Origin of the sequence: Phytohabitans houttuyneae, from assembly GCF_011764425.1 — a bacterium.
Taxonomy (GTDB): domain Bacteria; phylum Actinomycetota; class Actinomycetes; order Mycobacteriales; family Micromonosporaceae; genus Phytohabitans; species Phytohabitans houttuyneae.
This window is the reverse complement of record NZ_BLPF01000003.1, coordinates 1,190,700-1,246,698: the sequence shown is the minus strand read 5'-3', so window position 1 is coordinate 1,246,698 and position 55,999 is coordinate 1,190,700. Positions and strand designations below refer to the sequence as shown.

53 protein-coding genes and 2 pseudogenes (1 of these 55 running past the window's edge) are annotated in these 55,999 nt (G+C 72.8%); 27 read left to right on the top strand and 28 right to left on the bottom strand.

Features of this window, described 5'->3' with window-relative positions; all coding sequences use genetic code 11:
• The first annotated feature begins 124 nt into the window (after positions 1 to 124).
• From Phou_RS40615 to yjfF, 5 genes and pseudogenes are all read left to right on the top strand, one after another.
• A pseudogene (locus tag Phou_RS40615) lies at positions 125 to 1,103 on the top strand (ABC transporter substrate-binding protein).
• Positions 1,104 to 1,170: 67 nt separating this feature from the next.
• Positions 1,171 to 2,415, top strand: coding sequence for a sugar ABC transporter ATP-binding protein (locus Phou_RS40610; RefSeq protein WP_503827018.1), 1,245 nt, complete (start codon positions 1,171 to 1,173; stop codon positions 2,413 to 2,415).
• Complete coding sequence (locus Phou_RS56225) at positions 2,328 to 2,681, top strand: ATP-binding cassette domain-containing protein (RefSeq protein WP_503827019.1); 354 nt, start codon at positions 2,328 to 2,330, stop codon at positions 2,679 to 2,681. Before Phou_RS40610 ends, Phou_RS56225 begins: the two co-directional genes overlap by 88 nt.
• A gap of 38 nt (positions 2,682 to 2,719) precedes the next feature.
• Positions 2,720 to 3,736, top strand: a complete 1,017-nt coding sequence (locus tag Phou_RS40605) for an ABC transporter permease (RefSeq protein WP_173069049.1) — start codon at positions 2,720 to 2,722, stop codon at positions 3,734 to 3,736.
• On the top strand, positions 3,733 to 4,722 hold the full coding sequence (gene yjfF, locus Phou_RS40600) for a galactofuranose ABC transporter, permease protein YjfF (protein WP_173067880.1): 990 nt from the start codon (positions 3,733 to 3,735) through the stop codon (positions 4,720 to 4,722). Before Phou_RS40605 ends, yjfF begins: the two co-directional genes overlap by 4 nt.
• 676 nt (positions 4,723 to 5,398) lie before the next feature.
• On the opposite strand, the gene Phou_RS40595 is transcribed toward yjfF, so the two are convergent.
• Positions 5,399 to 5,632 (bottom strand): hypothetical protein, encoded by a 234-nt coding sequence (locus Phou_RS40595; protein WP_173067877.1) that lies wholly within the window; start codon positions 5,630 to 5,632, stop codon positions 5,399 to 5,401.
• A 298-nt stretch (positions 5,633 to 5,930) separates the two neighbouring features.
• Here Phou_RS40595 and chvE point away from each other — a divergent pair, with 298 nt between their 5' ends.
• From chvE to Phou_RS40570, 5 genes are all read left to right on the top strand, one after another.
• Entirely contained in the window at positions 5,931 to 7,070 is a 1,140-nt protein-coding gene (chvE, locus tag Phou_RS40590; RefSeq protein WP_173067874.1) for a multiple monosaccharide ABC transporter substrate-binding protein, read from the top strand.
• Positions 7,071 to 7,146: 76 nt separating this feature from the next.
• Positions 7,147 to 8,688 (top strand): multiple monosaccharide ABC transporter ATP-binding protein, encoded by a 1,542-nt coding sequence (gene mmsA, locus Phou_RS40585; protein ID WP_173067871.1) that lies wholly within the window; start codon positions 7,147 to 7,149, stop codon positions 8,686 to 8,688.
• Complete coding sequence (gene mmsB / locus Phou_RS40580) at positions 8,685 to 9,935, top strand: multiple monosaccharide ABC transporter permease (protein WP_173067868.1); 1,251 nt, start codon at positions 8,685 to 8,687, stop codon at positions 9,933 to 9,935. Before mmsA ends, mmsB begins: the two co-directional genes overlap by 4 nt.
• Positions 9,936 to 9,966: 31 nt before the next feature.
• Positions 9,967 to 11,478 (top strand): L-arabinose isomerase, encoded by a 1,512-nt coding sequence (gene araA, locus Phou_RS40575; protein ID WP_173067865.1) that lies wholly within the window; start codon positions 9,967 to 9,969, stop codon positions 11,476 to 11,478.
• A gap of 54 nt (positions 11,479 to 11,532) precedes the next feature.
• On the top strand, positions 11,533 to 12,993 hold the full coding sequence (locus Phou_RS40570) for a PhoX family protein (protein WP_173067862.1): 1,461 nt from the start codon (positions 11,533 to 11,535) through the stop codon (positions 12,991 to 12,993).
• 5 nt (positions 12,994 to 12,998) lie between these two features.
• Here Phou_RS40570 and Phou_RS40565 read toward each other — a convergent pair whose 3' ends face one another.
• Positions 12,999 to 13,154 (bottom strand): hypothetical protein, encoded by a 156-nt coding sequence (locus tag Phou_RS40565; protein ID WP_173067859.1) that lies wholly within the window; start codon positions 13,152 to 13,154, stop codon positions 12,999 to 13,001.
• 125 nt (positions 13,155 to 13,279) lie between these two features.
• Between Phou_RS40565 and Phou_RS40560 the strand changes: the two are divergent.
• The 3 genes and pseudogenes from Phou_RS40560 to Phou_RS40550 all read left to right on the top strand — a co-directional run.
• Positions 13,280 to 13,660, top strand: a pseudogene (locus Phou_RS40560) (hypothetical protein); the annotation flags it as partial.
• Positions 13,657 to 15,075, top strand: coding sequence for a glycosyltransferase family 4 protein (locus tag Phou_RS40555; protein WP_173067853.1), 1,419 nt, complete (start codon positions 13,657 to 13,659; stop codon positions 15,073 to 15,075). The pseudogene Phou_RS40560 and the gene Phou_RS40555, both read left to right, overlap by 4 nt.
• Before the next feature lie 565 nt (positions 15,076 to 15,640).
• Positions 15,641 to 16,402: a pectate lyase gene (locus Phou_RS40550; RefSeq protein WP_173067850.1), complete on the top strand. Its 762-nt coding sequence runs from the start codon at positions 15,641 to 15,643 to the stop codon at positions 16,400 to 16,402.
• 45 nt (positions 16,403 to 16,447) lie between these two features.
• On the opposite strand, the gene Phou_RS40545 is transcribed toward Phou_RS40550, so the two are convergent.
• From Phou_RS40545 to Phou_RS40530, 4 genes are all read right to left on the bottom strand, one after another.
• Entirely contained in the window at positions 16,448 to 17,794 is a 1,347-nt protein-coding gene (locus Phou_RS40545) for an APC family permease (protein WP_246274295.1), read from the bottom strand.
• A 44-nt stretch (positions 17,795 to 17,838) separates the two neighbouring features.
• A complete protein-coding gene (locus tag Phou_RS40540; RefSeq protein ID WP_173067844.1) occupies positions 17,839 to 18,618 on the bottom strand; it encodes a YaaA family protein in 780 nt (259 codons plus the stop codon).
• 91 nt (positions 18,619 to 18,709) lie between these two features.
• Complete coding sequence (locus Phou_RS40535; protein WP_173067841.1) at positions 18,710 to 19,141, bottom strand: hypothetical protein; 432 nt, start codon at positions 19,139 to 19,141, stop codon at positions 18,710 to 18,712.
• A complete protein-coding gene (locus Phou_RS40530) occupies positions 19,138 to 19,995 on the bottom strand; it encodes a hypothetical protein (protein ID WP_173067838.1) in 858 nt (285 codons plus the stop codon). The genes Phou_RS40535 and Phou_RS40530 overlap by 4 nt, the downstream gene beginning before the upstream one ends.
• A 227-nt stretch (positions 19,996 to 20,222) precedes the next feature.
• Between Phou_RS40530 and Phou_RS40525 the strand changes: the two genes are divergently transcribed.
• Positions 20,223 to 21,032, top strand: coding sequence for a GNAT family N-acetyltransferase (locus tag Phou_RS40525; protein WP_173067835.1), 810 nt, complete (start codon positions 20,223 to 20,225; stop codon positions 21,030 to 21,032).
• Between the two features lie 4 nt (positions 21,033 to 21,036).
• On the opposite strand, the gene Phou_RS40520 is transcribed toward Phou_RS40525, so the two are convergent.
• Together Phou_RS40520 and Phou_RS40515 are read right to left on the bottom strand one after the other, a co-directional pair.
• Positions 21,037 to 22,182 (bottom strand): epoxide hydrolase family protein, encoded by a 1,146-nt coding sequence (locus Phou_RS40520; protein ID WP_173067830.1) that lies wholly within the window; start codon positions 22,180 to 22,182, stop codon positions 21,037 to 21,039.
• A gap of 160 nt (positions 22,183 to 22,342) precedes the next feature.
• Positions 22,343 to 22,498 (bottom strand): hypothetical protein, encoded by a 156-nt coding sequence (locus tag Phou_RS40515; RefSeq protein WP_173067827.1) that lies wholly within the window; start codon positions 22,496 to 22,498, stop codon positions 22,343 to 22,345.
• A 116-nt stretch (positions 22,499 to 22,614) separates the two neighbouring features.
• On the opposite strand from Phou_RS40515, the gene Phou_RS40510 reads away from it, so the two are divergent.
• Entirely contained in the window at positions 22,615 to 23,967 is a 1,353-nt protein-coding gene (locus tag Phou_RS40510) for a transaminase (RefSeq protein ID WP_173067824.1), read from the top strand.
• A 4-nt stretch (positions 23,968 to 23,971) separates the two neighbouring features.
• Here Phou_RS40510 and Phou_RS40505 read toward each other — a convergent pair whose 3' ends face one another.
• The 5 genes from Phou_RS40505 to Phou_RS40485 form a co-directional block, all read right to left on the bottom strand.
• The gene (locus Phou_RS40505; RefSeq protein WP_246274288.1) at positions 23,972 to 24,721 is read right to left on the bottom strand and encodes a TIGR03089 family protein; all 750 of its coding nucleotides are present in this window, start codon (positions 24,719 to 24,721) and stop codon (positions 23,972 to 23,974) included.
• Positions 24,722 to 24,843: 122 nt separating this feature from the next.
• Positions 24,844 to 26,319 (bottom strand): vWA domain-containing protein, encoded by a 1,476-nt coding sequence (locus Phou_RS40500; RefSeq protein WP_173067822.1) that lies wholly within the window; start codon positions 26,317 to 26,319, stop codon positions 24,844 to 24,846.
• Positions 26,320 to 26,497: 178 nt separating this feature from the next.
• Positions 26,498 to 27,730, bottom strand: a complete 1,233-nt coding sequence (locus Phou_RS40495; protein ID WP_173069040.1) for an RNA polymerase sigma factor — start codon at positions 27,728 to 27,730, stop codon at positions 26,498 to 26,500.
• A 226-nt stretch (positions 27,731 to 27,956) separates the two neighbouring features.
• Positions 27,957 to 28,289, bottom strand: coding sequence for a YciI family protein (locus Phou_RS40490; RefSeq protein ID WP_173067819.1), 333 nt, complete (start codon positions 28,287 to 28,289; stop codon positions 27,957 to 27,959).
• Positions 28,290 to 28,390: 101 nt separating this feature from the next.
• Positions 28,391 to 29,332 (bottom strand): GlxA family transcriptional regulator, encoded by a 942-nt coding sequence (locus Phou_RS40485; RefSeq protein WP_173067816.1) that lies wholly within the window; start codon positions 29,330 to 29,332, stop codon positions 28,391 to 28,393.
• On the opposite strand from Phou_RS40485, the gene Phou_RS40480 reads away from it, so the two are divergent.
• A complete protein-coding gene (locus Phou_RS40480) occupies positions 29,331 to 30,353 on the top strand; it encodes a saccharopine dehydrogenase family protein (RefSeq protein WP_246274284.1) in 1,023 nt (340 codons plus the stop codon). The genes Phou_RS40485 and Phou_RS40480 overlap by 2 nt on opposite strands.
• Positions 30,354 to 30,382: 29 nt before the next feature.
• Here the strand turns inward: Phou_RS40480 and Phou_RS40475 are convergent, their stop codons facing one another.
• Genes Phou_RS40475 through Phou_RS40465 form a run of 3 tightly spaced genes read right to left on the bottom strand, consistent with a single transcriptional unit; the run spans position 30,383 to position 31,301 of the window.
• Entirely contained in the window at positions 30,383 to 30,694 is a 312-nt protein-coding gene (locus Phou_RS40475) for a DUF3618 domain-containing protein (RefSeq protein ID WP_173067813.1), read from the bottom strand.
• A complete protein-coding gene (locus Phou_RS40470; protein WP_173067810.1) occupies positions 30,691 to 31,089 on the bottom strand; it encodes a phage holin family protein in 399 nt (132 codons plus the stop codon). Before Phou_RS40470 ends, Phou_RS40475 begins: the two co-directional genes overlap by 4 nt.
• 53 nt (positions 31,090 to 31,142) lie before the next feature.
• Positions 31,143 to 31,301, bottom strand: a complete 159-nt coding sequence (locus Phou_RS40465) for a hypothetical protein (protein ID WP_173067807.1) — start codon at positions 31,299 to 31,301, stop codon at positions 31,143 to 31,145.
• Positions 31,302 to 31,578: 277 nt separating this feature from the next.
• Here Phou_RS40465 and Phou_RS40460 point away from each other — a divergent pair, with 277 nt between their 5' ends.
• From Phou_RS40460 to Phou_RS40450, 3 genes are read left to right on the top strand one after another with little or no spacing between them, the layout of a single operon-like run.
• The gene (locus Phou_RS40460; RefSeq protein ID WP_173067804.1) at positions 31,579 to 32,034 is read left to right on the top strand and encodes a hypothetical protein; all 456 of its coding nucleotides are present in this window, start codon (positions 31,579 to 31,581) and stop codon (positions 32,032 to 32,034) included.
• Positions 32,035 to 32,094: 60 nt separating this feature from the next.
• Positions 32,095 to 33,186, top strand: coding sequence for an AI-2E family transporter (locus Phou_RS40455; RefSeq protein ID WP_173067799.1), 1,092 nt, complete (start codon positions 32,095 to 32,097; stop codon positions 33,184 to 33,186).
• Between the two features lie 9 nt (positions 33,187 to 33,195).
• On the top strand, positions 33,196 to 34,512 hold the full coding sequence (locus tag Phou_RS40450) for a 6-phospho-beta-glucosidase (RefSeq protein WP_173067796.1): 1,317 nt from the start codon (positions 33,196 to 33,198) through the stop codon (positions 34,510 to 34,512).
• An 8-nt stretch (positions 34,513 to 34,520) separates the two neighbouring features.
• On the opposite strand, the gene Phou_RS40445 is transcribed toward Phou_RS40450, so the two are convergent.
• Both Phou_RS40445 and Phou_RS40440 read right to left on the bottom strand, forming a co-directional pair.
• Positions 34,521 to 35,198, bottom strand: a complete 678-nt coding sequence (locus tag Phou_RS40445) for a response regulator transcription factor (protein ID WP_173067793.1) — start codon at positions 35,196 to 35,198, stop codon at positions 34,521 to 34,523.
• Entirely contained in the window at positions 35,195 to 36,349 is a 1,155-nt protein-coding gene (locus Phou_RS40440) for a sensor histidine kinase (RefSeq protein ID WP_173067790.1), read from the bottom strand. The genes Phou_RS40445 and Phou_RS40440 overlap by 4 nt, the downstream gene beginning before the upstream one ends.
• Positions 36,350 to 36,546: 197 nt before the next feature.
• On the opposite strand from Phou_RS40440, the gene Phou_RS40435 reads away from it, so the two are divergent.
• A complete protein-coding gene (locus tag Phou_RS40435) occupies positions 36,547 to 38,655 on the top strand; it encodes an MMPL family transporter (RefSeq protein ID WP_173067788.1) in 2,109 nt (702 codons plus the stop codon).
• A 72-nt stretch (positions 38,656 to 38,727) separates the two neighbouring features.
• On the opposite strand, the gene Phou_RS40430 is transcribed toward Phou_RS40435, so the two are convergent.
• Together Phou_RS40430 and Phou_RS40425 are read right to left on the bottom strand one after the other, a co-directional pair.
• The gene (locus tag Phou_RS40430) at positions 38,728 to 38,901 is read right to left on the bottom strand and encodes a hypothetical protein (RefSeq protein WP_173067785.1); all 174 of its coding nucleotides are present in this window, start codon (positions 38,899 to 38,901) and stop codon (positions 38,728 to 38,730) included.
• Between the two features lie 43 nt (positions 38,902 to 38,944).
• On the bottom strand, positions 38,945 to 40,576 hold the full coding sequence (locus Phou_RS40425; RefSeq protein ID WP_246274282.1) for a sensor histidine kinase: 1,632 nt from the start codon (positions 40,574 to 40,576) through the stop codon (positions 38,945 to 38,947).
• Between Phou_RS40425 and Phou_RS40420 the strand changes: the two genes are divergently transcribed.
• Positions 40,553 to 40,957, top strand: coding sequence for a hypothetical protein (locus Phou_RS40420; protein WP_173067782.1), 405 nt, complete (start codon positions 40,553 to 40,555; stop codon positions 40,955 to 40,957). The genes Phou_RS40425 and Phou_RS40420 overlap by 24 nt on opposite strands.
• A gap of 28 nt (positions 40,958 to 40,985) precedes the next feature.
• On the opposite strand, the gene Phou_RS40415 is transcribed toward Phou_RS40420, so the two are convergent.
• Complete coding sequence (locus Phou_RS40415; RefSeq protein ID WP_173067779.1) at positions 40,986 to 41,642, bottom strand: GNAT family N-acetyltransferase; 657 nt, start codon at positions 41,640 to 41,642, stop codon at positions 40,986 to 40,988.
• A 205-nt stretch (positions 41,643 to 41,847) separates the two neighbouring features.
• Here Phou_RS40415 and Phou_RS40410 point away from each other — a divergent pair, with 205 nt between their 5' ends.
• From Phou_RS40410 to Phou_RS40400, 3 genes are read left to right on the top strand one after another with little or no spacing between them, the layout of a single operon-like run.
• Entirely contained in the window at positions 41,848 to 45,957 is a 4,110-nt protein-coding gene (locus Phou_RS40410) for a SpoIIE family protein phosphatase (protein WP_173067776.1), read from the top strand.
• Positions 45,954 to 46,262, top strand: a complete 309-nt coding sequence (locus Phou_RS40405) for an STAS domain-containing protein (protein WP_173067773.1) — start codon at positions 45,954 to 45,956, stop codon at positions 46,260 to 46,262. The genes Phou_RS40410 and Phou_RS40405 overlap by 4 nt, the downstream gene beginning before the upstream one ends.
• A complete protein-coding gene (locus tag Phou_RS40400) occupies positions 46,249 to 46,671 on the top strand; it encodes a hypothetical protein (protein ID WP_173067770.1) in 423 nt (140 codons plus the stop codon). Before Phou_RS40405 ends, Phou_RS40400 begins: the two co-directional genes overlap by 14 nt.
• 10 nt (positions 46,672 to 46,681) lie before the next feature.
• On the opposite strand, the gene Phou_RS40395 is transcribed toward Phou_RS40400, so the two are convergent.
• Positions 46,682 to 47,896, bottom strand: coding sequence for a Clp protease N-terminal domain-containing protein (locus Phou_RS40395; protein WP_173067767.1), 1,215 nt, complete (start codon positions 47,894 to 47,896; stop codon positions 46,682 to 46,684).
• A gap of 197 nt (positions 47,897 to 48,093) precedes the next feature.
• On the opposite strand from Phou_RS40395, the gene Phou_RS40390 reads away from it, so the two are divergent.
• On the top strand, positions 48,094 to 48,852 hold the full coding sequence (locus tag Phou_RS40390) for a cellulose binding domain-containing protein (RefSeq protein ID WP_173067763.1): 759 nt from the start codon (positions 48,094 to 48,096) through the stop codon (positions 48,850 to 48,852).
• Positions 48,853 to 48,937: 85 nt separating this feature from the next.
• Here Phou_RS40390 and Phou_RS40385 read toward each other — a convergent pair whose 3' ends face one another.
• The 5 genes from Phou_RS40385 to Phou_RS40365 all read right to left on the bottom strand — a co-directional run bounded on the left by Phou_RS40385 (position 48,938) and on the right by Phou_RS40365 (position 52,994).
• Positions 48,938 to 49,495, bottom strand: a complete 558-nt coding sequence (locus Phou_RS40385) for a DUF6082 family protein (protein WP_173067760.1) — start codon at positions 49,493 to 49,495, stop codon at positions 48,938 to 48,940.
• 520 nt (positions 49,496 to 50,015) lie between these two features.
• Positions 50,016 to 51,224 carry a PP2C family protein-serine/threonine phosphatase gene (locus tag Phou_RS40380; RefSeq protein WP_246274280.1) on the bottom strand — a complete coding sequence of 403 codons (1,209 nt, stop codon included), beginning with the start codon at positions 51,222 to 51,224 and terminating at the stop codon, positions 50,016 to 50,018.
• A 74-nt stretch (positions 51,225 to 51,298) separates the two neighbouring features.
• A complete protein-coding gene (locus tag Phou_RS40375; RefSeq protein ID WP_173067754.1) occupies positions 51,299 to 51,697 on the bottom strand; it encodes an ATP-binding protein in 399 nt (132 codons plus the stop codon).
• 83 nt (positions 51,698 to 51,780) lie between these two features.
• Complete coding sequence (locus Phou_RS40370) at positions 51,781 to 52,101, bottom strand: plasmid stabilization protein (RefSeq protein WP_173067751.1); 321 nt, start codon at positions 52,099 to 52,101, stop codon at positions 51,781 to 51,783.
• Between the two features lie 44 nt (positions 52,102 to 52,145).
• Positions 52,146 to 52,994: a glucose 1-dehydrogenase gene (locus Phou_RS40365; RefSeq protein WP_173067748.1), complete on the bottom strand. Its 849-nt coding sequence runs from the start codon at positions 52,992 to 52,994 to the stop codon at positions 52,146 to 52,148.
• A 107-nt stretch (positions 52,995 to 53,101) separates the two neighbouring features.
• On the opposite strand from Phou_RS40365, the gene Phou_RS40360 reads away from it, so the two are divergent.
• Positions 53,102 to 53,476: a nuclear transport factor 2 family protein gene (locus Phou_RS40360; protein ID WP_173067745.1), complete on the top strand. Its 375-nt coding sequence runs from the start codon at positions 53,102 to 53,104 to the stop codon at positions 53,474 to 53,476.
• A gap of 207 nt (positions 53,477 to 53,683) precedes the next feature.
• Here the strand turns inward: Phou_RS40360 and Phou_RS40355 are convergent, their stop codons facing one another.
• Positions 53,684 to 55,261, bottom strand: coding sequence for a pectate lyase family protein (locus Phou_RS40355; RefSeq protein ID WP_173067742.1), 1,578 nt, complete (start codon positions 55,259 to 55,261; stop codon positions 53,684 to 53,686).
• A gap of 274 nt (positions 55,262 to 55,535) precedes the next feature.
• Between Phou_RS40355 and Phou_RS40350 the strand changes: the two genes are divergently transcribed.
• Positions 55,536 to 55,999: the start of a glutamate ABC transporter substrate-binding protein gene (locus Phou_RS40350; RefSeq protein ID WP_173067739.1), read on the top strand. It continues 484 nt past the right edge of the window; the window shows 464 of its 948 coding nt (coding positions 1-464); the start codon lies at positions 55,536 to 55,538; its stop codon lies off the right edge, out of view.

Genomic DNA, 55,999 nt, shown 5'->3' with positions numbered 1-55,999 from the left:
CCTCAGACCTGGATAGGGCCAGCAGCACGACGCTCCTCGTTCTCCCGACGAGGCTCGTCACGGATGTCAATGTTAACGCTCACCTAGCGCGGTTCGCATCAACTTTCGTGTCAGGAGGAAAGCGATGCTCAGGAGATGGTCCGCGGCGGTTGCCGCCGGCCTGCTGGCCGCCGTCACCGTGACGGCGTGCGGTGGCGGCGACGGCGCCGGTTCCGGTTCGGACGATGGGAAGATCACCCTCGGGTTCTCCCAGGTCGGTGCCGAAAGCGGCTGGCGTACCGCGAACACCAAGTCGATCCAGGAATCGGCCAAAACGGCCGGGATCGACCTGAAGTTCTCCGACGCCCAGCAGAAACAGGAAAACCAGATCAAAGCCATCCGCTCGTTCATCCAGCAGAAGGTCGACATCATCGCCTTCTCCCGGTGGTCGAGTCCGGCTGGGACACCGTCCTGAAAGAAGCCAAGGACGCCAAGATCCCGGTCATCCTCACCGACCGGGCCATCGACTCCCCCGACACCAGCCTCTACAAGACCTTCATCGGCTCCGACTTCATCGAAGAAGGCAAAAAAGCCGGTGACTGGCTGGTCAAGGAGTACGCCAGCAGCACCGACCCGGTCAACATCGTCGAACTGCAAGGCACCACCGGCTCCGCCCCGCCAACGACCGGATGAAGGGCTTCGGCGACGTCATCGCCACCGAACCCAAATTCAAGATCGTCGCCTCGCAGACCGGCGAGTTCACCCGGGCCAAGGGCAAAGAAGTCATGGAAGCCTTCCTCAAGTCCAACCCCGACATCGACGTGCTCTACGCCCACAACGACGACATGGGCCTGGGCGCCATCGAAGCCATCGAAGGCGCCGGCAAGAAACCCGGCACCGACATCAAAATCATCACCGTCGACGCCGTCAAAGACGGCATGCAAGCCCTCGCCGACGGCAAAATCAACTTCATCGTCGAGTGCTCCCCCCTGCTCGGCCCACAACTCATGGAACTGGTCAAAAAGGTCCACGCCGGCGAAACCGTCGAAACCCGCGTGATCACCAAGGAGACCACCTTCACCCAGGAACAAGCCAAGGCCGCCCTCCCCGAGCGGCAGTACTGACACACGAAGCGGCCGCCCCGCCCCAGCGCGGCGGGCGGGGCGGCCCTCTTCCGAGAAGGGCGGTCAGGTGACCGAGGCCATCCTGACGATGACCGGGATCAGCAAGGAGTTTCCGGGCGTCAAGGCACTGAGCGAGGTCGACTTCCGGCTGGTGCCGGGCGAGGTGCACGCGCTCATGGGTGAAAACGGCGCAGGCAAGTCCACCCTCATCAAGGTGCTCACCGGGGTCTACGACATCGACCAGGGCAGCATCGTGCTGGACGGCCAGCCGGTGGAGTTCACCGGGCCGCTGCAGGCGCAGCACTCCGGTATCAGCACCGTGTACCAGGAGATCAACCTCTGCCCCAACCTCTCGGTGGCGGAAAACATCTTCATCGGCCGCGAGCCGCGCGTGTTCGGCCACATCAGGTGGTCCACGGTGGAGCGGCGGGCGCGCGAGCTGCTGCGCCGGCTCCAGATCGACATCGACGTGTCGGCGATGCTCGGCACGTACTCGCTCGCCGTCCAGCAGATGGTCGCCATCGCGCGCGCGATCGACATCGACGCCAAGGTGCTGGTGCTCGACGAGCCCACCTCCAGCCTGGACGCCGGCGAGGTGCAGCAGCTGTTCCGGGTGATGCGGCAGCTCAAGCAGGAGGGCATCGCGATCCTCTTCGTCACCCACTTCCTCGACCAGGTCTACGAGATCGCCGACCGGATCACGGTGCTGCGCAACGGCCGGCTGGTCGGCGAGTACCCGACGAGCGAGCTCACGCTGATCGACCTGATCGGCAAGATGATCGGCAAGGAGCTGGAGGTCCTCGAGCGCCTGGAGGAGCGGCCCAAGCGCTTCCAGGAGGACGACGTGCCCCTGGTCGACGCGCGGGAGCTGGGGCGCAAGGGCGCGGTCGCGCCGTTCAGCCTCACCATCCACAAGGGCGAGGTGGTCGGCCTGGCCGGCCTGCTCGGCTCCGGCCGCACCGAGGTGGCCCGACTGCTGTACGGCGCGGACCGCGCCGACCACGGCCAGCTCGCCGTCGACGGCCGCCCGGTCACCATGCGCGGGCCGCGCACCGCGATGGCCCACGACATCGCGTTCTGCTCGGAAAACCGCCGCACCGAAGGGCTCATCGAGGAGCTCACCGTGCGGGAGAACATCATCCTCGCCATGCAGGCCACCCGCGGCTGGACCCGGCCGATCCCCGCCGGCGCCAGGACGACCTCGTCGCCAAGTACGTCAAGGCGCTGGACATCCGGCCGGCCAACCCGGAGGCCCTGGTGCGCAACCTCTCCGGCGGCAACCAGCAGAAGGTGCTGCTGGCCCGCTGGCTGATCACCGAGCCGCGGCTGCTGATCCTCGACGAGCCCACGCGGGGCATCGACATCGGCGCCAAGGCCGAGATCCAGCGCCTGGTCGCCCAGCTGTCCGACGGCGGCATGGCGGTGCTCTTCGTCTCCGCGGAGCTGGAGGAGGTGCTGCGCCTGTCCCACAAGGTCGCGGTGCTGCGCGACCGCCAGCTGATCGCCGAGCTGCCCAACAACGACTCCCTCGACGTCGACCGCGTCATGGAAACCATCGCCAGTGGAGCCAAGCCGTGAACACCCTGGTCAAGCATCGCCTGTTCTGGCCGGTCACCATGCTGGTGGTCCTGCTGCTGTCCAACCTGATCTTCACGCCGACCTTCTTCAAGGTCGAGGTGCGCGACGGCCACCTGTACGGGAGCCTGATCGACATCGTCCGCTTCGGCGCCCCGCTGATCATGGTGGCGCTCGGCATGACGCTGGTCATCGCGACCGGCGGCATCGACCTGTCGGTCGGCTCGGTGGTGGCGATCTGCGGCGCCCTCGCCTGCTGGCGGATCAGTGAGCAGGGCGACCAGAACAGCGTGTCCGGCGTGCTCGTCGCCGTCGCACTCGCGCTCGGGCTGGCCCTGCTGCTCGGCGCGTGGAACGGGTTCCTCGTCGCCGTCGTCGGGATACAACCGATCATCGCGACGCTCATCCTGATGGTCGCCGGCCGCGGCCTCGCCCAGCTGATCACCGACGGGCAGATCATCACGATCAACAGCTCGCCGTACAAGCTGATCGGTGGCGGTTATCTGTTCACCGTGCCGTTCGCGATCCTGATCGCGCTCGCGGTCACCGCGCTCGCCGTGCTGCTCACCCGCCGCACGGCGCTCGGCATGCTGATCGAGTCGGTCGGCGGCAACGCCGAGGCGAGCCGGCTGGCCGGCATCCACTCGCGGCGGATCACGCTGATGGCGTACATCGTGGCCGGACTCTGCGCCGGCGTCGCCGGCCTGATGATCAGCTCAAACGTCTCCAGCGCGGACGGCAACAACGCCGGCCTCTGGTACGAGCTCGACGCCATCCTCGCGGTCGTCATCGGCGGCACCTCACTCGCGGGCGGGCGGTTCTCGATCGCCGGTACCGTCGTCGGCGCCCTGCTCATCCAGACGCTGACCACGACCATCTACACGACCGGCATCCCGCCGGAGACCACGCTGCTGTTCAAGGCCCTCGTGGTGACGATCGTCTGCCTGGTGCAGTCGCCCGCCTTCCGGGCCAAGGTCTTCCAGGGCCGCCGACGACCCGCGCCACCACCGGCCGGCCCGACCTCCGCCACGGCGGAGAAGGTGGAGGTGCCGGCATGACGACGTTCGCCGAGGTGCGCTCCCGGCTGGCGCGGCCGCAGCAGCGCCGGTACCTGCCGCTCTACGCCACCCTCGCCCTGCTCGCCGTGATGTACGGCAGCGGCGTCGTGCAGTACGAGGCGTTCAGCGACCCGCAGGTCGTGCTCAACGTGTTCATCGACAACGGCTTCCTGCTCGTGGTCGCGGTCGGCATGACGTTCGTGATCCTGACCGGCGGCATCGACCTGTCGGTCGGCGCGGTGGTCGCCCTCACCACGATGGTCTCCGCCACGCTGCTGGAGGAGCAGGGCTGGCCCGCGTTCGTGGTGCTGCCACTGGTGCTGCTGATCGGCTCCACGCTGGGCTTCGGCATGGGCTGCATCATCCACTACTTCGAGATCCAGCCGTTCATCGTCACGCTCGCCGGCATGTTCCTCGCCCGCGGCCTCTGCTACACGATCGGCACCTCGTCGATCACGATCGACGACCCGTTCTGGACGTCGATGGCCCAGTCGAAGGTCCGCCTCGGCGACAACTTCGTCTCCCCCAGCGTGGTGATCGCGCTGGTCGTCGTCCTCATCGCGGCGTACGTCCTGGCCTTCACCCGGCTGGGCCGCAACACCTACGCGATCGGCGGCAACCCCCGCTCCGCGCACCTCATGGGCCTGCCGATCGCCCGCACCCGCATCTCGGTGTACACGATCAGCGGCTTCTGCTCCGCACTCGGCGGCGTGCTGCTCAGCTTCTACATGCTCTCCGGCAACAGCCTGCACGCCGTCGGCATGGAGCTCGACGCCATCGCCGCGGTCGTCATCGGCGGCACCCTGCTGACCGGCGGCTCAGGCTTCGTCCTCGGCACGGTGCTCGGCGTGCTCGTGCTGGGCCTCATCCAGACGCTGATCACCTTCGACGGCCGGCTCAGCTCCTGGTGGACGAAGATCGTGATCGGCGCGCTGCTGTTCGCGTTCATCCTGCTCCAGCGGCTGATCACCCCACGCAAGCGATGAACACCGACCAGCCGGGCCGCGGCAGCGCCCCGGCCAGTCCGCCGAGCAGGGCCGGTTCGCCCCGGCCCGGCTTGGCCGCCGCCGCGGCGGGCACGCCGTCCGGTGGGGGCGGGGCTGATCGGTGGCGCCGGCTTGTGGGGTTGGGGTCGCTTAGCCGCGGGGGTCGAACCGCGCCCGGGACGCCGGCTTCCTTCCACCGCCACGCCCCAACTGCGTCCAGGACGGAAACGCCCCTCCGCCACCGCGGCCCGACCGTGCCCGGGACGGAAACCAGCACGTCGGCGTCCCCTCGCCACCCGGGCCCGACCGCGCCCCGGACGGAACCCGGCACGCGAGAAGGGTCGGCGTCCGTTCGCCGCAGTGGCCCAACCGCATCCGGGGCGGACACGAGCATCTCGGTGTCTCCTCGCCACCGCAGCCCGACCGCGTCTCGGACAGAAACCAGCACGTGTGTGAGGCCGGCGTCCCTCCGCAACCGCGACCCGCGGGCGCGCACAAGCCTGCACACCGCGCGCACCAGTGCGAACGGCCACTCGCTCGCCGCACCCTCCCTCGCCAGGGACCAGGAATAGTGCGGCGTCAACGGGTCACCGTCGCGGACCGCCAGGCCGGAATTACGCTCCCGGTCCACCGCCGCCTGCCGCCTGCGGGAGCCGGCCGCGGATCAGGCGGCGGCCTACCCGCGCAGTTCGCCACCGCCGGCCACGGCGCCGGTCGATGCGTCCTCGGGGATCGTGTCGCGAAGCGCGTGCCACCACCACTGGGCAGCCAGCGCGGGCAGCTCGCCTCCGCGGACCTCAGCGCCGGCCGGTGTCCCCGCGTGCACCGTGTCGCGAAGCGCCTGCCGCCGGCGCCACGTAGTCTTGCCAGCGGCAGCCGCCACCACGACCCGCGCGACCGATCCCTCCACTATGGACCCCCGCGGGCCGCGCTGAGAACGATCACACGGGCACCAACCTGGCACGATCGGGGCGGCCTGACGGAGCCGCGCCCGCGAGTTGCCATTCCACCGCAAATCGGCCACCGGGTCCGCGACGGCCCAGGTCGGGACGGGGTTCCACTCGCTGGCGCTACCGGGTCGGACTCGTTACGAGACCGTGACGCCGGGATGCCACCAAGGGGCCTTGACGGCACAGATGTGAGCGCTAACAATGTGGCTCTACCTGATCATCATGCGTGGATGCGACCTGTCCCGGAGGGGAGATAACGTGAACAGAAAGCTCCTGGCTGCTCTGGGCGGCGCCGTCCTGGCGCTCAGCCTCGCGGCCTGTGGCGGTGAGGGCGCCGGTGGGGACACCGACACCTCAGGTCAGGACCCTAAGGACCTGACCATCGGCGTCTCGATGCCCACACAGACCTCGGAGCGCTGGATCGCCGACGGCAACTCGGTCAAGGAGAAGCTGGAGGGCAAGGGGTACAAGGTCGACCTGCAGTACGCGGGTGACGACATCCCCACCCAGTCCCAGCAGGTCGACCAGATGATCACGCAGGGCGCGGACGTCCTGATCATCGCCGCCATCGACGGCACGGCGCTGAGCGGCCAGCTGCAGGCGGCCGCCGACAAGAAGATCCCGGTGATCGCCTACGACCGGCTGATCCGGGACAGCAAGAACGTCGACTTCTACGTCAGCTTCGACAACTACAAGGTCGGCGTTGCGCAGGCCAACGCGCTGCTGACCGGTCTGGGGCTGCAGACCAAGGACGGCGCCAAGGGCGACAAGACCGGGCCGTTCAACATCGAGCTCTTCGCCGGCTCGCTCGACGACAACAACGCCCACTTCTTCTTCGACGGCGCGATGGACACGCTCAAGCCGTTCATCGACAACAAGTCGCTGGTGGTCAAGTCGGGCCAGACCAACATCGAGAAGGTGGCCATCCTGCGCTGGCAGCAGGAGACCGCGCAGAAGCGCATGGAGGACCTGCTGACCTCCACGTACAACGACGGCAGCAAGGTCAACGGCGTGCTGTCGCCGTACGACGGCCTGTCCCGCGGCATCATCACCGCCCTGCAGAACGCGGGCTACGGCACGGCCGCCAACCCGATCCCGGTGGTGACCGGCCAGGACGCCGAGATCGCGTCGGTCAAGCTGATCAATGACGGCGTGCAGAGCTCGACGATCTTCAAGGACACCCGGCTCCTCGCCGAGCAGGCCGTCATCGCGGCCGAGGCGTTCCTGAAGAAGCAGGCGCCGCAGGCCAACGACACAAAGACGTACGACAATGGCGTCAAGGTCGTGCCGTCGTACCTGCTGCCCGTGGTGACCGTCTACAAGGACGACATCAAGAAGGAGCTCATCGACTCCGGCTACTACACGGCGGAGGAAGTCGCCGCCGGCCAGGCCAAGTAACGGAACCGGTCGGGCTCGGCGGGGCACGACCGCCGGGCCCGACACCTGGCTGTTGGCCGGTGACGAAGGAGGACGGATGGACGACGACGTACTGCTCGAGATGCGCGGGATCACCAAGCGCTTCCCCGGTGTGACGGCCCTCGAGGACGTGTCGCTCGCCGTCCGGCGCGGGGAGATCCACGCGATCTGCGGTGAAAACGGGGCGGGCAAGTCGACCCTGATGAAGGTGCTGTCCGGGGTGTACCCGACGGGCAGCTACGACGGCGAGATCGTCTTCGACGGGCGGGCGGTGCACTTCGGCGGCATCCGCGACAGCGAGGCCGTCGGGATCGTCATCATCCACCAGGAGCTGGCCCTGGTGCCCTACCTGTCGATCGCGGAAAACATCTTCCTCGGCAACGAGCGGCGCGGGCGCGGCGGTTTCATCGACTGGAACCGCACCAACGCCGACGCGGGACGGCTGCTGACCTCCGTCGGCCTGGACGAAAACCCGGTCTCCCCCGTGATCCAGCTGGGCGTCGGCAAGCAGCAGCTGGTCGAGATCGCCAAGGCACTGTCCAAAGAGGTGCGCCTGCTGATCCTCGACGAGCCGACGGCGGCGCTCAACGACATCGACTCCGCGCACCTGCTGAACCTGCTGCGGCGGCTGCGCGACGAGGGCATCACCTGCATCATGATCTCGCACAAGCTCAACGAGATCACCGCGATCGCCGACTCCACGACCGTGATCCGCGACGGCCGCACGGTCGAGACGATCGACATGCGCGCCGGCGACGTGACCCAGGAGCGGATCATCCGCGGCATGGTCGGCCGCGACCTGGACAGCTTCTACCCCGACCGGGTCTCCACGCCCGGCGACGAGGTGCTGCGGATCGAGGACTGGACCGTGTGGCATCCGGTCCAGCCCCGCAAGGTGGTCGACGGCGCCAGCCTCACGGTGCGGGCCGGCGAGGTCGTCGGCATCGCCGGGCTGATGGGCGCCGGACGCACCGAGCTCGCGATGAGCGTGTTCGGCCGCTCGTACGGGCGGGACATCAGCGGCCGCCTCTTCATGCACGGCCGGCCGGTCAAGGCGCGCAGCGTCGCGGAGGCGATCGACAACGGCATCGCGTACGCGACCGAGGACCGCAAGCGGTACGGCCTCAACCTCATCGCCGACGTGCGGGCCAACGTCTCAGCCGCGGCGCTCGGCAAGCTCTCCACCGCCGGCTGGGTCAACGGCAACGAGGAGATCAAGATCGCCGAGGAGAGCCGGCAGGACATGAACATCAAGACGCCAAGCGTCATGGACCCGGTAGGCACGCTGTCCGGCGGCAACCAGCAGAAGGTGGTGCTGTCGAAGTGGCTGTTCACCGACCCGGACGTGCTGATCCTGGACGAGCCCACCCGCGGCATCGACGTCGGCGCCAAGTACGAGATCTACACGATCATCAACCGCCTCGTCGCGCAGGGCAAGGCGGTCATCGTGATCTCGTCCGAGCTGCCCGAGCTGCTCGGGATGTGCGACCGGATCTACACGCTCTCGGCCGGGCGGATCACCGGTGAGCTGCCGGTCGACCAGGCCACCCAGGAAAACCTCATGGCGCTCATGACGAAGGAGAAGGAGCTCGCCGGATGACCAGCATCAAGCCCGACGCGACACCGGAGCTCGCGTCGTCCGGGAGTGCCCCCGCCGTGGCGTTGCACGCCGGCACCAGCGACCCGCGCACGCTCATCCTGCGCAACCTGCGGCAGAGCGGCATCTACATCGCGTTCGTCGTCATCGTGGCGCTCTTCGCGTTCCTGACCGACGGCGTGCTGCTCAGCCCCGGCAACATCACCAACATCGTGCTCCAGTACTCGTACATCCTGGTGCTCGCGATCGGCATGGTCATCCTGATCATCGCCGGGCACATCGACCTGTCGGTGGGCTCGGTGGTCGCGCTGACCGGCGCGGTCTCCGCCGTGCTGGTCATCCAGCAGGGGTACCCGTGGTGGGTCGGCGTCGCGGCCGCCCTCGCCGTCGGTGTCGCGGTCGGCGCGTGGCACGGCTTCTGGGTGGCGTACGTGGGCATGCCCGCGTTCATCGTCACGCTCGCCGGCATGCTGCTCTTCCGCGGCCTGACCCTGCAGGTGCTCGACAACATCTCGCTCTCGCCGTTCCCGAGCGAGTACCAGAAGGTCGCCAGCGGCTTCCTCAACGGCCTGCTCGGCGGGCAGGGCTACGACGCGTTCACCCTGCTCATCGCGGCCGTCGCCGTGATCGGGTACGCGGTGAGCGTGTTCCGCACCCGCCTGGCCCGGATCCGGTACCAGCAGTCGGTGGAGTCGTTCCCCCTGTTCGTCGCACGGGTGCTGCTGGTCGGCGCGGTGGTCATGTACTTCGCCTGGCAGCTGGCCCACGCCCGCGGCCTGCCGATCGTGCTGATCATCCTGGCCGTGCTGGTGATCGCGTACGGGCTGATGACCCAGAACACCGTCTTCGGCCGCCAGGTGTACGCGATCGGCGGCAACCTGTCCGCCGCCACGCTCTCCGGCGTGAAGGTGCGCAAGGTCAACTTCTGGATATTCGTGAACATGGGGCTGCTCGCCGGTACCGCCGGCGTCATTTACTCCTCGCGTTCCAACGGCGCGCAACCGGCCGCCGGCAACATGTTCGAGCTCGATGCGATCGCCGCCGCGTTCATCGGCGGAGCGGCCGTGGCCGGCGGCGTCGGCACCGTCGTCGGTGCCATGGTCGGCGGTCTGATCATGGCGGTGATGAGCAACGGCATGCAGCTCATGGGCATCGACCAGTCGACGCAGTCCGTGGTGAAGGGCCTGGTCCTGCTCCTCGCGGTGGCGTTCGACATCTACAACAAGCGCCGCGCCGGGGCCACCCGCTGACGCACGGCGCCACACCTTCGAAGGGACCGCTGTGACCGGAGATCCGTACACCGGCAAGGAAGTCTGGTTTCTCACCGGCAGCCAGGGGCTCTACGGCGAGGAGACCCTGCACCAGGTCGCCGAGCAGTCCCAGCGGGTTGCGGCCGCCCTGGACGAGGGCGGCTGCATACCGGCCAGGGTCGTCTGGCAGCCGGTGCTGACCAGCGCGGATGCCATCCGCCAGGTGATGGGTCGGGCCAACGAAGACCCGGCATGTATCGGCGTGATCGCGTGGATGCACACCTTCTCCCCCGCCAAGATGTGGATCTCCGGGCTGGACACCCTCCGCCGCCCGCTGCTGCACCTGCACACACAGGCCGACGCCGCCCTGCCGTGGGCGACGATCGACATGGACTTCATGAACCTCAACCAGGCCGCGCACGGCGACCGCGAGTTCGGCTTCGCGCTGACCCGCCTGCGCGTGCCGCGTACCACCGTCGCCGGCCACGTGAGCGACCCTTCGGTCGCGGCCCGGATCGGGTCCTGGGCGCGTGCCTGCGCCGGCGTGGCCGAGGCGCGGTCGCTGCGCCTGGCCCGGTTCGGCGACAACATGCGGGACGTCGCGGTGACCGAGGGCGACAAGGTCGAGGCCGAGCTGCGGGTCGGTGTCTCGATCAACACCTGGGGCGTCAACGACCTCGTCCAGGTGGTCGAGGGGGTCAAGGCCGGCGAGGTCGACACGCTGATCGAGGAGTACCTCGACACGTACGACATGGCCCCGGACCTGCGGCCGGGCGGTGACCGGCACGAGAGCGTGCGCTACCAGGCGCGGGTCGAGGCGGCGCTGCGGGCGTTCCTGGAGGAGGGCTCGTTCAAGGCGTTCACCACCAACTTCGAGGACCTCGGCGGGCTGCGCCAGCTGCCCGGACTCGCGGTGCAGCGGCTGATGGCCGCCGGGTACGGCTTCGGCGGCGAAGGCGACTGGAAGACCTCGGCGCTGCTGCGGATCCTCAAGGTGGTCGGCGCCGGCCGTCCGGGCGGGACGTCCTTCATGGAGGACTACACGTACCACCTCGCGCCCGGCACCCCGAAGGTCCTCGGCGCGCACATGCTCGAGGTCTGCCCCACGATCGCCGGCGAGCGGCCGCGCGTCGAGGTGCACCCGCTGTCGATCGGCGGGCGGGAGGACCCGGCGCGGCTGGTGTTCACCGCGGCGACCGGGCCCGGCGTGGTGGTCGGGTGGGCCGACCTCGGCGACCGCTTCCGGTGGGTGGCCAACGACATCGACCTGGTCAGCCCGGACGCGCCGCTGCCCAACCTGCCGGTCGCCCGTGCGGTCTGGGAGCCGCGCCCGGACTTCGGCACGTCCACCGAGGGGTGGCTGTCGGCCGGCGGTCCGCACCACACGGTGCTGTCCACGGCGGTACAGGGCGACGAGGTCCAGATCATTGCCGACCACCTCGGCATCGAGCTGGTGCACATCGACGCCGACACCACCCGCCGCGGCCTCGCGAAGGAGCTGCGGTGGAACGCGGCGTACCACCGGCTGGCCCAGGGATTGTGAACTCGACCTGAACGGCAGGTTGCGCAGGGGTGACCCCGTGTCCAGGATCATGGGATGGCTGAACTTGACCGGCGTACCCTCCTCCGCGGCGGCGTGGCCGCGGGTGGTGCACTGATCGGCGGACCGTTCCTCGGGTTCGTCAACCGTTCTTCCGCCGCGGCCTCCACCACACCGTCACCAAGGCTCGGGCCGGTCCCGGACCTGCGCGACGGCAAGGTGCGGCTGTGGCTGCCCGACGGCTTCCACTACCGCTCGTTCCACGACACCGAGTTTCCCGTCACGCTCGACGACGGCACCGCCCTTCCCGGCCGGCACGACGGCATGGGCTCCTTCCGCGGCCGGGACGGGCGGTACATCCTGGTCCGCAACCACGAGGTCAACAACCCCGGCCCGGCCTTCGGCGACGCGGGCCGGGCCTACGACCCGATGGCGCAGGGTGGGACCACCACGGTCGAGGTGACGCGGTACGGCGAGGTGGTGCGCTCATACACCAGCTGCAACGGCACGATGATGAACTGCTCGGGCGGGCGCATGCCGTGGGGCAGTTGGGTCACCTGCGAGGAGACGGTGAACGGGCCGGACGTGGGCCCGGACTTCACCGGCGCGTCAAACGTGCCGCTCACCCGGCCGCACGGCTACGTCTTCGAGGTGCCGGCCGGCGGCCGGGCCAGCGGCGAGCCGCTCACCGCGGCGGGGCGTTTCGCGCACGAGTCGGTGGCCTACGACCCGGAGTTCGGGCACCTCTACCTCACCGAGGACAACTTCGGCTGGCCGTCGGGCTTCTACCGGTACCGGCCGCGGCGGCATCCGCGTTCGGCCGGGCGGCTGGACAACCACGGCCGGCTGCAGATGCTCAAGGTCCGCGGGCGGTCCAACCTGGACCTGGCGGCCTCGTCCGGGCAGCGCTTCCACCGTGTCGAGTGGGTGGACATCGACGACCCGGCGCCCACCTTCCCGTACACGCCCGGCCAGCAGGCGCCGACCACAAACGACGCGGCGCTGACCCACGTGGCGCGGCAGGGGTGGGCGCAGGGCGCGGCGTACTTCTCCCGGCTGGAGGGCTCGGCCTACGACGACGGCGTCGTCTACTTCACCTCCACGCAGGGCGGCGGCCCGGCGGAGACGTCGCTGGGGCCGATCGCCGACGGGTACGGCAACGGCAGCGGGCAGATCTGGGCGTACCACATCCGCACGTCGACGCTCCGGCTCGTGTACGAGTCACCCGGCCCGGACGTGCTCGACTTCCCGGACAACGTGACCACCAGCCCGCGGGGCACGCTCGTGGTCTGCGAGGACAACACCAACGACAACTACATTCGCGGCCTCACCCGCCGCGGCCAGCTCTTCGACATCGCCCTCAACCGGCTCACGAGCAGCACCGGGACCGACCGGTCGGGCGACGAGTTCGCCGGTTCCACGTTCAGCCCGGACGGCCACACCCTGTTCGTGAACATCCAGGCAAGTCGCGGTATGACGTTCGCGATCTGGGGGCCGTGGCGCCGCATCGGCGTGTAGCGCCGTTACAACTCCTCCTCCGGCCCGTCGGCGTCCTCGGTGAGGTCGTCGACGGGCACGGAGATGTTCTCGGCCGTGTCCTCCAGGTCCTCCAGGCGCCGGTCGGGGACGGTGCCCTCACCGGCGTAGCCGTACGGGTCCGGCTCATGCGCTGTACTCACGGCGCGCGGGGTACCCGTCACGGCCCCCGATATGCATGCTTTCTGGACGTATCGGATGCGCGGCGGTGGGTAGCCATCCCCTCATCGACGATGAGGAGGACTGACGGATGGCTCAGCAGACGGAACGCGACGGCGGGATCCGCACGGGTCCGGACACCTCGCGGTCGCTGCGGTACGCGCAGGAGATCACGTCGACCGACCAGCGGCCCGAACGTCCCGGCCGGAGCCTGGTCACCACCGGGCACGAGGTGATCCGCCAGTGGGCCGAACGCCGCGACGCCGCGCCCGCGACGATCTCCGGCACCGAACACGACGAGCGGGCCGGCGTGCTGACCTTCGACTTCCCGCTGGGCGACAGCGGCGAGCGGCTGTACCAGATCAGCTGGGACGATTGGTTCAGGACGTTCGACGAGCGCCACCTCAACTTCATCTACCAGGAGGAACGCAGCGACGGCCGGCAGAGCAACTTCTTCCGGCTGGAAAGCCCGTGCCGCGAGGACGCGTGAGCGCGGGCGGGCGGCGACCCCGGGTCCTGCTCTACACCGGCGTCGACGCGGTGGGCGGCGCGGAGGTCGCGCTGGGCAACCTGGTCGGTGGGCTCGGCGACACCTATGAGGTACACGTCGCCGGCACCGACGAGACGGTGGTGCGGTGGCTGGCCGCGCACCGACCGGGCCTGGCCCACCACGTGACCGGCGGCGGAGGCGCCCGCGCCCACGCACGGCTGCTGCGCCACGTCCGCCCCGACGTGGTGCAGGCCAACCTGGAGGTACCGTGGGCGTCCCCGACCCTGCTGGCCACGGCACTCGCCCTGCGGCGGCCGCGCGTGGTGGCGGTACACCACATGGCCGCCCGCACGGTCGACCTGCCGCTGCTGCTCCGGACCCGCGCCCTGGCCCTCCGCCTGGACGCCAACGTGGCCGTCAGCGCCGACGGCGCCCGCCGTGTGGAGGACTTCTACGCCCTGGGCCGCGGCTCGCTCCACGTCATCCACAATGGAGTCCCGCTGGGCGGCAACGCTGCCCGCCCACGCTTGTCACCCGCCGCAGGCCGTGCCGGCCAGCCCAACGCCGACGCTCGCTCCATCGTGGACCGTGCTGTGCATCCCGACGCGGACCCTGGCTCTGGCGGGTGGCCTGACGCGGACGCCGGCCCCGTCTTGGGCCGTGGCGGGCAGCCCGACGCCGGCTCGGACGGCTGGCCCGACGCGGACGCCCGCTCCTTCGTGGGCGGTGTCGGGCAGCCCGACGCCGGCTCTGGTGGGTGGCCCGACGCGGACGCCGCCCCGGTCTGGGGCCGTGTCGGGCAGCCCGACGCGGACCCTGCCTCCGGTGGGTGGCCCGACGCGGACGCCGCGTCGGTCGTGGCCTGTGTCGGGCGGCTCGACCCGGTCAAAGGCCAGGATGTGCTCATCGGCGCGCTGCCCCGCCTGCCCGGCGTGCGGGCAAGGCTGATCGGCGCGGGGGCGCAGGAGCCGGCCCTGCGCGCCCAGGCAGCACGGCTCGGCGTCGCCGACCGGGTCGAGCTGACCGGCTGGACCGACCGCGTCGACGAGCACCTGCGCGACGTGGACATCTACGTGCAGCCGTCCCGCTACGAGACCCTCGGCCTGGCCCTCATCGAGGCGATGGGCGCCGGCCTGCCGTGCGTCGCCACCGCCACCGGCGGCGTGCCCGAAGTGCTGGACGGCGGCCGCTGCGGACACCTGGTGCCGACCGGCGACACCGCCGCGCTCGCCGACGCCATCGGCCGGCTGGCGGCCGACCCCGCACGCAGGCGGCGGCTCGGCCGGCAGGCGCGGGAGCGGGCGCTGGCCGCCTTCACGGCGGAACGGATGGCACGGCGCTACGAGTCGCTGTGGGCCGAGGTGCTCGCCGCTCCCCCGGCCAGCCGGCTGCGACCGCACCCGCCGAAGCCGTGACCGCCCGCCGGCAACCCGCAGCGCGGCCGGCGGCACCGGCTCCCGGCGGCGCGCCCGCTCAGACCCCGGACCCGGCGGCTCCGCGCCACCCATCGCCGCCAACCCGACCGGCGACACCGGCGACACCAAGCCCGGGCACCCGGCTCAGCCCAGACCCGGACCCGGCGGCTCCGCGCGATCCGACGCCGCCCACCCGACCAGCGCGACACGGGCCCCGGTCCCGGCGCGCGCCCCTCGGCCCCGGCTGGCGGCATCGTGCTGGTCCAACGCCGGCGGCACCCCGCGACCCCCGGTCCGGGCCGGCCCGTGATCCGGTGCCACCCGGGCGGGCCGGCCCGGTCGCGACCCCGCGCCGCTCCCCCGAAGGTCGGCATTGACGGGCGTCGGCGTCTTGCCCTAGCCTCGCCCGGAGAAAGGAAACCGCTTTCTTCCGGAGGTGTATGGACGAATCGCCCCGGTCGACCCGCGTGGACGGTCATCCTCCGTCCCCGGCTCTCCGCTCGTTGACCTGGGCACTCTTGCGCGTTCCAGACCGGCAAGAGTTCCCGTTGGAAGGTCACGACACATGTCTGTTCGAGCAATCAGCAAATGGCGTGGCGGCATCATCGTCGGGGCGGCCGCGGCCGTGCTCGTCGTCGCCGGCGTCGGCGGCGCGCACCTCGCCGCGGCCGACGCGCCGCCGGCTACCGGCCAGGTGACGCTCACCGCGACCATGGCGGTCAGCGGCACGTTCGACGGCACCAACCGCCGGTTCGTCGGCGGCGGCGACCTCGGTGGCGGCGGTCAGGACGAGGGGCAGGACCCGCTGTTCCGCCTCGCCGACGGCGCCACCCTCGCCAACGTCATCATCGGCGCGCCCGCCGCGGACGGGGTGCACTGCCAGGGCACCTGCACGCTGCGCAACGTCTTCTGGGAGGACGTGGGCGAGGACGCCGCCACGTTCCGGGGCAGCGGGGCGACCGTCGTGGTGGACGGCGGCGGGGCGAGCGGCGCCGAGGACAAGGTGTTCCAGGACAACCGGGGCGCGGGCGGCTCCGTCACGATCCGCGACTTCGAGGTCGAGGACTTCGGCAAGCTGTACCGGTCCTGCGGCAACTGCTCCACCCAGGCCCGCCGCGACGTGGTGCTCAGCAACGTCACCGCGACCGCGCCGGGCGGCGTGCTGGTCGGCATCAACGTCAACTTCGGCGACACCGCGCGGCTGTCCGGCATCACCGTCAACGGCGGCGACATCGGGCTCTGCGACCTGTTCGAGGGCAACGACAGCGGTGACGAGCCGGAGAAGGTCGGTGAGGGTCCGGACGGCGTGAGCTGCGTCGTGTCATAGGGCCACGGGTCCCCGCGGGCCGGCGCGGCCGGCCGGCGGGGGCCGCTACCGGTTCGCGGCGGTGCGCATCAGCAGCCGGTTCACCGCCCACAGGACGACGCCCGCGAGCAGCAGCCACAGCGCGAGCACGTAGATCGACGCCTCGCGGGTGATCGGCAGCAGGAACACCGCGGAGACCAGCGCGCCGAGCACCAGTACCACCGTCGGGGCCCGGAAATGGTCGTGCGCGACCGGATCGCGGCGCAGGACCAACGCGGCGATGTTGACCAGAAGGAAGACCGCGGTCAGCAGCAGCACCGTGGTGTCCGACAGGTCGCCGAGGTCGTCGACGGTGGCCAGCAGCAGGACTGACAGCCCGGTCGTGAACGCGATGGCGACCCACGGCGTGCGCCGCGCGGTCAGGCGGCCGAACACGCCGGGGAGTACGCCGCGGCCGGCCATGCCGTAGAGCAGGCGGGAGGCCATCAGCATGTTGATGAGCATCGTGTTGGAGACCGCGAAGATCGAGACGGCGGAGAAGATCTCGTCGGCGGGCAGGTCGGGCGCGCCGCGGCGGACGACCTCCAGCAGCGGGCCGCTGGACTCGGTGAGCACGTCGAGCGGGACGGTCATCGCGGCGGTGAAGGCGACCAGCAGGTACACGACGGCGGCCAGCAGCAGCCCCGTGATCATGGCGGGCGGGAAGGAGCGGCTCGGTTCCTTCGTCTCCTCGGCCAGGTTGACCGAGTCCTCGAAGCCGAGGAACGCGTAGAAGGCGGTGGCCGCCCCGGCGAGCACGCCGGTCACGACGCCGAAGCCCGAGCCGGCGAACTCGAACGCCTGCGCGGGGTCGCCGTCCCCGCCGGCCAGCACGACCGCGCCGATGCCGATCACGAACAGCAGGCCGGCGAGCTCGACGAGCGTGATGGCGATGTTGACCCGGACCGACTCGGCCACGCCCCACAGGTTGATGGCCGCGACGAGCAGGATCGCCACGACTCCGATGAGGACGGTGGGCGGGGACTCGACCCCGGTGAGGCCGGTGAAGTAGTCGCCGCCGACCCGGCTGGCCGCGAACGTGGCCGAGGTGACGCCGGAGGCCATGATGGCGAACGTGACGAGGAACGTCAGGAACGGCAGGCCGAACGCCCGGTCGGTGTAGAGGGCGCCGCCGGCGGCCTGCGGGTACTTGGTGACAAGTTCGAGGTACGCGAACGCGGTGAGGAACGCGAGCGCGAACGCCACCAGGAACGCCAGCCAGATCGCCCCGCCCACCTCGCCGCCGACGTCGCCGGTCAGCGAGTAGACGCCGGCGCCGAGGACGTCGCCGAGGATGAAGAACGCCAGCATCGGCCGGCTGATCACGCGGCGCAGGCGCTCGTCGTGGCCGGTCCCGGACTCCGTCGTGGTCACATCGCGGCAAATACCCAACGCGGCGGCGCGTGAAGCCGGGAGGATCAGGTCAGCCGCACCGACAGTCCCTTGCCGCCGAACTCCTCGCATACGTATGCGGGCTCCGCCTCCGTGCTCAGCGCCTCGTCGTACCGGTAGCCGATCTCGGCGAACTCCCGGGTCGCGCCCTCCTTGACCCGCCCGGTCACCAGCCACCGCGCGAACGCGCCCCGCGCGATCTTCGCGTGGACGACCACGAACTTGGCCTGGCCGGAGGCCGCGTCGACGGTGAGGAAGCGGGGCGTGACGACCCGCGCGGGGTCGACGTGCGGCACGACGGTCTTGCTGTACTCGTTGGCGGCGAGGTTGACGATCCGCCCCTTGGCCGGCAGCTGCTCGGCGATGGCCTTGCCCCAGAACGTGTAGAGGTTCGCGTACGGCCCGCGCGGGAGGCGGTATCCCATCTCGAGGCGGTACGGGCTGATGCCGTCGAACGGGCGCAGGATGCCGTAGAGGCCGGAGAGGATGCGCAGGTGCCGGTCCGCGTACGTGCGGTCGGCGGCGGCGAACGTGTCGACCTGCAGCCCGCTGTAGATGTCGCCGACGAAGGTGGCGGCGGCGGGCGACTGGCGGTCGGGCTTGGTGCTCCACTCGGCGTGCAGGTCGCGGACCTTCGTCGCGAGGTCGGCGGAGACCTTCATGACGCGGGCCAGCTCGGCCGGCGAGAGGGTCCGCAGGTAGGCGACGAGCTCCTCGGCCCGGTCGAGCAGGGCCGGCCTTCCGGTGGGTGCGGGGCCCGACGTGGGCGGGCGCATCGTCTTGGAGCTGTGCATCAATATGATCATGGTTCTGGCGGTACCTCCGAATCGAGGTCATTATGCCGCCAGGCGGCGCCGGCACCGGCCGGCGGCGGGCGCGCCGGCCGGTGCGGGTCGCTCAGAAGTCGCTGGGCCGGGTGTAGTAGATGGCCCTGCGGTCGTGGTACTCGGACACCGAGTAGATGCGCTGGTCCCAGGTGTCGAAGCTGAGGTCCTCGCAGCCCCTGGCCGCTGACACGTACGCGCCGCTGGTCAGCGAGGTGCCGCTGACCTGGTAGCGCCAAAGCTTGCCGTAGTTGCTCGCGCCGTCGCTCGCGTTCAGGTAGACCGTGCTCCCGCCCACCGACGCGCCACCCTGGATGTGGTCGATCGGCAGGTTGAAGGCGTCGACGGCCCACCCGTTTGCTATCCCGCTCGCCGGGCTGGTGGCCGCTTGACTGCCCAGCTGCCAGCGGGCCAGGCGACCGGGCTGCGAGCGGTCACTCGGGCAGTACTCGCCGGCGAGCAGGTAACGGGCCGCGCGGTCGACGCTCAGGTACGAGAACTTCATCGGGAAGCCGACGCCCTGGCAGTCGGTGGCGTGGCCGGTGCCGTCGCGCCGCCACTCCCCACGGCCGGCCAGACCCACCGGTACCCGTGGCTGTACCAGACGTTGCTGTGCCGCCCGACCTTGGTCTTGTCGCTGATGTTGGTGGGCCGGTTGGTGGGGTTCAGCTGCTCGTTGAGGTCGAAGATCTTGCGGGTGTCGAAGACCCGCATGCCGTACCGGGTGTCGGCCACGTACAGGAAGTTGCCGTACAGGGCGATGCCGCCGGCGTGCATGTGGGTGGCGTGGAAGGACGGGTTGTCGGAGCTGTTGAAGAACGGCTCGACGAGCAGCACGTTGCGGTACCCCACGTGCGGCGTGTAGACGCTGATCCGCACGCCCTTGTCCGCCGCCTCGTCGGTGTTCGGCCCGTCCTGGCAGCCCTGGTTGGGACGCCCCCAGTCGGTGCCCTGCGTGCCGGTGCTGCACCCGTCGTACCAGCTGACCAGGATCTTCGACGCGGACCCGCCGGTGGCGTCGTTTGTCGTCGTGATGCCCTGCGGGATCCACTCCTCGGCGCTGTTGTCGCCGGCGGAGAAGCACAGCGGCGTCGCGTTCGGCGGCAGCGGGTCGGAGCAGCTCGGCTGGATGACGAGGTCGCTGGAGTTGGTGATCTCGCTCAGCGTGTCCGTGCCGATGTCGGTGGCCTCGATCTGGCCGATGACGTTCCGGTAGGTGCCGGTGACGTCGCCCTCGGCGGCCTCGAACCAGCTCAGGTGGTAGTCCTCGGGCGCGGCGAGCGCGGGCCGGGCGACGATCAACGTGCCCGTCACCGCGAGCGCCGCGGCCGCGAGGAACGTGGTCAGGCGTCGGATCATGGGACCTCCCCGTGGGTGTTCCGCAGGACGCCAGGATAGGAACGGGTCCGGGCCCGCGTGTCCGGTGCGGCCGTTCGGGCTTGTTCGGAACCGTTCGCACCCCGCCTGAGCAGCCCGGACAGCGCGCCGTTCTGTCCCGGACAGGGATCGCCTTGCCGGACAGGGGCGGCCGACGCCACGCTCGGGGTTCCCGCTACACGGGGAAGCGGGAAACACGGGGGTACACAGTGGTCAGTGACCTCGATCCGGCCGGTGCGCGGTGCAGCGCCGAGTACGTGCTGTGCCTGCGCCGCCGCCGGGAAGCCGCGGGCCTCACGTACCGCCAGCTCGCGCGGCGGGCGCGGGCGACGCGGGAGTCGCTGCCGCCGAGCACCGTCGCCACCATGCTGCACCGGAACACGCTGCCGAGCCGGGACCTCGTCGCCGCGTACATCCGCGCGTGCGGCGGCGACGACGGCGAGGTGGCCACCTGGCTGGACGCCCGCAGCCGGCTCGCGATGGCGGCGGTGCCGGCGCCCTTTGTGGACGGTTCGCGGGCGGCCGGCGGCGCTCCCGCACGGTCGCGCGGGCCGGTGCGGGAGGCCGACGCCGGAGGGAGCACCGTGGACGGTACCGCGGTCCGCCCGGCCACCGGAGGCGACGTCACGCGGCTGCTCGCGCTGCGGCGGCGGCTGGAGGCGCAGCCGGATCCGGGCGGCCCGGGCTTCCACGTCGTCGCCGATCCGGGTGGGGACGAGCCGCTCGCCGGGTACGCCCGCGTCGAGGTCGACCCGCACTGGCTCACCGGCCGCCTCGTCCTCGGGGTGGACGCGCGGTGGCGGGGGCGTGGGATCGGCACCCGCCTGGCCCGCGCGGCGGTCGACGAGTGCCGCCGGCGCGGGCTGCGACGCGTCGAGCTGACGGCGGCCACGCACCACCAGGCCGCGGTCCGGCTGCTGCTGGCGTGCGGCTTCCAGATCGAGGGGCTGCGCCGTGCGTCGCTCGTCGTCGACGGCCGCGACGTGGACGAGTACTACCTCGGGCTGCTGCTCGCGTAGCCGCCTACCGCAGGTCGCGGAAGAACTCCCGCAGGTCGGCGAGGAGTGCCGCCGGTTCCTCGATGGCGGCGAAGTGCCCGCCGCGGTCGACGTCGGTCCAGCGGGTGATGGTGTTCTCGGCCTCGGCGTAGCGGCGGATCCCCACGTCGTGGGCGAACACGATCGCGCCGGTGGGCACGCCCGAGTTGGTCTTCGGCTCGCCCCATCCGCCGGCGCTCGCGTACCCCACCAGGGCCGCGCTGCCCGCGGTGCCGGTCAGCCACCACAGTGTCGCGTTGGTGAGCAGCCAGTCGCGGTCGACGACGTCCTCGGGCAACGCCTCCCGCGGGTACGTCCACTCGCGGAACTTGTCCATGATCCACGCAAGCTGCCCGGCCGGCGAGTCGGTGAGGCCGTAGGCGAGCGTCTGCGGCCGGGTGGACTGGATGGCGATGTAGCCGTACTCCTCCCGCATGAACGCCTCGGTCCGCCGTACCCGGTCCCGCTCGACCTCGGTCAGCGCGGCCATCTCCTCCTCGGAGAGCGGGACCGGCGGAACCGGTCCGGGCCCGCCGTTGACGTGCACGCCGGCGACCCGCTCCGGCGCGACCCGCCCCAGGTCGGGGCTGACCCCCGCGCCGATGTCGCCGCCGTGCGCGCCGAACCGCTCGTACCCCAGCCGCCGCATCAGCTCGGCCCAGGCCCGCGCGGTCCGCGTGGTGTCCCACCCGGTGTCGGCGGTCGGCCCGGACAGGCCGAAGCCCGGCAGGGACGGGATCACCACGTCGAACGCGTCGGCCGGGTCGCCGCCGTGCGCGCCCGGGTCGGTCAACGGCCCGATCAGGTCCAGGAACTCGAACACCGAGCCCGGCCACCCGTGGGTGAGTACCAGCGGGAGGGCGCGCGGCAGGGGCGAGCGCACGTGCAGGAAGTGGATCCGCTGCCCGTCGATCTCGGTGACGAACTGCGGGTGTGCGTTGAGCTTCGCCTCGGCGGCCCGCCAGTCGTACCCGGTACGCCAGTGCTCGGCGAGGTCGCGCAGCCACGCCACGGGCACGCCGGTGTCCCAGCCGTCACCGGGCAGCGGTACCGGCCACCGGGTGGCGGCGAGCCGCGCGCGCAGGTCGTCGAGGCGCTCTTCCGGGATTTCCACGCGGTATGGAGTGATCATGAAACTCACGCTACGAGCCGGTTAGGTCAGCTTCGGTCCTCGCTGTACCTCGCGTGGCAGGTTTTCGTCAAAGCTGCTGGGCCTTCGCGTACCGGGACGGTGGCAGCCCGACGAGGCCGGCGAAGTCGCGGCCGCGTAGCGCCCGGCCGCGGTCGCCGGCCTAGACGGCGATGAACGCGGCGATCAGGCCGTACTCGATCGCGGTGGCGGCGGTGGCGAGCGCCTGCGCGCCGCCCGACGCGGCGGCGATCAGTGCCGCGCCGGCCAGGGTGGCGGAGGCGACGGCGAAGCGGCGCAGGGTGATCCGTGCGGACATGGGTGCTCCCTCCAGAGTGCCTGCCGACAGGCTAGGAGCCGCCGCGGCCGCTGTCCTGAGTAATCGGGGTGTCCGGTTAGGCTGCCGGTGAAAGCCCAGGTGAGGAGCGTTCTCCGATGATCGACCGCAGCCGACTGGCCGCCCTGCTGGACCGCGAGCGCGCGGCCTACGCCGACCTGCACCCCCGCTCCGCCGCCGCGTACGGGCGGGCCGCGCACCTCTTCGGCCGCGTGCCGATGACGTGGATGAACAAGACCGCGGCCGGCTTTCCGATCCACTTCGAGACCGCCCACGGCGCGCGGGTGACCGATGTGGACGGTCGCGAGTACGTCGACTTCTGCCTGGGCGACACCGGTGCGATGGCCGGTCACGCGCCGGCGCCGGTGGTCGAGGCGGTGACGAGGCGGCTGACCGAGCGGGGCGGGCTGGCCACGATGCTGCCGACCGAGGAGGCGGCCGAGGTGGGCGCGGAGCTGGCCCGCCGCTTCGGGGTTCCACAGTGGAGCTTCGCGCTGACCGCGACGGACGCCAACCGGTGGGCGATCCGGCTGCTGCGGGCGGTGACCGGCCGTCCGCGCGTGCTCGTCAACAGCTACTGCTACCACGGCTCGGTGGACGAGTCGCTGATCGTGGTGGGGCCGGACGGGCGGGCGCGCAGCCGCGAGGGCAACGTCGGCGCGCCCTACGACGTGACGGCGACCAGCCGCGTCGCCGAGTACAACGACCTCGACGGGCTGGAGCGCGAGCTCGCGCACGGCGACGTCGCCGCGGTGCTGATGGAGCCGGCGCTGACGAACATCGGCATCGTGCTGCCCGAGCCCGGCTACCTCGCCGGCGTGCGGGAGCTGACCCGGCGGCACGGCACGTACCTGGTCAACGACGAGACGCACACGTTCTCCGCGGGGCCGGGCGGCGCGACCGCGGCGTGGGGCCTCGCGCCCGACGTGGTGACGATCGGCAAGGCGATCGGCGGCGGGATCCCGATCGGGGCGTACGGCCTCACCGAGGCGCTCGCCGGCGCGCTGAGTGACCGCTCAGACCTCGACCTCGTCGACATGGGCGGGGTGGGCGGCACGCTCGCCGGCAACCCGCTCTCGCTGGCCGCGGCCCGCGCGACGCTCGGCGAGGTGCTGACCGACGCGGCGTTCGCCGGGATGGTCGAGGTGGCGACCGCGTTCGCGACCGGCGCCCGGAAGATCATCGAGGGGTACGGGCTGCCGTGGTCGGTCAGCCAGCTCGGCGCGCGCGTGGAGTACCGCTTCGCCTCTCCCGCGCCGCGCACCGGCGGCGAGTCGGCGGCGTGCGCCGACGGGGAGCTGGAGGACTACCTGCACACCTACCTGGCAAACCGGGGGATCCTGCTCACCCCGTTTCACAACATGGCGCTGGCCTGCCCGCAGACCACGCACGACGACGTGGCCCGGCACCACGAGGTCTTCGCGGCCGCGCTGGGCGAGCTGGTCGGCTGAGGCGTCAGAGCGCGTGCGTGACGCCCTCGGCGGCCGCGCGCCGGTCCATCGCGTCGCGGTCGAGGTTGGCGCAGACAAGGATCGACGCGCCGGCGGCCAGCGGCGCGAGCAGCCAGGTGACCGGCAGCAGGTGCGCGGCCGCGGCGTCGACCATGACGCGGTCGCCGGGCGCCAGGCCGAGCGACCCCGCGATCTCCGCGGCGATCCCGCCCCATTGCTGGTACGTGGTGCCGTCCGGGCTGGCCGCGTCCGTGTACCGCACCGCCTGCTGGGCCGGCAGGTCACCGGGATGGTGGCGGGCCTCGCCGAGAAAGTCGCGGTAGCCCTCGGGCACCTCGTCGAGCGGGGCGGCGTCCGGCCCGAGGTCGTGCACGAAGCGGTGCCGCGCCTCGGGCACGCTCTCCAGCCAGCTGCCGAGGCGCTGCCGGGAGACGAACACCGCGTCGTACGGCTCGTCCTGCCCCGGCCCGACCGCGGGCAGCCCGGCGGTGGCCCACGACCGGTACGACACGGTCACCCCGATCGACCAGGCGCCGAGCAGCACCGCGGCGGTCTGCCAGTGCGGCGGCAGCAGCACGGCCGCGCGATCACCGGCCGCCAGGCCGCAGCCGTCGGCCAGCAGCCCCGCGGTGCGGGCGGCCCACTGCCCCAGCTCGACCGGGGTGAGCGTGGTGCGCTCGCCGGTAGCACCGTCGCAGTAGGTGAGCAGCGCCGCACCGGTGTCGCGGTGAGCGGTGAGCATGTCGAGCCGCATCCGGCCAGCCTAGGCGCCGGCCGCCGCGGCCCGAGGGTTACCCCGGCGGAAGCGGAAACCCGGAAGGGGGTCTGCCCGGACGGCTCCCCGCCAGGCAGCGGCGGGGAGCCGCACACGGTCTGTCAGTCGAGGTCCGCGGCGCGGTCGATCAGCGCGGCGAGGTCGCGTACCGCCGGGTCGCGGGTGTCGTCGCCGGCGCGGCGGGCCACCGGGCCGAGCGCGTCGAGCGGCACCGCACCGCCGCCGCGCAGCGCCTCGGCGAAGAAGCCGGCGGCGTAGCACATCCGCAGCCGGGGGCCGGCCGCGTCGAAGCCGCCGCTCAGGTCGGACACGGTGACCGACTCGTACACCTCCGCCGCGTCCCGCGTGCGCGGGTCGAGCCAGCGGGCCTGCACGCGGGCGACCCGCGCGTCGCGGGCTGACTCGCCGGTCAGCCGCACCTCGTAGAGCGCGGTCACGCTGTGGCCGGGGCCGACCTCGCCGCCGTCGACCCGGTCGTCGCGGAAGTCCTCGTCGGCGAGCACGCGGTTCTCGTAGCCGATCAGCCGGTACGAGCGCACCGCCTCCGGGTCGAACGTGACCTGCACCTTGGCGTCGAGCGCGCGTACCGCGAGGGTGGCGGGCAGCTTGTGGACGAAGACGTCGCGGGCCTGCTCGCGCTCGCTGACGTACACGACGAAGCCGTCGCCGCGGTCGGCGAGCCGTTCCATGAGCGCGTCGCCGTACTCGCTGCCGACCCCGACACCGAGCAGCGCGATCTCCTTGTCCGCCTCCTCGCTCACCCGTTCCAGGATGTCGTCGGCCCGGGTGCTGCCCGTGTTGGCCAGCCCGTCCGACAGCACGATCACCCGGTTGGTGCGGCCGGGCCGGAAGCCTTCGCGCGCCACCTTGTACCCGAGCACCAGCCCGGCCTCGAGGTTGGTGCTGCTGCGGGTGCGCAGCGCGTCGACCGCGCGGTGCAGGGGGCGCGCGTCGGAGACGGGCGTCATCTCCCGGACGACCTCGGCCTCACCGCTGAACGCGACGATCGCCACCGAGTCGGTCGGCCGCAGCTCGTCGACGAGCGTGTGCAGGGCGTCCTGCACGAGGTCGAGGCGCCCCGGCTCGCCCATCGAGCCGGACACGTCGACCACGAACGTCAGCGCGGCGTCCTCGCGCGTCCCGGCGTCCTCGCCCCGGGTGCGCAGCCCCACCCGCATCAGCCGCACGTCGCCCTCGGCTTCGTGAAACCTCGGCAGCCGCGCCCCGTCGACGTGCACCGCGAACCCGTCGCCGCCCGGCTCCGGGTAGTCCTGGTCGAACGCGTTGACGAACTCCTCCGGCCGCACCTGCTCGGCGTCCGGCCGGTGGCCGTCGTTGATGAGCCGGCGGGCGTACCCGTACGACGCGGTGTCCACATCGATCGCGAACGTCGACTGTGGATCGTCCTGCGCCCGCGTCTCGCCGCCCCGCTCCGGGCCGGGAGTGCTCTGCCGGTGCCGGTCCGGCAACGGCTCGGGCGCGGACGAGTCGCTCTGGTCGCCGCCGGACCCGCATCCCGCGGCGGCCAGCAGCGCCGCGAGCCCCACGACCACTGCGAACTGTCGGTACCTGACCATCGTGTCCCTCCCCGTACGGGTGACTGATGGCAATTTGGACAGATCAACAGAGCTGTGGGATCCTGCCGTGGCCAAGCCGAGACCCAAGCGTGAGCCTCGTGACCAGCTCGTATGTAAGACGTGACCGGCCATTGGTTGCGCGTGTGATCAAGAGCCCTGGTCAGTGCACGACGCCGACTTACGCGAGGGCCTCGTCGGCGCGGTCGAGGAGCGCGCGCCGTTCCGGCTCGGCGTGGGTCTGCGCCGCCGCCTCGCGGAAGAGGGCCGCCGCCCGCGCGCGGTCGCCCAGTCGGGCGGTCAGGTCGGCCTCCGCGGCCAGGGCGAGCGGGTACCCGTCGAGCGCACCGCCCGCCCGCGCCTCGGCGAGCAGGGCCAGCCCGGCCCGCGGCCCGTAGGCGTAGCCGTGCGCGACGGCGCGGTTGAGCGCCACGACGGGCGAGGGCGTGAGGGCGGCGAGCGCGTCGTACCAGCCGGCGATGGCGGGCCAGTCCGTCGACTCGACCGAGCGCGCGGTGGCGTGGCCGGCGGCGATGCGGGCCTGCAGCGCGTACGGGCCGTCCTCCCGCACCCGGCCCAGCACGGCGAGCCCTTCGGCGATCGCCGCGTGGTCCCAGCGGCCGCGGTCCTGCCGGTCGAGCGGGACGAGGTCGCCGGCGGCGTCGCGGCGGGCGTGGCGGCGGGAGTCCTGGAGCAGGAAGAGGGCGAGCAGCGCCGGGACCTCCGGCTGCCCGGGCATCAGGCTGTCCAGCAGCCGCGCCAGCCGGATCGCCTCGTCGGCGAACGCGGGCTCGCCGTCGGCGTTGTAACCGCGGGTGAAGAGCAGGTACAGCACGGCGAGGACGCCCGGCAGCCGCTCGGCGAGGGCCGGGCCGGCCGGCACCCGGTACGGGATGCGCGCCTCCGCGATCTTCGTCTTGGCCCGCGTGAGGCGGCGGGTCATGGTCGACTCGGTGACCAGGAACGCGCGGGCGATGTCGGGCGTCGGGATCCCGCAGACGGTGCGCAGGGTCAGCGCCACGCGGGCGTCGAGGGCGAGCGCGGGGTGGCAGCACGTGAAGATGAGCCGGAGCCGGTCGTCCACGACCTCCTCCTCCCCTGTCGCCGGTTCCGCGTCGGTGGGCGCGAGCGCGGCGAGCTCGCGCAGCTTGCGGCGCTCGACGGTCGCGCGGCGCAGCACGTCGGTCGCCCGGTTGCGGGCCACGGTCATCAGCCAGCCGGCCGGGTTGGCGGGCACGCCGCCGGCGGGCCACCGCTGGAGCGCCTGCACGAGCGCCTCCTGCGCGCAGTCCTCGGCGAGCGTCCAGTCGCCGGTGACCCGGATCAGCGTCGCCACGACCTGGGCGTGCGACTCCCGGGCGGCGGCCGCGGCGGCCTCCGCCGCGGCGTGCCCCCCGCCATCCCCGACCGCCACCGGCCGCTCAGCGCCCGCCGCCGCGGACGCACCGCTGCCGAGTCCGTCACCGGCGGCCACCGGGTCGCCGGCACCGTCCGCCGCTGTCTGGGCGCGAGCGGCGGACGCACCGCTGCCGGCCGGAGCCGCGACCGCGACGTCCGGGTCGGCGCCGCGTCCGGGCCGCCCCGCGGCCGGTCCGGACGCGACCGGCCCGCCTGGCTCACCCGCTGGAGCGGCGGGCTCCTCAGCCAAGGTCCGCGAACGGGCGCAGCTCGATCCGCCCGCCCCGCGCCATCGGGTGTGTCCGGGCCACCTCGATAGCCTCGTCCAGGTCGGCGCACTCCAGCAGGTCGTAGCCCACGATCATCTCCTTGGTCTCGGCGAACGGCCCGTCCGAGACCAGCAGCTCGCCGTTGCGCACGCGCACGGTGGTCGCCGCGCTCACCGGGGCCAGCTCGTGCCCGTCGAGGCGGCGGCCCTTGGCGTCGTTCTCCGCCACCCACACCTCGATGTCCGGCTCGGCGCTCCGGTCGGTGTCCGGCTCGGTGTCGGTGCAGACAAGCATCATGTACTTCATCTCAGGACTCCTTCTCATCTGGATCTCACCACCCTGACGAACGGCGCGCGCGGATCCGGACAGCCGGCGCCGAGAAATCCGCACGACTTTCCGGGCGAGCCTCACGCGCGGGCGCGGAACGTGCGGCGGTACGCCTCGGGCGGCACGCCGACCTGCTGGCTGAAGTGGCGGCGCAGCGTCGTCGCGGTGCCCATGCCGGTGCGGGCCGCCACCTGCTCGACGCTCAGGTCGGTGGTCTCCAGCAGCTCCTGCGCCTGGCGTACCCGCTGGTGGTGCAGCCAGCGCAGCGGGCTCTGCCCGGTAATCGCCGTGAAGTGGCGGATCAGGTTGCGCGGGCTCATGCCGGCGCGGCGGGCCAGGTCGCTGACCGTCGTCGGCTGGTCGAGGCGCTCCTGCGCCCACGCGAGGACGCCCGCGAGCACCGGGTCGCGGCCGTGCGCGACGGCGGCCGGGATGTACTGCGCCTGCCCGCCCGGCCGGTGCGGCGGCACGACGAGCGTGCGGGCCAGCGCGTTGGCGACCGCTGTGCCGTGGTCGCGCCGGATCAGGTGCAGGCACAGGTCCATGCCGGCCGCCTTGCCCGCGGAGGTGAGCACGTCGCCCTCGTCGACGTAGAGCACGTCCGGGTCGACGCGCACCGCCGGGTACCGCTCGCGCATCAGGTCGGTGTGCGCCCAGTGGGTGGTGGCCCGGCGGCCGTCGAGCAGGCCGGCCTCCGCCAGCACGAACGCGCCCGTGCACAGCGACGCCACCCGCGCGCCGGCGGCGTGGGCCGCGCGGACGGCGGCGACCAGGGTGGGCGGCGGCGGTTCGGCGGCGTCGCGGCAGGACGGGACGATCACGGTGTCGGCCTCCGCGAGGGCGTCGAGGCCGCGTTGGGGGCCGGCCCGCAGCCAGCCGCCGACTGCCGCGTCCCGGTCGCCGCAGACGGTGAACGTGTACCACGTGGCCGCCAGGTCCCGATCCGCGCCGAACACCTCGCAGGCCGCCGCGAGCTCGTAGAGCGGGGTGCCGTCGGTGACGGCGAGCGCGACCGTGTGCATGTCCGAAACTGTACGGGTGACGTCGTTCACGACGCTCGTGGAGATCGTCACCGCACGCGATGCTGGTCGCGTGAACGCACGCATCGCCGTGCCGGGCGCCACCGGGCGTACCGGCCGCTTCGTCCTCGCCGAGCTCGACCGGCGCGGCCTGACCCCCGTCCCCTGTGCCCGCGACACCGACCTGGACCGCGCTTTCGGCGCGGTGGACGCCGTGATCAACTGTGCCGGCCCGTTCGCCGAGACGGCTGAGCCGGTGCTCGCGGCGGCCATCCGGGCCGGCGTGCCCTACCTCGACGTCACCGCCGAGCTCGAGGTGATCGGCGACACCTTCGCGCGGCACGCGGGCGCGCCGATCCCGGTCGTACCGGCGGTCGCGTTCTTCGGCGGCCTGGGCGACCTGCTCGCCACCGCCGCCCTGGGCGGCGCGACCACGGCGGACCGCATCGTCATCGGGTACGACCTGAGCGACTGGCACCCGACCCACGGCACCCGCGCGACCGGACGGGTCTCCGCGGAGCGCCGGGGTGGCCGGCGGGTCGTGCACACCGGCGGGCGGCTGCGGTACCGCGACGGGGCGGCGCCCCGCACGCAGTTTCCGTTCGCGGGCGGGCGGCGGGCGGTGGTCGGCGAGTTCACGATGGCCGACTCGGCGACGATCCCGACGCACATCGAGGTGCCGGAGATCGAGACGTACATGAACACCGAGGCGGTCGACGACCTGCACGCCGACGACCCGGCCGGTCCGGTGCCGGTGGACGCGAGCGGGCGGTCGGCGCAGACGTTCCATGTGGAGGTGATCGCCCACAGCGGCGGCGTCGCCCGCCGCGCCTCCGCGAGCGGCCGCGACATCTACGCGGTGACGGCACCTCTCGTCGTGGAGGCGGCCGTGCGGCTCCTGGCCGGGGAGGGCGCCAAGCCGGGCGTGGCCTGTGCCGGCGCCCGGTTCGACGCGCGCGAGTTCCTACGCGCGCTCACCCCCGACCACCTGGCCGCCACGATTCCGGACGGGGCGGCCAGGTGAGGGCCTTCTGACGGTCTACGGCGAGCCGCTCAGCGCGACCGGCGCCACCAGCGCTGCTTCGCGCGGGCCCGCCTGCGGCGGACCACCAGCACGGCGCCCACGGCCGCGAGCGCGCCGCCGGCCGCGGCGGCCACCGGGACGGGGCGGCGGCGCACGGTGTCCGTGACCTCCCCCGCACGCTCGCCGACGCGGTCCTTGGCGTCCGCGACGGCTTCCTTGGTACGCGCCTTCACGTCGGCCTTCCCGGCGAGCGCCGAAACGGTGTCGCCCAGGTCCTCACGGGTGCGTTCGATGTCGGCGCGCAGCTCCTCCGGCTCCGCCGACTGTTTCTTGCTGCTCATCGCTTTGCCCTTCCCTTGACCTCGTCGATGTCCGCCCGCACGCTCCGTGCCGCCTCGGCCGGCACCGGCGGGACGCCCCGCTCGACCTGTCGGCGGCCGGCCAGGGCCAGCACGCCGGCCACGGCGAACAGCGCGACCGCCACGATCAGGGCGGACAGCCATGCCGGCAGCCCTTCGGCCAGGCCGAGGACGGCGGCGGCGAGCAGCGCGGCCACGCCGAAGAGGGCGACCACCCCGCCCGCGCCGAGCAGCCCGGCTCCGACGCCGGCCCGCTTGCTCTTGCGGACCATCTCCTCCCGGGCCAGCGCGAGCTCGTCGCGGACCAGGCGGGAGATCTGCTCGGCCGCCTGCCGGACGAGCTCACCGGTACCCGGTTCGCGCGCGGCTTCGGACATCCTGGCTCACTCCTCACCATCGGTGAGGTCACTGTTGCCCGGGGCCATCAGCCTCAAACGTGCCCGTTGACGGCCGCGCTGGCACGGCGCCCGGTCGGGCCTGGCGCCGCGGTGTGGTAGGCGCCCACCGCGGCGCCGAACACGGCACACGGCAGACCAACGAGCGCGATGAAGCAGAGGATCGCGACCGCGTCGGCCAGGGTGACGCCCACCGGGCCGCCGTCGCCGGCGAAGAGCAGGCCCAGCCGGTCTCCCGCAGCCCCCGGTCGGCGAGCCGCACCAGGATCGGGTACAGCGAGCCGGGCGCGATGCCGAGCCCTTTGCACAGGTCGTAGCCATACCGCCAGGCGGTCAGCCAGCGCCAGAACCACCGCGGTGGCCTGCGCCGACGGTCGCCGGACACGAGTCATGCGCTAGCTCTATATAGCTAGAGTTAGCGCGTCAACGCTTCCGTCGCCAAAGCGCCCATCGAGTCGTATCGTCGAATGCGTGGCTGGCTGGAGCGGCTGGGAGCCGTGGCGCACGGAGGCCGACGACGTCTGGCTGGCCGCCCACTCCGGCGACGCGTTCTCCCGCATCCGCCGCGTCTTCCACCCGCTCGCCGGCGGCGCCGACGCGGTCTCCCACTCCGTGCTGGGCGGGCTGCTCGGCGGCCCGCCGCGCAACCCAGACCTCAAGGTCAAGGGCGTCCTGGCCGAGCAGGTGCGGTACGCGGAGCGCCACTACGCGTACACCACGAGCCAGGTCGACCTCGGCGTCTGCCGCCGTTGCGGGCACACGCTCGAGGAGCGCCACCACCTGCTGGTCGTCGACCCGCACGGGTTCCGGCAGCGGGTCGGCACGGCACGCGCCTGCCGCCGCTGCGCCGCCGGTTCGTGGATGTTCACCTCGCACATGCCGGGCGCCCGCCGCCTGGCCGCCTCCCGCGCCAAGATCGCGCTGTAGGCCGAGCCGCCCGCGGCTGACCTGCAGTAGAAACGGCCGAACCCGGGTATCACGCGGGGCATGGCCTCCGCCGACACGCGCACCACGGCCCGCCGCACGCTGATCGTCATCGGGCTGGTGCTGGCGACCGCGCTGCTCGTCATCCTCGTCATGCGCACCGCCCGCGTCCTGGTGTGGATCGCGGTCGCCGGGTTCTTCGCCGTCGCCCTCAACCCCGCCGTCGACTGGACCCAGCGCCGGCTCGCCTGGCGCCGGCGGTGGCTGGCGACGCTGCTGGTCTTCCTCGCCATCGTCCTGCTGATCGGCGGCCTCGTGGCGCTGCTCGTGGTGCCGCTGGTCCGCGAGGGCGCCCAGCTGTACGACCAGCTGCCGCAGCTCGCCGCCGACGTCCGGGCCGGGCGCGGGCCGGTCGGCCGCCTGGCGGAGCGGTTCCACGTGCTGGACTACGTCGAGCGCCACTCCGACCAGATCCGCGAGCACGTGTCCGGGCTCGGCACGCCGGCCCTCGCGTTCGTCACCGGGGCGGCGACGGCCGTGGCGGGCGCCGTGACCGTCTTCGTGCTCGCGTACCTGATGGTGCTCGAGGCACCCAGGATCCGCGAGGGCGTCCTCGGCCTGTTCGCGCCGCACGTGGCCGAGCGGATCGGGCGGGTCGGCGCGGCGTGCGCCCGGACCATCACCGGCTACATCACCGGCAACCTGCTGATCAGCTTCATCTGCGGCACGCTCACGTACGTGGTGCTGCTGATCCTGGGCGTGCCGTTCGCCGGGCTGATCGCGCTCTTCGTCGGCATCGCCGACCTCATCCCGCTCGTCGGCGCGACCCTCGGCGCGGTCGTGGCGATCCTCGCCGGCTTCACCACCTCGGTCACCGCCGGCATCGTCCTGTTGATCTTCTTCGTCGCGTACCAGCAGCTGGAGAACCACCTGCTGCAGCCGCTGATCTTCTCCCGGACGGTCCGGCTGAACCCGCTGACCGTGCTCATCGCGATCCTGCTCGCGGTGGAGCTGGCCGGCATCCTCGGCGCGCTGCTGGCCATCCCGGTCGCCGGCATCGTCCAGATCGTGGCCCGCGAGCTGTGGAGCTCCCGCCGGCCGACCGGCGTGGCGTCCACCCCGTCATCCACTGTGGACGCCGCACCCGACGGATAGGATCACGCGGTGCGGCTGACCATCCTCGGCGGCGGTGGTTTCCGGGTGCCGCTGGTGCACCAGGCCCTGCTCGGCGACCGGCGGCCGGGCCGGGTCACCGACGTCGTCCTGCACGACGTCGCGGCTGACCGGCTGGAGGCGATCCGGCGGGTCCTCGCCGCACAGGCCGAGGGGGTCGCCGACCCGCCCCGGGTCACCGCCACCACCGACCTCGACGCGGCCCTGCGCGGCGCCACGTTCGTCTTCTCCGCGATCCGCGTCGGCGGCATGGCCGGCCGCGCGGCCGACGAGCGGATCGCGTTCGCGCACGGCGTGCTCGGCCAGGAGACGGTCGGCGCGGGCGGCGTCGCGTACGCGCTGCGCACCCTCCCGGTCGCCACCCACATCGCCCGCCGCGTCGCCGCCCTGGCACCCGAGGCGTGGGTCATCAACTTCACCAACCCGGCCGGCGCGGTGACCGAGGCGATGGCGGCGCACCTCGGCGACCGGGTGATCGGCATCTGCGACTCGCCGGTCGGGCTGGGCCGCCGCGTGGTGCGGGCGCTCGGCCTCGATCCGGCCGACGCCCGCCTCGACTACGCCGGCCTCAACCACCTGGGCTGGCTGCGCGGCGTGCACGCGGGAGGCGCCGACCACCTGCCCCGGCTGCTGGCCGACCCGGCGGCGCTCGCCTCGTTCGAGGAGGGGCGGGTCTTCGGCGGCGACTGGCTGCGCGTGCTCGGCGCGGTGCCGAACGAGTACCTGCACTACTACTACTTCACCCGCGAGGCGATGGCCGCCGAGCCGACCCGCGGCGCGCTGCTGGTGGCGCAGCAGGAGCGCTTCTACGGCGGCGACGGCCCGGCGCTGGCCGCCTGGGAGCGGGCCCGCCTGGAGCGCGAGCGGACGTACGGCGCGGACAGCCGGGCCGCCACCGGCGGCGGCGAGCGGGACGCGGCCGACCTCGACGGCGGCGGGTACGAGCACGTGGCGCTCGCGCTCATGCACGCCATCGCGCACGACGAGCGGGCCACGCTGATCCTCAACGTCCGCAACCGCGACACGCTCGGGATCCTCGACGCCGGCGCGGTGGTCGAGGTGCCGTGCGCGGTCGACGCCGCCGGCGCCCGCCCGCTCGCGGTCGCCCCGCTGCCCGGGCACGCCGCCGCGCTGGTCTGCGCGGTCAAGGCGGTGGAGCGGGCGGCGATCGAGGCGGCGGCGACCGGCTCGCGGGACGCGGCGCTGCGCGCGCTCGCGCTGCACCCGCTGGTCGACTCCGTCACCGTCGCGCGGCGGCTGCTCGACGCGTACGCGGGGCACCACCCCGGGCTCGCCTACCTGCGCTGAGCGCCCGGTCAGTGCCCGATGTCGTGGGTGCCGGGCTCGACGAGCGCGCTCTCGTAGGCGAACACGACGATCTGGGCGCGGTCACGCAGCCCCAGTTTGGTGAGGATGCTCGACACGTGCGACTTCACGGTCGCCGGCCCGATGTAGAGCTGCTCGGCGATCTCCGTGTTGTTGGCGCCCCGCGCGACGGCCGCGACGATGTCGCGCTCCCGGTCGGTGAGCCGGCCCAGGCGTTCGGCGACGGCGGCGTTGACGCCCGGGCGCGCGGCGAAGCGGCCGATCAGGCGGCGGGTGATCGACGGGGCGATCAGCGCGCCGCCGTCCGCGATCGTGCGCACCGCGGCGGCGAGCTCGTGCGGCGGGATGTCCTTGAGGACGAAGCCGCTGGCACCGCAGCGCAGGGCCTGGTACACGTACTCGTCCGGGTCGAACGTGGTGAGGATCAGGATCCGCACCGGCCAGTCGGCCTCGCGCAGGATCCGGGCCGTCGCCTCCAGGCCGTCGAGCTCCGGCATGCGGATGTCCATGAGGATGACGTCCGGGTGGTGGCGGTGCGCCGCCTCGATCGCCTCGACGCCGGTGCCCGCCTCCGCCACCACCGCGATGTCGGCGTGCGCTCCCAGGATCATGGCGAAGCCGCCGCGTACCAACGCCTGGTCGTCGGCGACGACGACGCTGATCGTCATGATGCCTCTCCGGTCAGCGGAAGGCGGGCGGTGACGCGGAAGCCGCCTTCCGGGCGCGGGCCGGTCGAAAGGCTCCCGCCGAGAAGGGTGGCCCGCTCGCGCATGCCGATGATCCCATGCCCCGGCGTACGCGGGCGGGTCGAGGCGGGCGGCGCGTGGTCGAGTACCTCGATGACCAGGTCCGCGCCCTCCTCCCGCAGGTGCACCTCGGTGCGGGTGCCGGGCCCGCCGTGCTTGAGCACGTTTGTCAGCGCCTCCTGCACGATCCGGTACGCCGACAGCTGCACCCGCGTCGGCAGCGGCGTCCGCAGCCGGTCGGTGACCTCGACGTCGAGCCCCGCCGCGGTGAGCTGGGTGACGAGCCGGGGCAGGTCGGCGAGGCCGGGCTGGGGCCCGAGGCCGCCGCGGTCCGTCTCCGGGCGGAGCACGCCGAGCAGGTGCCGCAGCTCGTCCAGCGCCTGCCGGCCGGCCCGCTCGACGGCGGCCATCGCCTCGCGGGCGCGTTCGGGGTCGGCGGCGACGACCGCCTGCGCGGCACCCGCCTGCACCGTCATCATGCTCACCTGGTGGGCGACCACGTCGTGCAGCTCGCGGGCGATGTGCGTGCGCTCCTCGGTGACGATCCGCCGCGCCTCCGCGGCCTGCTGGCGCAGCCGCTGGGCGGCGCGTTCGGCACGCAGCAGCAGGCGCCGCCCGACGTACCAGACGAGGAACATGATCACGACGCCGGTGACGGTGTCCCCCCACGGGCTGGACCGGATGAGCCCTTCGGCGGTGAGCACCGTGATCGCGGCGGCGAGGCCGACCTGCCCCGCGCGCGCGGTGGCCGCGTACCGGCCGGCGCTGTAGAGCGCGAAGATCGTGAAAAGGCCGGTGTCGTACTCCCCGGTCGGCAGCAACACCGCCCAGCTCGCCACCACCACGCCGAGGACCGCGATCGGGTGCCGGCGGCGCTGGGTGAAGGCGAGGCCGGTGAGCACGAAGACGGCGAAGACGGGCACGGGTATCCCGGTGACGTCCCGCGTGACGATCGTGTCGCGGGGGCCGTCGGTCACCCACACCGTGGGCACGAGCAGCACGGCGGCGAGGACCGCGTCGGCGGCCCTCGGCCACCGCGCGAACGGGCCGTGGAGGCCACGCGTCCGCTCCATCGTTCGCTCCCGCTCGCCGAGATGTACCCGCGCGCTCACGGTAGGCCAGCCCCCGCGGTGCCGTCATCCGCCCGCGAGCGGGGCCCGCCTCCGCCGCCGGGCGGAGGAGCCGAGCCGGCCACCCGCCCGCCGGGGGAACGGTGTGACCGCCCTCCGCCGGGAGACCGGACCCGCCGCCGGCGCCCACGATGTGCGCCATGAACGCCTTCACCCGCCGCCTCGGCACGGCCAGCGCCCGCCGTCCCTGGCTCACGATCGCCGCCTGGCTGGTCGCCGCGACCGCAGTCATCGCGCTGGCCGGTACCGCCGGCGGCGCGTTCGCCGACGACTTCGTCGCGCCCGGCAGCCAGAGCGAGCAGGCCATGGAGCTGCTCGAGGAACGCTTCCCCGAGGCCGCCGGCGGCAGCGCGCTCGCCGTGTTCGCCGCGCCGGACGGGCAGCGCCTGGACGCGCACCGGGCCGGCATCGAGGCCGCCGTGGCGCGGATCGCGGCCACCGAACGGGTCACCGCGGTCGCCGACCCGTTCACCGCCGGCACCGTCTCGGCCGACGGCCGCATCGGGTACGCCGAGATCAGCTTCGACACGCCGGCGATGCGGCTCGGCGCGGCACCGTTCGACGCGATCGACGGCGCCCTGGAACCGGCCCGCCGCGGCGGCCTGGCGGCGGAGCTCGGCGGCGACGCCGCGTTCATCAACGCCGAGACGCCGTCCTCGGGCGCGGAGCTGGCCGGCATCGTGGCCGCCCTGGTGGTGCTGCTCGTCGCGTTCGGCACGGTGGTGGCCGCCCTGCTGCCGATCGTGCTCGCGCTGGTCGTGGTCGCCGCCGGCGTCAGCGGCATCGCACTGCTGGCCAGCGCCACCGAGGTCTCCACCGTCGCACCGACGATCGCCGCGATGATCGGGCTCGGCGTGGGCATCGACTACGCCCTGTTCATCACCGCCCGGTACCGGGAGAACCGCGCCACCGCCCCCGACAACCGCACCGCCCTCGCGGACGCGATGGGCTCGGCCGGGTCGGCGGTCCTGTTCGCCAGCGGCACCATCGTCGTGGCGATGTCGGCGCTGGCCCTGACCGGCATGGGCTTTCTCACCTCGACCGGGCTCAGCACCGCGCTGGTCGTGGTCGCCGCCGCCCTCGCCGCCCTCACCCTGCTGCCCGCGCTGCTCGCGCTGCTCGGCGACCGCATCGACCGCGGCCGGCTCCCGCTGCGCCGCCGCCGCGAGCCCGGCGCCGGGTGGCACCGCCTGGCCCGTCACGTCTCCGGCCGCCCGTGGGCGTACCTGCTCGCCGCCACGGCACTGCTGCTCGCCCTGGCCGCGCCCGCGCTGTGGATGAAGACCGGCTTCCCCGACGCCGGCGACGACGCGACGAGCCTCAGCCACCGGCGGGCCTACGACCTGCTGGCCGAGGGCTTCGGCCCGGGTGTCAACGGCCCGGTGCTGGTGGTCGTCGACCTGCGCGCCCCCGGCGCCACGGCCGGCGACGTGGCCGCGCTGTCCGGCCGGATCGCCGCCGACCCCGGCGTCGCCTCGGTCGGCGCGCCGCTCACCTCCCCCGCCGGCGACACCGCGGTCCTGCGCGTCACCACGACCACGGCGCCCGGCGAGGAGGCCACGTCCGCGACGCTGGAACGGGTCCGCGACCTGGTACCCGCCAACGCCGCCGTCTCCGGCCTCACCGCGATGACCGACGACCTCAGCCGGCACCTCGGTCGCATGCTGCCGGTCTTCGTCGGCGCCATCCTGGCCGCGTCGTTCCTGCTGCTGATGCTGGTGTTCCGCTCGGTGGTGGTGCCGCTCAAGGCGGTCCTGATGAACCTGCTCTCGATCGGCGGCGCCTACGGCGTGATGGTCGCGGTCTTCCAGTGGGGCTGGGGCAAGAGCCTGCTCGGCCTGGAGGAGACGCTCATCGTCCCCTCGCCGCTGCCGACCATCTTCTTCGCCGTCCTCTTCGGACTGTCGATGGACTACGAGGTCTTCCTGCTGTCCCGGATCCGCGAGGCCTACGACGCCAGCGGCGACACGGTGGCCTCGGTCGCCCGCGGCATCGCCGCCACCGGCCGCGTCATCACGTCCGCCGCGCTCATCATGGCGGCGGTGTTCCTCGCCTTCGTGGCCAACCCGTCACCCTTCGCCCGCATGCTGGGCCTGGGCCTGGCGACCGCCGTCCTGCTCGACGCCACGGTGGTCCGCCTGCTGCTGGTGCCGGCCCTGATGACGCTGCTCGGCCGGGCGAACTGGTGGCTGCCCCGCTGGCTGCACCGCCGCATCCCCCGCCTGTCGTACGCACCGAGCCGGTCGTAGCTCTCCCCGCGCGGCCTCACCCGTGCGGCGGGTGAGGCCGCGGTCGCGAGCGCGGGAGCGGACCAAGACCTGTCAGTCGTCGTCCCCGCCGTCGTCGTCATCGTCGTCGTCGCCATCGCCGCCGCCCGGGCAGCCGGTGAGACCCAGCAGGCCGACCGCCGCGCCGGTGGCGAGCAGTGCGCGGCCGAAGAAGGCGCGCCGGTCGATGCGCGGGGTGTCCGCCGTGCCCAGCTCCGTGTCGTCCATGCCGGCATTCTCGCAGCGTGGCGGTACCCCCGGGAAGCCCTTGTCAGCGCGGCAGCCAGAACTCGACCTCGGTGCCCTCGCCCGGCGCGCTGTGGATGGCCGTCGTGCCGCCGAGGTCGGCGATCCGGCCGCGCATCGACTGGGCCACGCCGAGCCGCCCGGCGGCGGCCGCCTCGGCGAGCCGCTCCTCGGCGAACCCGGCGCCGTCGTCGCGGACGGTCACCCGTACCGCGTCTCCCTCGTCCTCCAGCAGCACCCAGGCGCGGGCCGCGGGCCCGGCGTGGCGGCGGACGTTGTCCAGCGCGGCCCGCACCGCGGCCACCAGCTCGGCGGCGGTGCCGGCGGGCAGCACGACGGCCTGGGCCGGCGCCGCGACCTCGACCGTCGCGGAGGCCAGCGCCCGCAGCGCCGCGCCCACGTTCTCGCCGGCGGCCTGCCCACCGGGCGGCGCGCCGGCGGCCTGCCCGCTGAGCAGCGTGCGCAGCGCCGCCTCCTGCTCGGCGGCGAGCGACGCCAGCTCGCCGCCCTGCCCGCCCAGGTCGGCGCCGTGCCGCTGCACCAGCGCCAGCACCTGCAGCACGCCGTCGTGGATGGGGCGGGCCAGCCGGTCCCGTTCCGCGGCGGCCGCCTCCCGGCGGATCTGCTCGGCGTGCCGGCGTTCGGCGCGGCGGGTGGCGAGCATCTGCGCGAAGCCGAGCCCGCCGATCGCCGCCGCCACCACCAGCAGCAGCACCGCCGAGGTGGTCAGGTGGAAGACCGGGTTCAGGTACGACGAGACGGGCAGCCCGTCCTGCAGGTACGTGGCCGCCACCGTCTGCAGGCCGCCCACGGCGAGCACCGCGGACAGCGGGCCGAGCGCGGCGGGCACGGCACCGCGCGGGGCGAGCGCCGGTGCGGTGGCGCCGACGACCGCCGTGGCCGCCGCGGTGATCAGCACGAGCACGAGCAGCGCCGGGGTCGTGTTGCCCGGTTCGGCCAGCTTCTCGGGGTGGCCGGTGGTCGCCGCGTGCGCGATGAACAGCGTGATCGCGCCGAGAACCGACAGCACGGCGGCCAGCGGCACCCGCCACCGGCTCGCAGCCGCCACCGCGCCGGCCGCGACGCCGGCCAGGGCGCCCACCGGGCCCGCCGCGCCGGTCGAGAACAGCGCGGCGATCGCGAGGATCATCGGCGCGACGAGGGCGACCCGCGCCGTCGCGGCGGTCAGCGAACCGGCGAGCGTCCACACCCCGCCGAACGCGGCGAGCACGGTCGCGGCGACCAGCGTTACCGCGCCGGCGATGGCGGTGACCGCGTAGCCGTGCCGGTACAGCGCGGACCAGGAGACGTCGAGCAGCGACGAGAGCCGCTCGACGGTGAGGAACGACAGCGGGATGCTCACGCACATCGCCAGCCCGCCGGCCACCACCAGGCGGATCCGCCGCCACGACCAGGGTGCGGGGCCGGCGGCGTCGGGGTCGCCGCGGCGGGCGTACCAGGCGGCCGGAAGCGCCCCGCCGAGTGCGGCGACCAGCAGCAGGACGTGCCACGTCGGCAGCGACGCGTTGGTGAGCAGCCACCCCGGCCCGGACAGGGCGGTGCCGAACAGCTGCGCGCCGACGGTGAGGCCGGCGACCGCCGCGCCCCAGCCGGCCGCGACCCGGACCAGACCTTGTGCACAGGCCAGCACTCCCACGACCGCGAGGGGTACCCGGCCGAGGCGGCGACGTGCACCGGAAGCGGGTACGTCACGCCCACCGCCTGCGCCGCCACCCCCGGCACGGCGAGCAGCGCGGCGGCGAGCAACAGGTACGGCCACCAGCGCAACGTGGACAGTCCCACGACCGTCGCCGCGATCGGTGCCAGGACGAACCACCAGCCCGCGCCGCGGATCTCGCCGGGCGCCGCGGCGGTGAGCAGGGGCGGCAGCCCGCTGTTGTACCGCGGCGAGGCCCAGATCACGAGCAGCAGGCAGCCGCTCACCCCGGCCAGCACCGCCGCCAGGTCCCGCGCGGGAGCGATCCGTCGAATAAGGGGCACCCGAGCAATATGCCGCAGGCGGGCGGCTGCCACGTGAGTGCCGCTACTCAACCCCGGGTAGGCGCTCAGAGCTCGCGGGTGAACGGTGTCCAGCGCACGCCGTCGCCGTCGCGGTACTCCTCGCCGGGCAGCCAGCCGAGACTGAGGTACAGGCCGCGGGCGGCGGAACTCTCGGCGCGGGCGACAAGGCGCAGCCGGCGCGTGCCGTGCAGCAGCGCGATCCCCGCGTACGACTGGACCATCGCGCGGCCGAGCCCGCTGCGCCGCATCGCCTTCTCCACCGCCAGGTGGCTGAGCACGCCGAAGCGGGTGGGCCGGTCGACGGCGGCCGGACGTGCGCGGGCGCGGCGCAGCGTCGCGCGGTACCCGGCGAGCCGGCCGGCGACCAGCGTGCGGGCCAGCCCCGGGCGGCGCAGCAGCGCCCACACGCCAGCGGCGAGCAGCTTGGCCCGGTGGTGGCGGCCGACGTGCCGCGCGTACGTGCCGTGGTCGACGGTGCCCACCAGGAAGCCGGCGCGCACGCCGTCCACCTCGCCGATCAGCGCCACCGACGCGGGGCTGGTCAGGTACGACCGGTAGTAGCTGCGCAGGAACGCGTCGCCGAGCCGGACGAAGAAGCCCTCCGGCAGGTACCTGCGGTGCAGCCGGGCCACGAACGGCAGGTCGCCGGCGTCCATCGGGCGGACCGTGGCGCGGCGGGCGGGCGCCAGGGTGGCGGTCACCGCGTCCACCGCCCTCCACTGCGCGCAGCGGGTGTGAGCCGAGTGGCTGGTGGGAAGCAAGACATCCGTTTCCCCTCCCGCGACGGTTACCACGACGCGGCGGGTCGCAAACGTACGGGTACCGCTCGTCCAGAGCGCAGCCAGGGAGAGGGTGCAAAATGATCTGGGGTCGGCGGACCGGTCCCACGAAGGGTGTGGCTGGGGGATGCCGGTGGCTGGCCTCGGCGTGTTCAGCGCCGACCCGGAGGTCGGGCGGGACCTCGCGGCGGTCGACTGGGCGGCGACGCCGCTGGGGCCACCCGAGAGCTGGCCGCAGAGCCTGCGCACGGCGGTCAGCATCCTGCTCTCGTCGCGGTTTTCGATGTGGATGGCGTGGGGCCCGGAGCTGACGTTCTTCTGCAACGCCGCCTACCGGCGCGACACCCTCGCCCGCAAGTACCCGTGGGCGCTGGGCCGGCCGGCGCGTGAGGTGTGGGCGGAGATCTGGCCCGACATCGGCCCGCGGATCGACACCGTCCTGTCCGCCGGGCAGGCGACCTGGGACGAGGCGCTGCTGCTGTTCCTGGAGCGGTCCGGCTACCCGGAGGAGACCTACCACACGTTCTCGTACAGCCCGCTGCGCGACGACGGCGGCGTGCCGGTCGGCATGCTCTGCGTGGTCAGCGAGGACACCAAGCGGGTCATCGGCGAGCGCCGCCTGGCGACGCTGCGCGACCTGGGCTCGGACCCCAGCGCGGTGCGCACCGAGCGGGAGCTCCTCGAAAGCGCCAGCCACCAGCTCGGCCGCAACCGCCGCGACCTGCCCTTCACGCTGACCTACCTGTACCAGGACGGCGTGGCCCGGCTGGCGGCCACGACCGGCATACCGGCCGGGCACCCGGCCGCCCCGGCGACCCTGCCGCTCGACAGCGCGGCCGAGGTCTGGCCGAGCGCCGCGCTGGCCAAGGGCGAGACGGTGCTCGTCGAGCTCGACCGGCCGCCGTTCACCGGGCTGCCGGCCGGCGACCTGCCCGGCCCGCCGGAGCGGGCCCTCGTCGTGCCGCTGGCGCAGCAGGGCGGCGGCCCCAACGGGTTCCTGGTCACGGCGCTCAACCGGTACCGGCCGCTGGACGACGGCTACCGCGCCTTCATCGAGCTGGTCGCCGGTCACCTGGCGGCCGAGATCTCCAGCGCCCGCAGCTACCAGGCGCAGCAGCGGCGGGCCGAGGAGCTGGCCGAGCTCGACCGCGCGAAGACCGCGTTCTTCTCCAACATCAGCCACGAGTTCCGCACCCCGCTGACATTGATCATGGGGCCGGTGGAGGAGCTGCGCGGCCGGCTGGCCGGCGCAGACCAGGGTGTGCGCGACGAGCTGGAGGTGATCCACCGCAGCGGGCTGCGGCTGGGCAAGCTCGTCAACACGCTGCTCGACTTCTCCCGCATCGAGGCCGGCCGCATGCAGGCCCGGTTCGAGCCGGTCGACCTCGCGGCCGTCACCGCCGAGCTGGCCAGCGTGTTCCGCTCCGCGGTCGAGCGGGCCGGGCTGGTCCTCGCCGTCGACTGCCCGCCGCTGGACCGCCCGGTGTACCTCGACCTCGCCATGTGGGAGAAGGTCGTCCTCAACCTGCTCAGCAACGCGCTCAAGTTCACCTTCGAAGGCACCATCGGCGTGAGCGTGCGGGCCGGCGACCGGGAGGCGGTGGTGACCGTCGCCGACACCGGCACCGGCGTGGCCGCCGACCAGCTGCCGCGGCTGTTCGAGCGGTTCCACCGCGTGGAAAACGCCCGCTCCCGCTCCAACGAGGGCAGCGGCATCGGCCTGGCGCTGGTGCAGGAGCTGGTGACCCTGCACGGCGGCACGATCACCGCGGACAGCGTCGAGGGGCGGGGCACCCGGTTCTCCATCCGCCTGCCGTACGGCCACGCCCACCTGCCGGAGGAGTCGGTCGCCGCCGCCGCGGGGACTACCGCTGTCTCCGCCACCGCCGACCCGTACGTGCAGGAGGCGCTGCGCTGGCTGCCCGACGGCGAGGACGGCGGACCCGGGTCCGAGGTGGTCACCCGGGCGGGCGAGGGCACGCTCGTCGTGGCCGACGACAACGCGGACATGCGGGAGTACCTGACCCGCCTGCTGACCACCGCCGGCTACCAGGTCGTGGCGGTGGCCGACGGGCAGCAGGCGCTGGAGGCGGTCCGCGCGTCCGCACCCGACCTGCTGGTCAGCGACGTGATGATGCCCAACCGCGACGGGCTGTCGCTGGTGGGCGCGCTGCGTGCCGACCACCGCACCGCCGCCGTCCCGGTGCTGCTGCTGTCCGCGCGGGCCGGGCAGGAGGCGTCCATCGAGGGCCTGCAGGCCGGCGCCGACGACTACCTGGTCAAGCCGTTCGCGGCCGCCGAGCTGCTGGCCCGGGTGCGGGCGAACGTGCAGCTGGCCCGGCTGCGCAACCACCACGCCCGCTGGCGGACCGCGCTTGTCGACTCGATGCAGGAGGCGTTCTTCGTCTGCGACGAGCGGGGCGCGGTGGTCGAGATCAACGCGGCGTTCACCGAGATCCTCGGGTACGGCCCGGAGGACCTGCCGTACGAGCCGGTCCACCCGTGGTGGCCGGACGCCGCCGCCGACCCGGAGGCCCGCCGGCGGGTCGAGCGGGCTTTCGCGACGATGCTCGCGGAGGCCGAGGGCAGCGGCACCGTGCCGGTCACCCACCGCGACGGGCACCGGCTCTGGGTGAGCGCCACGTTCAACCGGGTCCGCGACCCGGACACCCGCCAGGGCGTCGTGGTCGGCACGTTCCGCGACGTCACCGCCGACCACTACGCGATCCAGCGGGAGTCGGCCCTGGCCGCGCTCAGCGTGCGGCTGTCCGGCGCCGCGACGCTCGACGAGGCGCTGTCCGGCGCGCTGGAGGAGCTGCGGGAGCTGTGGTCCGCCGCGGGCGTGTCGGCGGTGGTCTTCCGCGCCGGCTCGGTGCCGGCGCTGACCGCCGTCGCCGGGCGGGCGGCCGAGTGGGGCGACCTCGCCGAGGCCGACCGGGCGGCGCTGGTCGCGCTGCGCGACGGCCCGACGCTGACCGCGGCGACGCTCGACGGGGACGCCGCCGGCATCGCGCTGGAACACCCGGACGGGACCCTGGTACTCCGCCTGGACCTCGGCCCGTCGCGCCCGTTCAGCGGCGACGACCTGCTGCTGCTGTCGCTGCTGGCCGGGCACCTGGCACAGGGGCTGGCCCGCGCTCAGCAGATCGACCAGCAGCGGGAGACCGCGATCGCGTTGCAGCGCTCGATCCTCGGGCCGTCCACGCTGCCGCCCGGTTTCGCCGTCCGGTACGAGCCGGCCGCCCGCCCGCTGGAGGTGGGCGGCGACTGGTACGACATCATCCCGCTGACCGACGGCCGCATCGGCATCGTCGTCGGCGACTGCGTCGGCCGCGGGCTCGCGGCCGCGGCCGTGATGGGCCAGCTGCGCAGCGCCTGCCGCGCGCTGCTGCTGCAGGACCACAGCCCGGCCCGCACGCTGATGACGATGGACCATTTCGCCGCCGGGGTGCCGGGCGCCGCCTGCACCACCGTCTTCTGCGGTGTCCTCGACCCGGCGACCGGGCACCTGACCTACGCCAGCGCCGGGCATCCGCCGGGCATCCTCGCCCTCGCCGACGGCAGCCCGCTGCTGCTGGACGGCGGCCGTTCGCTGCCCCTCGCGGTGCGGCCGGGCCGGGCCCGCGGCCAGGCCGAGCACGCCGTACCGGCCCGCGCCACCATGCTGCTCTACACCGACGGCCTCATCGAGCGGCGCCGCCGGCCGCTCACCGACGGCATCCACCTGGCCGCCAGCGCGGTCCGGGACGGCGCGGACGGCGGCCTGGCGGAGCTGGCCACGGGCATCATGTCGCGGCTGGTCACCGGCGACGGGTACGACGACGACGTCGCCGTCCTGCTCTACCGCCGCCCGGGCCCGGTCGACCTGACCTTCTCCGCCGAGCCGGGCCAGCTCGCGCCGGTGCGCGGGGTGCTGCGGCAGTGGCTGGAGCAGTGCGACGTCTCCGCGCTCACCGCGCAGAACGTGCTCGTCGCCGCGGGCGAGGCGTGCGCCAACGCGATCGAGCACGGCCACCGCCACGCGCCCGGCGGTCCGATCCGGGTGCGGGCGGAGGCGTACGCGCGGCGCCTGCACCTGGCCGTCGCCGACAGCGGCGAGTGGAAGACACCGGCACCCGAGCCGGACGCCTACCGCGGGCGGGGCCTGAAGCTGATGCGCGCGATGATGGACCGGGTAGCCATCGACGCCAGCCCGGGCGGCACCACCGTCGACATGGAAGTGAGGATCGCAGGATGAGCGCACCGCTTGCCATCACTCCCAGCCGGGACGCGGACGGCGCCACCGTCCTGACCGTCACCGGCGAGATCGACATGAGCAACGCCGGCGCGCTCGCCGACGCCCTGGACCGCGCGCCCGCGCCGGTCGTGGTCGACATGTCCGCCGTGGAGTACCTCGACAGCGCCGGCCTGGCCGTCCTCTTCGCCCACGCCGACGGCCTCACGCTCGTCGCCAACCCCCGCCTCGGCCCGGTGCTGACCATCTCCGGCCTCGCCGAGCTCGCCACGGTCCACAATGCGGGTACCGGCGATGACCCGCGCTGAGGAGCTCGACGGCGCCCGCCTGTCCGTCGCGATCTGCGTCCTGCTGCTCTACGGCCCGTTCTTCGCGCTGCTGCTCACCACGCCGCACACCGCCGTCGCGGTGTCGCTCGGGCTGCTGTTCCTGCTCGTCCTGGTCCGCCGGCTGGTCGGGCTGGGCGCCGGCCCCGACCGGATCGGCCTCTACGTGGCGGCGTGGTCGATCGGCCTCGCGCCGACCCTGCTGCTGCTCGCCCTGCACTACGCCCCGCTGATCGACCCGCCCTCACACGCCGCGGTCACCGCGCTGGTGCTGCCCGGGCTGCTGGTGGCCGCGCTCGTGCTGTACATGGTGGACAGATGGTCCGACCCGCCGCCCACCGCGCCGCCGCCCCCGGTGACCAGCGGCGGACGGCAGCAGCCCGGCCGGTAGGGAGCGCGGTCTACCGCGCGCCGCGTCGCGGTCCGGCGCCGTACAGGTGGCGCAGCGCCGTGCTTTCGAGCGCGGACGGCGACACGCCGAGCGCCCGCACGACCGCCGCGGCCGAACCTTCGGGGCCGGCGAGGTGCGCGTGCAGGACGGCCGTCGTCCCCGCGTACGGCAGGCCGGCCGCGTCCAGCCGCTGCCACAGCTGCCACGTGCGGCGCTCGACGTCGCCGTCGATCCGCGGCCACCGTTCCCCGGTGGTGGCGAGGTCCGCGCAGGTGAGAGCCGCCGTCTCGTACGCCGCGCGGTAGTCGATGCCGTGCTCGCGCAGCAGCCGCCCGGCCGCGTCCAGCGAGGCGGCCCGGCTCCGCAGCTGCTGGCCGGTGGTGGACAGGTGATGTTCGAGGGCGGCGAGCCCGACCACCACGTGCGCGGAGGTGGTGGCGCGGTGCCCGAGCCGCACCGCGTTGCGGATCGCCTCCTGGTACACGCCCAGCAGGATGTCCGTCGCCATCGGGCGCACCCGCGGGTCGTCGCGCAGGGCCGCCCACCGCCACCGCAGCCGCCCGACGACACCGGTGCGGTAGGGCGGCGCGGCGTGCGGGCGGATCCAGCCGCGCCGGTCGAGGTACGGCACGACGGCGGTGTCCGGAAGCGCCTCGCGCGGCGGCAGGTCGTCCGGGATGTCCAGCCCGGCGAACCGGGTGCCGACGCCCGCGCTGGCCAACGCCCGGACCCCCCGGCTGGCCTCGTCCGCGAGGACGGCCCGCAGCAGGTGTACCGCGTGCGGCCGCCACACGCCCTCCGCACCGGCCAGCGCGGCGGCGCGACGGACCGCCGCCACCAGCTCGCCGGTCCACAGCTCGCGCAGCCGCTCCGGCGTACCCTCCCGCGGCGTGACCAGCCGCGAGGTCGCCTCCCGCAGGTCCGCGGTCGCCGCGTCGGTCAGCTCCCACAGGCCCTCACCGTCCGGCCGCTCCACCCCGCCGTCCGGCCGCCACCGCGCCACGGCGGCCGCGACACCGCGCCGGGTCTGGCCCCGTGCGGCGAGGCCCACCGGGCAGACGCGGAGCAGGAGCCGCACCACATGCTCGGTGCCGACCGGCAGCTGCCCGGTCCGCCGCACACCCCGCAGCGTGTGGGTCAGGATCCACGACACGGCGGTAGGCAGGTAGTCGGTCGACCACCTCCGCGAGTCCGTCCCCACGCCGGTGCGCGCATCGCCGGACATCCAAGCACAGAGCCCTTTCAAACTTCTTTCACCGCGCGAGTTTTGCACCGTGTTGGTCGCCATTACCGCACTGGACGACTTTGCTCCATATAGGACCGGCTGCCAAACCGGCGCATTCTTCGACCGCGAATCCATTGGTAACCTTCGAAGTATCGTTCCTCGTCGATACAGGGCGACAGGCCGCTAAGGAGACCCGGATGCTCTACAGGATCAGCGTTGTACTCGCCGGCGCGACCGTCGCCCTGACCGGTCTCGTCGCCGCCGGCATGGGCAGCGCCGGCGCCTCCCCCACGACATTGACGGCCACCGAGAGCCCGTCACCGACCGCGACCCCCAGGCCGACGCCGACCTGCCCGCCGGTCCTGCCGATCACCGGCGCCGCCACCGCGGTCACCGCCACGAGCGTGACCATCACCTATGCGACCTTCCTGACCCCACCGTGCGGCTACAACCCGCCGGTCACCGTCGTCCTCTTCGCCAGCCAGGAGGACGCCCAGCTCTGGCAGAACCCGCTGGCCGAGATCGTCTCCGGCCCCGAACGCTCCGGCACGGTCACCTTCAGCGGCCTGACCCCGGACACCCCGTACTGGTTCCGCTTCGGCGCCGACGGCCGCCAGGTCCCGTACCCGATCGGCACCGCGCGCACGGCCCCGACCCAGGCCTGCACGGCGACGGCCGTCATCAACAACACCTGGAGCACCGGCTTCATCGCCACGGTCACGGTACGCAGCACCGGCACCGAAACCCTGCCCAGCTGGCGCACGACCTGGCAGTGGCCCGGCAACCAGCGGATCGTCGCCGCCTGGGGCGGCGTGGTGGAGACCAGCGGCACGACGGTCACGGTCCGCAACGCCTCGTACAACGGGACGCTGGCACCGGGCGCGTCGACGACGTTCGGCATGCTGGTCGAGGGCGGCACGCCCCTTCCGAGCTTCTACCCGACCTGCTCCCGCTGACCGACCGCGAGACCTGAGAGCGAAGGGCCGGGCGCGCGTTACGCGCCCGGCCGGCGCTCCGGGACTGGCGGCGGCCAAACCACCTCTACCGCTGATGCTCTGATGCTTCCCGATGCGCCTCCATGACAACTTCCATGAACTTTCTGTCGCGGCGCGACCCGTCGATATTCCAATGCGTACCGACCTTTTCCCACCAGGCGTATGCGACGTCGTTCTTGAAAAGCTCGTACGCCAGGTGAGAAACATGCGGTTCGTGTATGTTGCGCATATCCCACAAAAGCTTCCAATGCGACATCCAAAGATTCGCGTACTGCGTCATGGGAAGGTCTTTTTCCTCGACGTCCCTGATCTTGGAGTAGAGCAGCTCGGGATTTGAGATTCCCATCTCCACCAGTGCTCGCTGCTGCTCCCGGACGGCCAGGTTGAGCGCGATCTGGTTCTGCCGCCACTGAAACGCCAGCGAGACCATGACGCCGAAAAGCGCCAGGGCAGACAGAAGTGCGGACACTGCACCGTATGCCTGACCGACGTTTGAGAGGGTCACCCAGTTGTCACTCCTCGGCGCGATAAGCCCCAATGCCAGAGGAGAGGCAACGACAATGAAGAGTACCGCTACCGACGCGATGAGCAGAGAGGCGGCCACCGAAAGCCGATGAAATCGGCGCCGACCGGCACCTGGAGCGTCCTTGGCGCTTCTAACCATCCCCCGCATCCCAGTTCCATTTCTCTACAGCCGCTGAAAATGTATCGAATCTGCATCCGTTTGCAGCATTGCTGCTACATGCTGCCAACAAAGGCCTTGCGAGACATCCGCCGGCTGGCGGGGTTGAGATCTGCCGGAGCGGGCTCCTGGGCTGAGGTGGGCGACCGCAGAGGGTTAGGCGGCAACCACGGGCATAGCGACAGTTCACATCTAACTCAAGGTCGGACTTTGGAAGGCTCACCCTGACCGCGAAAGGACCCCAGACGACGAAAACTCCGAAAGTCGAGGAACGCCATAACGACACCAACTTTCCTAGATCTGCGGAAGCCGGGCTTGAATCGCGGACCTGGCAGCGGAGGTCGGGGCTTTCGGCGAGCCCTGGCGAGCCGCCGACCGGAGCGGTGCCCGCGGGAGCAAGCGGTCCCCCGCTGACGCGGACCGGGGCAGATAACGCCTGTGGTCAGCCCGCGGTGTTGCGGATCGCGAGCATCGCGATGTCGTCGGCCGGGCGTTCCTCGGCCAGTGCGGACATCGCCGTCGCGCAGACCTGCTCGGCGGGGGCGGCGATGATGGCCTTGCGGAGGCGTTCGATGCCAGTGTCGATGATCTCGTGGCGGCGTTCGACGAGGCCGTCGGTGTAGCAGACCAGGACCGCGCCGGGCGGGAAGGCGATCTCGGTGTGCCGGCGTGCCGGGTGGTGGCCGGCCAGGCCGAGGGGCGGGTCCACCGGGATGTCGGGGATGACCGCGTCCTGGCCCGGGAGCGCGAGCATCGGGCGCAGGTGGCCGGCCAGGGAGATCTGCATCGTGGTGCGGTCGGGGCTGATCGTGGCGTACAGGACCGTCGCGAGGCTGCCCGCCTCGAAGTGGTGCACCTTGCGGTCCAGCATGCTCAGCGCCTGCGCCGGGTTGTCGGTGACCAGCGTGTACGCGCGCAGTGCGCTGCGCAGGCGGCCCATCACCACGGCGGCGGCGAGGCCGTGTCCGGAGACGTCGCCGACCACGATGCCGAGGCCGCCGGCGGGCAGGGAGAAGACGTCGTACCAGTCGCCGCCGACGCCGGCGTCGTGACCGGGCACGTAGCGGGCGGCGATGTCGACGCCCGGCGGGTCGGGGGGTTGGCTGGGCAGCAGGCTGCGTTGCAGGGCGAGCGCCGCGGTCCGGTCGATGGTGGTGGCGCGGGCCTGCGCGGCGACGCCGGCGCGGTCGGCGGCCACCTGCAGCAGGCGGATGTCGTCGGCGGTGAAGGTGCGCGGGCTGCGGCAGCCGACGTGCAGGACGCCGATGACCTCGCCGGCGCCGAACATCGGCACGCCCAGCAGCGACCGGATGCCCGCCCTCAGCAGCAGCGGGTTGGCCACGTCGCCGGGCTTGACGTCGTTCAGCGCGACCGGCCGCTTCTCGGCGGCGACGCGGCCGGCGAACCCCCGGCCGACCGAGAGGCGGAAGCCCTGCCGCACCTCCTCCTCGAGGCCGCGGGCGGCGGTCGCGACGAGCTGCCGGGCGTGTACGTCGACGAGCAGCACCGCCGCCGTGTCCATGCCCAGCACGCGGCGGGTCCGGTCGAGGAGCTCGTCGAGCATGTCGTCCGGGTCGAGCTGGGACAGGGACGTGTCGGTGAGCGCCTCCATGCGGCGCAGCCGTTCGTCGCTGTCGTGGCCCTCGATCACGGCCCACAGCGTAGTGCCAGCAGCGGGCTCGGCGGCACCGGACCGGGCCGGTGGCGGAACCGGGAAGGCGGCCATCAAGCCAGCGACTTCGCGAACCGGACAGTGGTGCCTCGGCCGGGCTGGCTGTCCACCTGGAGCCAGTCGGCGAGCTGGTCGATCATGTACAGGCCGCGGCCGGAGACCGCGGTCGGCGGCGGCGCGCCGGGCGGGCCGTGCATCGCGAAGCCCAGGCCTTCGTCGCTGACCTCGACCACGCACGACTCGCCGTCCACGGTGAGCATGACCGTGTACTCGTCCACCTTGAGAGCGTGGCGGATCGCGTTGCCGCATGCCTCGACGAGGCCGGCGATCAGGTCCTGGCGGCAGTCGCCGGAGGCGCCGCAGGCCGTGAGGAACCGGTCGGCGACGGCCCGCACCAGTGCCAGGCCGTGAACGTCGCGGGGCAGGCGCAGCGACATCTGGACCCTGGTCACCGCCGATTGTTCCTTTCGTTGCCACCCGAACTGATCTGTCACGGTACCCGTGCCGGGTCCGGGTGGCACGGCGCGGGCCACGCTCAGCTCAGCGCGCGCTGGAGCTGTGCCTTGGTCATCCGGGATCGGCCCTGGATGCCGCGCTTCTTCGCCTCGTTGTACAGCTGCTCCTTCGTGCGCCCCTGCGCGCCGGAGTGCGAGCGCTGGCCGCCGCGGCGGCTGGACGATATGTCCTGTGTGGACGTGCGGCTCGCGGTGCGGGACTCGCCGGCGCGGGCGCGTTCCTTGTTGACGGTGCGGGCGGCGATCTCCGTGGCCCGCTTGGTCGACGCGCCGCGCTTCTTGGCGCTGTCCTTGATGTGCTCGTACTGCCGTTCTCGTTTCGGGCTTGAACCTGCGGGCATGGCGGGCCTCCGCGCGTCGGGGCCGCGAGGGTGCGGCCGGTGGGTCAGAGGATGGGTTTGCCGCCGGTGACGGGTACGACGGCACCGGAGATGTATGCGGCCTCGTCGGAGGCGAGCAGCACGTACGCGGGCGCCACCTCCTTGGGCTGGCCGGCACGGCCGAGCGGCGTGTTCTCGCCGAACGTGGCGACGTGGTCCGGCGGCATCGTGGACGGGATGAGCGGGGTCCAGATGGGGCCGGGGGCGACGGCGTTGACGCGGATCTGGCGTTCGCCGAGCATCTGCGCGAGGCCGGCCGTGAAGTTGGCGATGGCGCCCTTGGTCGTCGCGTACGGCAGCAGCGTCGGGCGGGGCATGTCGTAGTTGACCGAGCTGGTGTTGATGATCGAACCTCCGGCGCCCATGTGCGGCAGGGCGGCCTTGACCAGCCGGAACATCGCGGTGATGTTGATGTCGAAGGTGCGCACCCACTCCTCGTCCGGGATCTCCTCGATCGTCTCGTGGGTCATCTGGAACGCGGCGTTGTTGACCAGCACGTCGATCCCGCCCAGCTCGCCGACCGCCCGGTCGATCACGGTCTGGCAGTGCTCCCGGTCGGCGAGGTCGCCGGCGACGAGCACCGCCCGGCGGCCGGCCTCCTCGACCAGCGCGGCGGTGTCCTTCGCGTCGCCGTGCTCGTCCAGGTACGAGATCAGCACGTCCGCGCCCTCCCGGGCGAACGCGATCGCGACCGCGCGTCCGATGCCGCTGTCGCCACCGGTGATCACGGTCCGCTTGCCTTCGAGGCGGCCGGAGCCGCGGTAGGACCGTTCGCCGTGGTCGGGCTTGAGATGCATGGCCGCGAGGGTGCCCGGCGGCTCCTGTGCCGGCTCGGACTTCTGCGCATCAGACATATCCGATCCTTTTCCGCGAACCAGGGGTGCCAAACCCACTGCCCGAACGCGGTTGACCGCCGCCGGCGGGCCGTGCTTGAGTCGGCCGCGACGGACGGGGGCAGATCATGGTCGAGGACGAGGTGCGGGCGTTCTCCGCGAAGCGGGACGCCGTGCTGGTGGGCAACGACGCGGCGCTGGTCGCCGCCGACATGACCGACGACTGGGTGTACGTCGGACCGGACGGCGCGACCCCGAAGTCGGACATCATCGGCAGGATCGCGTCCGGCCGCCTGGTGCACCACACGATGGAGCAGGTGGGCGCCGACCGGGTCGCGCGGGCCGGCGACGCCGTCGTCGTCACCGCCCGCAAGGCGAGTTCCGGCACGTGGGACGGCGTGCCGTACACGGCGGACGAGTGGCTCAGCGAGGTCTACGTGCGGGTCGGCGGCAGGTGGCTGTGCGCGTTCAGCCAGAAGACGCCGGTCGCCGTGGCGGACTGAATCCGCGCGGTCGGGCCCAACCCCCTGAGACAGCGGGCTACCGCGGCGTCCGCCGTGGTCCGGACCGTCGCGCGGGCCCCGGGGAAACGTGGAGCGTTTTCTTGGGGTGCGTTCCCGCGGCCTCACGCCGCGTGGTGGGCCAGCTCAGCCCCAAACCAGGGCCGGGTCCGCCCACCGGTGTGGACGGACCCGGACGGAGGGGCGCCGCTACGAGGCGTAGGTCTCGTACTCGGCGACCCGCGGTGTGCCGTTCGCGCTGGTGATCTCGAACGTGATCTTCTTGAGCGAGGTCTGGGCGAACGTGAAGCTGCCCGCGCCGCTGCCGGTCCGCAGGACCGCGCCGTTGTCGGCGTTGACGATCCGCCACGAGCCGATGGCGCCCGCGGCGCCCGAGTGCTCGCGGATGTTGATGCGGGACACCGACGTCGCCGAACCCCACTTGATGGAGATGGAGCCGGTGGAGCCGGCCGGGGACCAGTAGGTGTTCATGTCACCGTCGCGCACGTTGCCGTAGCTCGTGCCGCTCGCCTTGCTGGAGCCGTCCGCGCCGGCGCCGATGCTGAGGTTCGTGCCGCTCGGCGGCGCGGGCGTGGTCGGGGCCGGCGTGGTCGGGTTCGGCGAGGCGGTCCGGGTGGGCGTCGGCGAAGAGCCGGTGGGCGGCGTCGTGGTCGGGGTCTGCGGCACGCAGTTGCCGTTGGAGACCTGCAGTCCCTTGTTGGCGCCGGCCGTCTGGCTCACGATGTTCGGCACGCAGCTGGCACCGTCCAGGGTGTACGCGTACGGGATGCTGACACTCGTGTTGGACTGCACGTTCGGGCCGGCCGGGTTGGTGTCCTCGCCCGGGCTGGACCAGGTCACGTTGTCGAAGATGTTGCCGCTGACCTGCCAGTAGCCGGCCTGGTCGGTGTAGAAGGTGCCGAGGACGTCCTTGGAGTTCCGGAAGTAGTTGTTGTCCACCTTGGCGCGCGCGCCGGCCCGCGAGTTGATGCCGGACTCGTGCAGGCTGACGTAGCTGTTGTTGTAGATGTGCGCGATGCCGCCGCGCAGCAGGGGCGTGCGGGAGTCGATGTTCTCGTACAGGTTGTGGTGGAACGTGACGAACCCGTTCGAGGTGTCGCTCTCGCTGGAGCCGATGAGGCCGCCCCGGCCGGAGTTGCGCAGGATGCTGTAGGACAGCGTCACGTACTGCGTGTTGTCCTTCATGTCGAACAGGCCGTCGAAGCCCTCCGCCTCGCCGCCCGAGGCCTCCAGCGTCACGTGGTCGACCCAGATGTTGCGGACGGTGCTCTCCATGCCGATCGCGTCGCCGCCGTTGGACAGGGGCGAGCCGGACTTCTTGACGTTCCGCACGGTCACGTTCTGGATGATGATGTTGCTGGAGTCACGGATGTGGATGCCCAGCTGGTCGAAGACCGCGCCGCCGCCGACCCCGATGATCGTGACGTTGCTGATCTCCTTGAGCTCGATCTTGTCGGCGGCGGTGTTGCAGCTGTCGCCCGACACCTTCGTGGTGTTGCCGTGGTTGATCGTCCCGGAGACCTGGATGATGATCGGCGTGCTGCTGCTGGCCCGGGTGCACAGCGCGGTGTGGATCGCGGTGCCCGTGCTGGCCTGCACCGTCTGCCCGCCCGCGCCGCCGGTGGTCCCGCCGTTCTGGGTGGCGAAGCCGGTGACGCCGCCGGTCGCGGCCGACGCCTCGGGTATCGACAGGACGACGCCGGCCGCGGCCGCGAGGGCCGCCGCGCCGAGCGCCGCATAGAGTCGCAGTGCGACTGGTCGTTTCATCGCTCGTCTTGACCTTTCGTCTTCGGATGTCGCGTGGCGGCCCGCCGGGAGCGGCCGCCGACCCGTCGCTGAGGGCGCGGTGGCGTGGGGCCGTCAGGCGCGCACGGAAGTGGCCGGCGCTCGCGCCGGCGCGCTGAACCCTGGCCCGGCCCCAAAGCTCAACATCAATGGAAGGCCATCGTAGGAAAGCGGTTTCCCCTGTGGCAAGCGCTGGTGTTTGCAGGTTTGTTGCATTGTTGACCCGCCGTTGACGGATACCGCTACCGTGCGCGTGGTGAAGAGGACCGCGGGGGCGCTCGCCGCCGTGCTGCTGCTTGCCGCGGGCTGCGGCACCTCGCCGCCGGCCGTCGCCGACCCGCCGGCCGCCGCGCAGGCACCCCGCCCGGTCGGTGTGCAGGACCCGGCCCCGCCGCCGGCGGCCGAGGAGTCCGGCGAGACCTGCGACCCGAGGCGGAGCCTGCGCCCGTCCGCCACGCTCGACGGGCCGGCGCTGGCCAGGATCAGGGCGCGCGGCCTGCTCGTCGCGGGCGTCAGCCAGAACGCGTACCAGCTCGGCTTCCGCCACCCGGACACCGGCGAGCTCGCCGGCTTCGAGATCGACCTGGTCCGGGAGATCGCCCTCGACCTGCTGGGCAGCCGCGACAAGGTCCGGTTCGTGGCGATGGGCGCCGCCGACCGCGTGCCCAGCCTCACCGGCGGCAAGGTCGACCTGGTCGCCCGCACCATGACGATGACCTG

Excerpts from the sequence above, each read along its gene's own strand:
- Phou_RS40605 (WP_173069049.1), top strand. The coding sequence starts at position 2,720 with ATGCTGGTGGTCCTGCTGCTGTCCAACCTGATCTTCACGCCGACCTTC.
- yjfF (WP_173067880.1), top strand. The coding sequence starts at position 3,733 with ATGACGACGTTCGCCGAGGTGCGCTCCCGGCTGGCGCGGCCGCAGCAG.
- mmsA (WP_173067871.1), top strand. The coding sequence starts at position 7,147 with ATGGACGACGACGTACTGCTCGAGATGCGCGGGATCACCAAGCGCTTC.
- mmsB (WP_173067868.1), top strand. The coding sequence starts at position 8,685 with ATGACCAGCATCAAGCCCGACGCGACACCGGAGCTCGCGTCGTCCGGG.
- Phou_RS40570 (WP_173067862.1), top strand. The coding sequence starts at position 11,533 with ATGGCTGAACTTGACCGGCGTACCCTCCTCCGCGGCGGCGTGGCCGCG.
- Phou_RS40550 (WP_173067850.1), top strand. The coding sequence starts at position 15,641 with ATGTCTGTTCGAGCAATCAGCAAATGGCGTGGCGGCATCATCGTCGGG.
- Phou_RS40540 (WP_173067844.1), bottom strand. The coding sequence starts at position 18,618 with ATGATCATATTGATGCACAGCTCCAAGACGATGCGCCCGCCCACGTCG.
- Phou_RS40535 (WP_173067841.1), bottom strand. The coding sequence starts at position 19,141 with ATGAAGTTCTCGTACCTGAGCGTCGACCGCGCGGCCCGTTACCTGCTC.
- Phou_RS40530 (WP_173067838.1), bottom strand. The coding sequence starts at position 19,995 with ATGATCCGACGCCTGACCACGTTCCTCGCGGCCGCGGCGCTCGCGGTG.
- Phou_RS40520 (WP_173067830.1), bottom strand. The coding sequence starts at position 22,182 with ATGATCACTCCATACCGCGTGGAAATCCCGGAAGAGCGCCTCGACGAC.
- Phou_RS40515 (WP_173067827.1), bottom strand. The coding sequence starts at position 22,498 with ATGTCCGCACGGATCACCCTGCGCCGCTTCGCCGTCGCCTCCGCCACC.
- Phou_RS40510 (WP_173067824.1), top strand. The coding sequence starts at position 22,615 with ATGATCGACCGCAGCCGACTGGCCGCCCTGCTGGACCGCGAGCGCGCG.
- Phou_RS40505 (WP_246274288.1), bottom strand. The coding sequence starts at position 24,721 with ATGCGGCTCGACATGCTCACCGCTCACCGCGACACCGGTGCGGCGCTG.
- Phou_RS40500 (WP_173067822.1), bottom strand. The coding sequence starts at position 26,319 with ATGGTCAGGTACCGACAGTTCGCAGTGGTCGTGGGGCTCGCGGCGCTG.
- Phou_RS40490 (WP_173067819.1), bottom strand. The coding sequence starts at position 28,289 with ATGAAGTACATGATGCTTGTCTGCACCGACACCGAGCCGGACACCGAC.
- Phou_RS40480 (WP_246274284.1), top strand. The coding sequence starts at position 29,331 with ATGTCCGAAACTGTACGGGTGACGTCGTTCACGACGCTCGTGGAGATC.
- Phou_RS40485 (WP_173067816.1), bottom strand. The coding sequence starts at position 29,332 with ATGCACACGGTCGCGCTCGCCGTCACCGACGGCACCCCGCTCTACGAG.
- Phou_RS40475 (WP_173067813.1), bottom strand. The coding sequence starts at position 30,694 with ATGAGCAGCAAGAAACAGTCGGCGGAGCCGGAGGAGCTGCGCGCCGAC.
- Phou_RS40470 (WP_173067810.1), bottom strand. The coding sequence starts at position 31,089 with ATGTCCGAAGCCGCGCGCGAACCGGGTACCGGTGAGCTCGTCCGGCAG.
- Phou_RS40455 (WP_173067799.1), top strand. The coding sequence starts at position 32,095 with ATGGCCTCCGCCGACACGCGCACCACGGCCCGCCGCACGCTGATCGTC.
- Phou_RS40445 (WP_173067793.1), bottom strand. The coding sequence starts at position 35,198 with ATGACGATCAGCGTCGTCGTCGCCGACGACCAGGCGTTGGTACGCGGC.
- Phou_RS40440 (WP_173067790.1), bottom strand. The coding sequence starts at position 36,349 with ATGGAGCGGACGCGTGGCCTCCACGGCCCGTTCGCGCGGTGGCCGAGG.
- Phou_RS40435 (WP_173067788.1), top strand. The coding sequence starts at position 36,547 with ATGAACGCCTTCACCCGCCGCCTCGGCACGGCCAGCGCCCGCCGTCCC.
- Phou_RS40430 (WP_173067785.1), bottom strand. The coding sequence starts at position 38,901 with ATGGACGACACGGAGCTGGGCACGGCGGACACCCCGCGCATCGACCGG.
- Phou_RS40410 (WP_173067776.1), top strand. The coding sequence starts at position 41,848 with ATGCCGGTGGCTGGCCTCGGCGTGTTCAGCGCCGACCCGGAGGTCGGG.
- Phou_RS40405 (WP_173067773.1), top strand. The coding sequence starts at position 45,954 with ATGAGCGCACCGCTTGCCATCACTCCCAGCCGGGACGCGGACGGCGCC.
- Phou_RS40400 (WP_173067770.1), top strand. The coding sequence starts at position 46,249 with ATGACCCGCGCTGAGGAGCTCGACGGCGCCCGCCTGTCCGTCGCGATC.
- Phou_RS40395 (WP_173067767.1), bottom strand. The coding sequence starts at position 47,896 with ATGTCCGGCGATGCGCGCACCGGCGTGGGGACGGACTCGCGGAGGTGG.
- Phou_RS40390 (WP_173067763.1), top strand. The coding sequence starts at position 48,094 with ATGCTCTACAGGATCAGCGTTGTACTCGCCGGCGCGACCGTCGCCCTG.
- Phou_RS40370 (WP_173067751.1), bottom strand. The coding sequence starts at position 52,101 with ATGCCCGCAGGTTCAAGCCCGAAACGAGAACGGCAGTACGAGCACATC.
- Phou_RS40365 (WP_173067748.1), bottom strand. The coding sequence starts at position 52,994 with ATGTCTGATGCGCAGAAGTCCGAGCCGGCACAGGAGCCGCCGGGCACC.
- Phou_RS40360 (WP_173067745.1), top strand. The coding sequence starts at position 53,102 with ATGGTCGAGGACGAGGTGCGGGCGTTCTCCGCGAAGCGGGACGCCGTG.
- Phou_RS40355 (WP_173067742.1), bottom strand. The coding sequence starts at position 55,261 with ATGAAACGACCAGTCGCACTGCGACTCTATGCGGCGCTCGGCGCGGCG.